Source organism: Streptomyces sp. RK9, from assembly GCF_045070545.1.
In the GTDB taxonomy this organism is placed as follows: domain Bacteria; phylum Actinomycetota; class Actinomycetes; order Streptomycetales; family Streptomycetaceae; genus Streptomyces; species Streptomyces alboflavus.
In genome coordinates this window covers 193,448-249,611 of the sequence record NZ_CP173704.1, presented here as the reverse complement: position 1 = coordinate 249,611, position 56,164 = coordinate 193,448, and the positions used below count along the sequence as shown (strand labels likewise).

General features: G+C 72.3%; 51 protein-coding genes, 1 pseudogene and 1 CRISPR repeat array (2 of these 53 cut by a window edge). Of the genes and pseudogenes, 25 read left to right on the top strand and 27 right to left on the bottom strand.

Annotated features, from left to right (window positions below; genetic code table 11):
* On the bottom strand, positions 1–829 hold the 5' portion of the coding sequence (locus tag AB6L24_RS21225; RefSeq protein WP_405657467.1) for a sigma-70 family RNA polymerase sigma factor. The gene continues 113 nt to the left of window position 1, outside the view; 829 of the gene's 942 nt are visible here — the first part of the coding sequence; its start codon is at positions 827–829; its stop codon lies off the left edge, out of view.
* A gap of 77 nt (positions 830–906) precedes the next feature.
* Here AB6L24_RS21225 and AB6L24_RS21220 point away from each other — a divergent pair, with 77 nt between their 5' ends.
* From AB6L24_RS21220 to AB6L24_RS21210, 3 genes are read left to right on the top strand one after another with little or no spacing between them, the layout of a single operon-like run.
* Positions 907–1,659 (top strand): FMN-dependent NADH-azoreductase, encoded by a 753-nt coding sequence (locus AB6L24_RS21220; protein WP_405657465.1) that lies wholly within the window; start codon positions 907–909, stop codon positions 1,657–1,659.
* Between the two features lie 28 nt (positions 1,660–1,687).
* On the top strand, positions 1,688–2,155 hold the full coding sequence (locus tag AB6L24_RS21215) for a hypothetical protein (RefSeq protein ID WP_405657464.1): 468 nt from the start codon (positions 1,688–1,690) through the stop codon (positions 2,153–2,155).
* 6 nt (positions 2,156–2,161) lie between these two features.
* Positions 2,162–3,400, top strand: coding sequence for an ATP-binding protein (locus tag AB6L24_RS21210; protein WP_405657463.1), 1,239 nt, complete (start codon positions 2,162–2,164; stop codon positions 3,398–3,400).
* A 131-nt stretch (positions 3,401–3,531) separates the two neighbouring features.
* Here AB6L24_RS21210 and AB6L24_RS21205 read toward each other — a convergent pair whose 3' ends face one another.
* Positions 3,532–4,011: a GNAT family N-acetyltransferase gene (locus AB6L24_RS21205; protein ID WP_405657462.1), complete on the bottom strand. Its 480-nt coding sequence runs from the start codon at positions 4,009–4,011 to the stop codon at positions 3,532–3,534.
* Between the two features lie 83 nt (positions 4,012–4,094).
* On the opposite strand from AB6L24_RS21205, the gene AB6L24_RS21200 reads away from it, so the two are divergent.
* Entirely contained in the window at positions 4,095–4,886 is a 792-nt protein-coding gene (locus AB6L24_RS21200; RefSeq protein ID WP_405657460.1) for an exodeoxyribonuclease III, read from the top strand.
* Positions 4,887–5,066: 180 nt separating this feature from the next.
* On the top strand, positions 5,067–6,149 hold the full coding sequence (locus AB6L24_RS21195) for a DUF6528 family protein (RefSeq protein ID WP_405657459.1): 1,083 nt from the start codon (positions 5,067–5,069) through the stop codon (positions 6,147–6,149).
* A gap of 48 nt (positions 6,150–6,197) precedes the next feature.
* On the opposite strand, the gene AB6L24_RS21190 is transcribed toward AB6L24_RS21195, so the two are convergent.
* Positions 6,198–6,869, bottom strand: a complete 672-nt coding sequence (locus AB6L24_RS21190; RefSeq protein WP_405663203.1) for a MerR family transcriptional regulator — start codon at positions 6,867–6,869, stop codon at positions 6,198–6,200.
* A 207-nt stretch (positions 6,870–7,076) separates the two neighbouring features.
* Here AB6L24_RS21190 and AB6L24_RS21185 point away from each other — a divergent pair, with 207 nt between their 5' ends.
* Genes AB6L24_RS21185 through AB6L24_RS21175 form a run of 3 tightly spaced genes read left to right on the top strand, consistent with a single transcriptional unit; the run spans position 7,077 to position 10,458 of the window.
* Complete coding sequence (locus AB6L24_RS21185; protein WP_405657458.1) at positions 7,077–8,627, top strand: flavin-containing monooxygenase; 1,551 nt, start codon at positions 7,077–7,079, stop codon at positions 8,625–8,627.
* Entirely contained in the window at positions 8,624–9,583 is a 960-nt protein-coding gene (locus tag AB6L24_RS21180) for an alpha/beta fold hydrolase (protein WP_405657457.1), read from the top strand. Before AB6L24_RS21185 ends, AB6L24_RS21180 begins: the two co-directional genes overlap by 4 nt.
* Positions 9,580–10,458, top strand: coding sequence for an SDR family oxidoreductase (locus AB6L24_RS21175; protein ID WP_405657455.1), 879 nt, complete (start codon positions 9,580–9,582; stop codon positions 10,456–10,458). The genes AB6L24_RS21180 and AB6L24_RS21175 overlap by 4 nt, the downstream gene beginning before the upstream one ends.
* Positions 10,459–10,530: 72 nt before the next feature.
* Here AB6L24_RS21175 and AB6L24_RS21170 read toward each other — a convergent pair whose 3' ends face one another.
* Positions 10,531–10,749 carry a hypothetical protein gene (locus AB6L24_RS21170; RefSeq protein WP_405657453.1) on the bottom strand — a complete coding sequence of 73 codons (219 nt, stop codon included), beginning with the start codon at positions 10,747–10,749 and terminating at the stop codon, positions 10,531–10,533.
* Positions 10,750–10,863: 114 nt separating this feature from the next.
* A complete protein-coding gene (locus tag AB6L24_RS21165) occupies positions 10,864–14,232 on the bottom strand; it encodes a S41 family peptidase (protein ID WP_405657452.1) in 3,369 nt (1,122 codons plus the stop codon).
* Between the two features lie 244 nt (positions 14,233–14,476).
* Between AB6L24_RS21165 and AB6L24_RS21160 the strand changes: the two genes are divergently transcribed.
* The gene (locus AB6L24_RS21160; RefSeq protein WP_380845587.1) at positions 14,477–15,070 is read left to right on the top strand and encodes a TetR/AcrR family transcriptional regulator; all 594 of its coding nucleotides are present in this window, start codon (positions 14,477–14,479) and stop codon (positions 15,068–15,070) included.
* A 158-nt stretch (positions 15,071–15,228) separates the two neighbouring features.
* A complete protein-coding gene (locus AB6L24_RS21155; RefSeq protein ID WP_405657450.1) occupies positions 15,229–17,505 on the top strand; it encodes an MMPL family transporter in 2,277 nt (758 codons plus the stop codon).
* Between the two features lies 1 nt (position 17,506).
* On the opposite strand, the gene AB6L24_RS21150 is transcribed toward AB6L24_RS21155, so the two are convergent.
* Complete coding sequence (locus tag AB6L24_RS21150) at positions 17,507–17,848, bottom strand: SsgA family sporulation/cell division regulator (protein WP_380845581.1); 342 nt, start codon at positions 17,846–17,848, stop codon at positions 17,507–17,509.
* A 268-nt stretch (positions 17,849–18,116) separates the two neighbouring features.
* On the opposite strand from AB6L24_RS21150, the gene AB6L24_RS21145 reads away from it, so the two are divergent.
* The 4 genes from AB6L24_RS21145 to AB6L24_RS21130 are packed head-to-tail and all read left to right on the top strand — an operon-like array spanning position 18,117 to position 22,112.
* Positions 18,117–19,298 carry an energy-coupling factor ABC transporter permease gene (locus AB6L24_RS21145; protein ID WP_405657449.1) on the top strand — a complete coding sequence of 394 codons (1,182 nt, stop codon included), beginning with the start codon at positions 18,117–18,119 and terminating at the stop codon, positions 19,296–19,298.
* 1 nt (position 19,299) lies between these two features.
* Complete coding sequence (gene cbiQ / locus AB6L24_RS21140; protein WP_405657447.1) at positions 19,300–20,064, top strand: cobalt ECF transporter T component CbiQ; 765 nt, start codon at positions 19,300–19,302, stop codon at positions 20,062–20,064.
* Positions 20,049–20,822 carry an energy-coupling factor ABC transporter ATP-binding protein gene (locus tag AB6L24_RS21135; RefSeq protein WP_405657445.1) on the top strand — a complete coding sequence of 258 codons (774 nt, stop codon included), beginning with the start codon at positions 20,049–20,051 and terminating at the stop codon, positions 20,820–20,822. The genes cbiQ and AB6L24_RS21135 overlap by 16 nt, the downstream gene beginning before the upstream one ends.
* A 36-nt stretch (positions 20,823–20,858) precedes the next feature.
* Entirely contained in the window at positions 20,859–22,112 is a 1,254-nt protein-coding gene (locus AB6L24_RS21130) for a serine hydrolase domain-containing protein (RefSeq protein WP_405657443.1), read from the top strand.
* Here AB6L24_RS21130 and AB6L24_RS21125 read toward each other — a convergent pair.
* On the bottom strand, positions 22,051–22,782 hold the full coding sequence (locus tag AB6L24_RS21125) for an ATP-binding protein (protein WP_405663200.1): 732 nt from the start codon (positions 22,780–22,782) through the stop codon (positions 22,051–22,053). The two genes, AB6L24_RS21130 and AB6L24_RS21125, sit on opposite strands and share 62 nt — an antisense overlap.
* A gap of 116 nt (positions 22,783–22,898) precedes the next feature.
* On the opposite strand from AB6L24_RS21125, the pseudogene AB6L24_RS21120 reads away from it, so the two are divergent.
* Positions 22,899–23,532 (top strand): annotated as a pseudogene (locus AB6L24_RS21120) (Scr1 family TA system antitoxin-like transcriptional regulator).
* A complete protein-coding gene (locus tag AB6L24_RS21115; protein ID WP_405657442.1) occupies positions 23,529–23,708 on the top strand; it encodes a DUF397 domain-containing protein in 180 nt (59 codons plus the stop codon). The pseudogene AB6L24_RS21120 and the gene AB6L24_RS21115 overlap by 4 nt, the downstream one beginning before the upstream one ends.
* 161 nt (positions 23,709–23,869) lie before the next feature.
* Here AB6L24_RS21115 and AB6L24_RS21110 read toward each other — a convergent pair whose 3' ends face one another.
* From AB6L24_RS21110 to AB6L24_RS21030, 17 genes are all read right to left on the bottom strand, one after another.
* Complete coding sequence (locus tag AB6L24_RS21110) at positions 23,870–24,721, bottom strand: EamA family transporter (RefSeq protein WP_405657441.1); 852 nt, start codon at positions 24,719–24,721, stop codon at positions 23,870–23,872.
* Positions 24,718–25,239 (bottom strand): YbaK/EbsC family protein, encoded by a 522-nt coding sequence (locus AB6L24_RS21105; RefSeq protein ID WP_405657440.1) that lies wholly within the window; start codon positions 25,237–25,239, stop codon positions 24,718–24,720. The genes AB6L24_RS21110 and AB6L24_RS21105 overlap by 4 nt, the downstream gene beginning before the upstream one ends.
* A 158-nt stretch (positions 25,240–25,397) precedes the next feature.
* Positions 25,398–27,107, bottom strand: a complete 1,710-nt coding sequence (locus AB6L24_RS21100; RefSeq protein ID WP_405657439.1) for a penicillin-binding transpeptidase domain-containing protein — start codon at positions 27,105–27,107, stop codon at positions 25,398–25,400.
* A 180-nt stretch (positions 27,108–27,287) separates the two neighbouring features.
* Positions 27,288–28,922 carry a penicillin-binding transpeptidase domain-containing protein gene (locus AB6L24_RS21095; RefSeq protein ID WP_405657438.1) on the bottom strand — a complete coding sequence of 545 codons (1,635 nt, stop codon included), beginning with the start codon at positions 28,920–28,922 and terminating at the stop codon, positions 27,288–27,290.
* 255 nt (positions 28,923–29,177) lie between these two features.
* Positions 29,178–30,431: a tyrosine-type recombinase/integrase gene (locus tag AB6L24_RS21090; protein WP_405657437.1), complete on the bottom strand. Its 1,254-nt coding sequence runs from the start codon at positions 30,429–30,431 to the stop codon at positions 29,178–29,180.
* An 84-nt stretch (positions 30,432–30,515) separates the two neighbouring features.
* The gene (locus AB6L24_RS21085) at positions 30,516–30,758 is read right to left on the bottom strand and encodes a helix-turn-helix domain-containing protein (protein ID WP_380859152.1); all 243 of its coding nucleotides are present in this window, start codon (positions 30,756–30,758) and stop codon (positions 30,516–30,518) included.
* A 459-nt stretch (positions 30,759–31,217) separates the two neighbouring features.
* On the bottom strand, positions 31,218–32,693 hold the full coding sequence (locus AB6L24_RS21080; RefSeq protein WP_405657436.1) for an ATP-binding protein: 1,476 nt from the start codon (positions 32,691–32,693) through the stop codon (positions 31,218–31,220).
* A 2-nt stretch (positions 32,694–32,695) separates the two neighbouring features.
* Positions 32,696–33,556: a bifunctional DNA primase/polymerase gene (locus AB6L24_RS21075; protein WP_405657435.1), complete on the bottom strand. Its 861-nt coding sequence runs from the start codon at positions 33,554–33,556 to the stop codon at positions 32,696–32,698.
* A gap of 89 nt (positions 33,557–33,645) precedes the next feature.
* Positions 33,646–34,029, bottom strand: a complete 384-nt coding sequence (locus tag AB6L24_RS21070; RefSeq protein WP_405657433.1) for a hypothetical protein — start codon at positions 34,027–34,029, stop codon at positions 33,646–33,648.
* Positions 34,026–34,361: a hypothetical protein gene (locus tag AB6L24_RS21065; RefSeq protein ID WP_405657431.1), complete on the bottom strand. Its 336-nt coding sequence runs from the start codon at positions 34,359–34,361 to the stop codon at positions 34,026–34,028. Before AB6L24_RS21065 ends, AB6L24_RS21070 begins: the two co-directional genes overlap by 4 nt.
* Positions 34,362–34,537: 176 nt before the next feature.
* Positions 34,538–36,571 carry a plasmid transfer protein TraB gene (traB, locus tag AB6L24_RS21060; RefSeq protein ID WP_405663198.1) on the bottom strand — a complete coding sequence of 678 codons (2,034 nt, stop codon included), beginning with the start codon at positions 36,569–36,571 and terminating at the stop codon, positions 34,538–34,540.
* A 44-nt stretch (positions 36,572–36,615) separates the two neighbouring features.
* A complete protein-coding gene (traA, locus tag AB6L24_RS21055) occupies positions 36,616–37,140 on the bottom strand; it encodes a plasmid transfer protein TraA (RefSeq protein ID WP_405657430.1) in 525 nt (174 codons plus the stop codon).
* A complete protein-coding gene (locus AB6L24_RS21050; protein ID WP_405657428.1) occupies positions 37,140–37,658 on the bottom strand; it encodes a hypothetical protein in 519 nt (172 codons plus the stop codon). Before AB6L24_RS21050 ends, traA begins: the two co-directional genes overlap by 1 nt.
* 38 nt (positions 37,659–37,696) lie before the next feature.
* Positions 37,697–38,080: an RRQRL motif-containing zinc-binding protein gene (locus AB6L24_RS21045; RefSeq protein ID WP_405657426.1), complete on the bottom strand. Its 384-nt coding sequence runs from the start codon at positions 38,078–38,080 to the stop codon at positions 37,697–37,699.
* Entirely contained in the window at positions 38,080–39,138 is a 1,059-nt protein-coding gene (locus tag AB6L24_RS21040; RefSeq protein ID WP_405657425.1) for a DUF2637 domain-containing protein, read from the bottom strand. The genes AB6L24_RS21045 and AB6L24_RS21040 overlap by 1 nt, the downstream gene beginning before the upstream one ends.
* Positions 39,131–39,454: a hypothetical protein gene (locus AB6L24_RS21035; protein ID WP_405657423.1), complete on the bottom strand. Its 324-nt coding sequence runs from the start codon at positions 39,452–39,454 to the stop codon at positions 39,131–39,133. The genes AB6L24_RS21040 and AB6L24_RS21035 overlap by 8 nt, the downstream gene beginning before the upstream one ends.
* Positions 39,451–39,783 carry a hypothetical protein gene (locus tag AB6L24_RS21030; RefSeq protein WP_405657421.1) on the bottom strand — a complete coding sequence of 111 codons (333 nt, stop codon included), beginning with the start codon at positions 39,781–39,783 and terminating at the stop codon, positions 39,451–39,453. The genes AB6L24_RS21035 and AB6L24_RS21030 overlap by 4 nt, the downstream gene beginning before the upstream one ends.
* A gap of 732 nt (positions 39,784–40,515) precedes the next feature.
* Between AB6L24_RS21030 and AB6L24_RS21025 the strand changes: the two genes are divergently transcribed.
* Positions 40,516–41,553, top strand: coding sequence for an XRE family transcriptional regulator (locus tag AB6L24_RS21025; RefSeq protein WP_405657420.1), 1,038 nt, complete (start codon positions 40,516–40,518; stop codon positions 41,551–41,553).
* Here AB6L24_RS21025 and AB6L24_RS21020 read toward each other — a convergent pair.
* Together AB6L24_RS21020 and AB6L24_RS21015 are read right to left on the bottom strand one after the other, a co-directional pair.
* Positions 41,537–42,325 (bottom strand): GntR family transcriptional regulator, encoded by a 789-nt coding sequence (locus AB6L24_RS21020; protein ID WP_405663195.1) that lies wholly within the window; start codon positions 42,323–42,325, stop codon positions 41,537–41,539. The genes AB6L24_RS21025 and AB6L24_RS21020 overlap by 17 nt on opposite strands.
* A 137-nt stretch (positions 42,326–42,462) precedes the next feature.
* Positions 42,463–43,772: a CRISPR direct-repeat array (repeat unit 29 nt; unit sequence GGGACCACCCCCGCACGCGCGGGGACCAC).
* Between the two features lie 295 nt (positions 43,773–44,067).
* Positions 44,068–45,810: a dolichyl-phosphate-mannose--protein mannosyltransferase gene (locus AB6L24_RS21015; protein ID WP_405657418.1), complete on the bottom strand. Its 1,743-nt coding sequence runs from the start codon at positions 45,808–45,810 to the stop codon at positions 44,068–44,070.
* A 62-nt stretch (positions 45,811–45,872) separates the two neighbouring features.
* On the opposite strand from AB6L24_RS21015, the gene rsmI reads away from it, so the two are divergent.
* The 6 genes from rsmI to AB6L24_RS20985 all read left to right on the top strand — a co-directional run bounded on the left by rsmI (position 45,873) and on the right by AB6L24_RS20985 (position 52,837).
* The gene (rsmI, locus tag AB6L24_RS21010) at positions 45,873–46,787 is read left to right on the top strand and encodes a 16S rRNA (cytidine(1402)-2'-O)-methyltransferase (RefSeq protein WP_405657416.1); all 915 of its coding nucleotides are present in this window, start codon (positions 45,873–45,875) and stop codon (positions 46,785–46,787) included.
* Between the two features lie 327 nt (positions 46,788–47,114).
* Positions 47,115–47,555, top strand: coding sequence for a hypothetical protein (locus AB6L24_RS21005; protein ID WP_405657415.1), 441 nt, complete (start codon positions 47,115–47,117; stop codon positions 47,553–47,555).
* Positions 47,556–47,814: 259 nt separating this feature from the next.
* On the top strand, positions 47,815–48,687 hold the full coding sequence (locus tag AB6L24_RS21000) for a TatD family hydrolase (protein ID WP_405657414.1): 873 nt from the start codon (positions 47,815–47,817) through the stop codon (positions 48,685–48,687).
* Between the two features lie 158 nt (positions 48,688–48,845).
* Entirely contained in the window at positions 48,846–50,588 is a 1,743-nt protein-coding gene (locus AB6L24_RS20995) for a ubiquitin-like domain-containing protein (protein WP_405657412.1), read from the top strand.
* A 495-nt stretch (positions 50,589–51,083) separates the two neighbouring features.
* A complete protein-coding gene (gene rsmA, locus AB6L24_RS20990; protein ID WP_405657411.1) occupies positions 51,084–51,953 on the top strand; it encodes a 16S rRNA (adenine(1518)-N(6)/adenine(1519)-N(6))-dimethyltransferase RsmA in 870 nt (289 codons plus the stop codon).
* Positions 51,950–52,837 (top strand): 4-(cytidine 5'-diphospho)-2-C-methyl-D-erythritol kinase, encoded by an 888-nt coding sequence (locus AB6L24_RS20985; RefSeq protein WP_405657410.1) that lies wholly within the window; start codon positions 51,950–51,952, stop codon positions 52,835–52,837. Before rsmA ends, AB6L24_RS20985 begins: the two co-directional genes overlap by 4 nt.
* Before the next feature lie 9 nt (positions 52,838–52,846).
* Here AB6L24_RS20985 and AB6L24_RS20980 read toward each other — a convergent pair whose 3' ends face one another.
* Positions 52,847–53,452 (bottom strand): Uma2 family endonuclease, encoded by a 606-nt coding sequence (locus tag AB6L24_RS20980; RefSeq protein WP_405657409.1) that lies wholly within the window; start codon positions 53,450–53,452, stop codon positions 52,847–52,849.
* A gap of 144 nt (positions 53,453–53,596) precedes the next feature.
* On the opposite strand from AB6L24_RS20980, the gene AB6L24_RS20975 reads away from it, so the two are divergent.
* Entirely contained in the window at positions 53,597–55,414 is a 1,818-nt protein-coding gene (locus tag AB6L24_RS20975) for an ABC-F family ATP-binding cassette domain-containing protein (RefSeq protein ID WP_380845454.1), read from the top strand.
* A 146-nt stretch (positions 55,415–55,560) separates the two neighbouring features.
* Positions 55,561–56,164 carry the beginning of a PQQ-binding-like beta-propeller repeat protein gene (locus AB6L24_RS20970; protein WP_405657408.1) on the top strand. It continues 1,211 nt past the right edge of the window, so 604 of the gene's 1,815 nt are visible here — the first part of the coding sequence; the start codon lies at positions 55,561–55,563; its stop codon lies beyond the right edge, outside the window.

The window sequence follows — 56,164 nt, the reverse complement described above, 5'->3', positions numbered from 1 at the left end:
GGCCGCGCGGGGCGACGACGATGCCGGGGATGCCGTCGAGGAGGAGCACGGCCGCGTGCCGGGCGTTGCGGGTGAGCAGGACCGTCTCGCGGGCCACCGCGTCGGCGCCGTGGATCTCGGCGGCCGTGCCCGGCGGGAGCGCCGCCGGGTCGGCGCGGCGGACCACGTCCGGGGCGAGAACCGACAGGAGGGCGCCGAGGTCGCCGCCGCGGGCCGCGGCGAGGAAGGCCTCGACGGCCCGCCGGTGCCCGGCCGGGTCCGGCTCGGGGACGGCCGGGTCCGCCTGCGGGACGGCCGGGGTGCCGCGCACCTTGCCGCGGGCGCGGCTCGCCAGCTTCTTCGCGGCCGCCGGTGAGCGCTCCACGATGGCCGCGATCCGGTCGAAGGGCACGGCGAAGGAGTCGTGCAGCACGAAGGCGACCCGCTCCGCCGGGCCCAGCGTGGCGAGGACCACGAGCAGGGCGCGGCCCACCGACTCGATCAGGAGCGCCTCCTCCTCGGGGGTGTGCGCGTCGGCGGCGGCGATGTGGTCGGGGACCCGGCCGCCGACGAAGTCCTCACGGCGGGAGCCGCGGGTGCGGAGCATGTCCAGGCAGACGCGGGAGACGACGGTCGTCAGCCAGGCCGGCAGGTTCTCCACCGGCCCGGGGCCACCGGCGGCCGGATCGGGGCGCCCGGGGGCGTGCGCGGCCGTGCGGCTCAGGCGCAGCCAGGTCTCCTGCACCGCGTCGTCCGCCTCGTGCAGCGAGCCGAGCATGCGGTACGCGACGCCCCGCAGCCGCCCGCGCTGCGCCTCGAAGCGGTCCGCCAGTGCGGCCGGCTCGTCCATCGGTCACCTTTCCCTCGCGTGCTCCGTCACCTCCTTGACGTACCGGACCACAGGGATGTGACAGGAGATGAGCCGACGTGAGCGACGTGAGCGACTTGGGTGACGCGGAGGGCGTCAGGGGCGGGCTGCTGCATCTGGACTCCGGCGCCGACCGGCGCGCGCAGTCCGTGACGCGGGCGCTGGGCGGGCTGTTCGCGCGGAGCTGGCGGGAGCGGTACGGGGACGCCGGGTACCGGCACCGGGACCTGGCCGCCGAGCCGGTGCCCCCGCTGGGGTCCGGCTATGTCGCGCTCGGGACGCGCGCGGAGCGGCAGGGCGTCCTGCCGCTCGCGAAGGTGGCCGCGCTGGCCGAGGGCGCCGACGAGGAGCGGGAGTGGGCGCTGACGCTGCCGCTGGTCGAGGAGGTGCGGGCGGCGGGGACCCTGCTGCTCGGGGTGCCCATGTACAACTTCGGGGTGCCCGCGGCGCTGAAGGCGTGGATCGACCGGGTGTCGTTCCCGGGGGCGTACACCGACCCGGACAGCGGGCGGTCGTTGCTCGGCGGGACGCGGGTCGTGGTCGTCGCCGCGTGCGGCGGGGGCTACGGGCCCGGGACGCCCCGCGAGAGCTGCGACTTCCAGGTGCCCTATCTGCGGGCGTTGATCGGGCAGCTCGGGGTGCCCGAGGAGGAGCTGCACGTCGTGCGGGCCGAGCTGACGCGGGCCGGGGACATCGCCGCGATCGCCCCGTTCAAGGACCTCGCGGTGGACTCGCTCGCGGCGGCTCGGACGGCCCTCGCCGAGCTCGCCGTACGTCCTCACGGCGGGCATCCGGACGCTCTCCACATGTGAGAAATGCCCTGATCGCTACATTTGAGGCATGTGGAGCCGCCCCGGCAGGACCGTCGCCGCCGTCTGCGGCACGGCCCTGACGGCCGCGCTCTGCGGCGGCTGCGCCGAGCACGGCGGCCTGTACGTGGAGGGGCCCGCGCTGCGACCCTCGCGGATCAGCGGGCCCGTGTACGTCGCGGACGCGCTCGGCTCGCCGCTGCAGAAACCGGCCGTCATCGGGCTCACCGACGACGTCGCGATGTCCTCGCTGCGCTGGAAGGGCTGGGGCGGGCCCACCGCGCGCGCCACCGGGAGGCTGAGCGGCACCTGGTGTCTGCCCGGGTGCTCGCGGGAGCCGTACGCCGCGACCCTGACGCTCAGCGGGGTCGAGCGGCAGGACGCGGCCGCGTACGCCTACCGGCGGGCGACCGTCGAACCGGAGCGGCCCGAGGCGCTGCCGCCCGCCGCGGTGAACGTGCAGTTCCAGGGGATCCGGCTGATGGTCCCGGAGTTCTGAGCCGCCATGGGCCTGCGGACGAAGATCGGGATCGCCATCGCGGGCACGGCCGCCGTGGTGTCGGTCGTGATCGGTCTGCTCGTGCACCACCGGACGGTCGAGGCGCAGTACGCGAGCGCCCGCAGCCAGGCCAGGGACCGGCTGCAGACCGCCGTCCAGGACCACGCCGCCGGGATCGACGGCGACCGCACGCTGATCGACCCGCCCGATCTGCCGCGGCCCCTCGCCGACGCCGTGCGGCGGGGCAAGTGGGGCAGCTATCTCGACTGGAGCGGGAAGGTGCCGCAGATGTGGGCGGCCAGCGTGTACCGCGACGAGGTCGTCGCCCTGAAGCGGCCCTACGAGCGGGAGGCCGAGACCGTCCGCGACCTCGACCGGGTGCTGTGGATCTCCGGCGCCATCGGGACCGCGCTCGCCTGTGTCGCCGGGCTGCTCGTCGCCACCCGGCTGGGGCGGCGGCTCACCGCGTCCGCGGACACCGCGCAGCGCATCGCCGACGGGGACCTGACCGCGCGCCTGCCGCTGCGCGGCCAGGACGAGATCACCAGGCTGACCGCCGCCGTGAACACCATGGCCGACGCGCTCGCCGGGCGGCTGCGGGCCGAGCGCGAGGTCACCGCCAACATCGCGCACGAGCTGCGGACGCCGGTCGCGGGGATGGTCACCGCCGCCGGTCTTCTGCCGCCCGGGCGGCCCGCCGAGCTGGTGCGGGAGTCCGCCGCGCGGTTGCGGGAGCTGGTCGACGACGTGATCGAGGTGGCGCGGCTCGACGGCGCGGGGGAGGAGGTGCGGGGCGAGGTGTGCGGGGTGGGGGAGGTGGTGCGGCGGGCTGTCGCGGGGGTCCGGGCGGTCCCCGGGGGTGCCGACGGTGCTCTGCACGGGGTGCGGGTGGAGGTGGTGCGGGACGCCTCGGTCGAGACCGATCCTCGGCGGGTGGAGCGGATCGTGGTCAACCTCGTCAGCAATGCGCTGCGGCATGGGCGGGCGCCGGTGGTGGTGGAGGTCGACGGGGGTGTGGTGCGGGTGCGGGATGCCGGGGACGGGTTTCCGGAGGGGTTGCTCGCGGGTGGGCCCCAGCGGTTCCGCACGGGGGCGGAGGGGACCGGGCTGGGGCTCGGGCTCACGATCGCGGTGGGGCAGGCGGAGGTGCTGGGGGCTTCTTTGCGGTTCGCCAATCCGGCGGCGGGTGGGGCGCTGGTGGAGCTGGACCTCACGGAGGCCCTGGTCCGAGTGGACGCCGACTGACGGTCACCCTCGGCCTGGGCTGTGCCCACCCTCCCCCAAGCTCTCGGCTTCGCTCGAGCAGGGGGGACCCCCACCGCCCTCTGGGCGGACCAGCTGCCCACAGCGGAACCAACTGGCAAGGGAGCCGGGCCCTAGCGCAGCGGCTTCGCGAAGCAGAGGCTCAGCGGGGTGTCGCGGTAGTAGCCGAACTTGGGGCAGGGCTCGTAGGCGGTCGAGGTGTAGAGGGCTATGGCCTCGGGCTGCTTGGTGCCGGTTTCGAGGACCATGCGGGTGCGGCCCGCCTCGCGGGCGTCGGACTCCAGGGCCGCGAGGATGCGGCGGGCGAGGCCGAGGCCCCGGGCCTCCGGGGTGACGTACATGCGCTTGATCTCGGCGTCCCCGTCGGAGTACCCCTCGCCGTTGGTGTCCATCGCGCGCCAGCCGCCCGTGGCCAGCGGGGTGCCCGCGTCGTCGTACGCGATGAGGTACAGGCCGTACGGCGGCTTGAACATGGCCGCGTCCAGCGGGGTCGCGTCGCCCTCGTCGCCGTAGCGCTCGGCGTATTCGAGCTGGACGCGGTCGTTGAGCTTGACGGCGTCCGGGTGGTCGAAGGCGACAGAATGTATGTTCATGCTCTCCATCGTACTTCTATGCAGGGCCAAGGGGGCGGCGACGGGATTCCGGGCGCCTACCAGTGTGCCGGTATCGTGCCGGGATGCTCACAGTGACCAGCGTGAATGTGAACGGCCTGCGTGCCGCCGCCAAGAAGGGCTTCGTGGAGTGGCTCGCCGGGACCGGCGCGGACGTGCTGTGTCTGCAGGAGGTGCGGGCCGAGCCGCAGCAGCTGCCGGACGAGGTCAGGGACCCGGAGGGCTGGTACGTCACGCACGCCCCGGCCGCCGCGAAGGGCCGCGCGGGGGTGTCGCTGTACACGCGGCGCGAGCCGGAGCGGGTGCGGGTGGGCTTCGGCTCCGAGGAGTTCGACGGCAGCGGGCGGTACGTGGAGGCCGACCTGCCGGGCGTCACCGTCGCGAGCCTGTACCTGCCCTCGGGCGAGGTCGGCACCGAGCGGCAGGACGAGAAGGTCCGGTTCATGGGGGAGTTCCTCACGTACCTGAAGGACCTCAAGGCGCGGGCCGCCGCCGACGGGCGTGAGGTCCTGGTGTGTGGCGACTGGAACATCGCCCACCAGGAGGCCGACCTCAAGAACTGGAAGGGCAACAAGAAGAACTCCGGCTTCCTGCCCGAGGAGCGGGCCTGGATGGGGGAGGTCTTCGAGGAGTTCGGCGACGACGTGATGCGCGCGCTGCACCCGGACGTCGAGGGCCCCTACTCCTGGTGGTCCTACCGCGGCCGCGCCTTCGACAACGACACGGGCTGGCGCATCGACTACCACGTGGCGACGCCGGGCCTCGCCGGGCGCGCCGTCAAGGGCCACGTGGAGCGGGCCGCCACGCACGCCGAGCGCTGGTCGGACCACGCGCCGGTCACCGTCGTCTACGAGTAGGCCGCTGGGCGTAGGCCGCCGGGCGACCGGCCAGGAGGGGGACGGCCGGAGACCGGCGGGCGAAGTCGTGGCCAAAAGTCCGGCAGAGGACTGTCCCGGCCGCCGCGTGGCGTGACAGATTGCGGTCGCGCTCGTCGTTCATGATGGGCGCGCCAACTGTCGCCCGCGCGGGGGTACTTCATGTCTGCTGGTCTTTCCGGAGGTCTTTCCAGGGGTCTTTCCAGACGAGGGCTGCTGACCGGCGCCGCGGGCGCGGTGGCGGGCGCGGGGCTCGCGGGGGCGCTGCCCGCGCCCGCGTCGGCCGCGGCGTCCGCGTCCGCTCCGTACGTCACCGGCCCAGGCGTCCCGCCCGGCACCCCGCCCGTCCTCGTCACCGAGCAGGCGACCAAGCGCCTCCTCCTGCTCGACCCGCGCCGCCGCGTCTGGGACCCGGCCGCCGAACCGGGCGTAGTGCGCTGGCAGTTCTCGCCGCTCGGCGACCCCCGCTACCGGGACCTCCAGCCCGAGGCCAGCTGGGTGTACCCGTGCGAGGCGAAGGTGCGCCTGCACCGCAAGCGGACCCTCGTGCTGACCACGGCGTCGTTCGGGTTCGTGGCCGCCGTCGAGTACCCGACGGGGCGGCGCTACTGGGGCGCCGCGCTCGGCCCCGGCGACGACCTCTTCAACCCGCACAGCGCGGAGATCCTGCCGGACGGCAACGTCGCGGTGGCGTGCAGCTCCGGCGCGCTCGTGCGGTTGTACGCCGCCTCGCTCGGCCCCGACGCCACGCGGTACGCCGAGGACCGCCTGAAGGGCGCGCACGGGCTGCACTGGGACCGCGCCCGCCGGGTGCTGTGGGCGCTCGGCGACGACGACCTGGTGGCGTACGCGGTCGGCGGCACCCCCGCGCGGCCCACGCTGACGCGGACGTCCGTGACCCCGCTGCCGGTCGCCGTGCCGGGGAAGACCGCGGGCGGGCACGACCTGTTCCCCGTCGCGGGCAGGCCGGGGCGGCTGTGGGTGACGACGAACGCGGGCGTGTTCCAGTACGACCGGCGCCAGGGCACCTTCGTCCGCGACTACCCGGGCCACGAGCTGATCGACCGGGCGTCGGTGAAGGCCGTCGGCAACGACCCGCGCACCGGGCAGGTCCTCAGCACCGTGCCGGAGAAGGGCCTCGAAGAGACCTGGTGGACCACGAAGGTGGGCGTGCACCGACCCACGGGGACGTACACGCTGGTCAACGGGGGGATCTACAAGGCGCGTTGGTGGCTGCCGCGCTGAATCCGGGCCAGGTGGGCCCCGGCCTGCCGGGCCCCGGTCGGCCCACCTCTACCCGGCCGAGCCCCGCGCACCCGCACCCGCGTCCTCGTCCGGCTTCTCGCCCGCGAGCCGCCGGTCGAGGGCCAGCGAAAGCTCCGCCTCCACCACGGCCTTGGCGACGGGCCGCAGCATCTCGACGCTGACGTCCGCGTCGTCGGGGGCGTGCGTGCGGACGACCGTCAGGAACAACTCAGCCAGCGCGTCGGAGTGTTCGCGCACGCGCCGGCCCGCCTCCAGGACCGCGGCGAGCGGGATGCCCTTGCGCACCAGGGTGGTCGAGGCGTCCAGGAGGCGGCGGCTGATGTGGACGATCTCGTCGCCGTCGGTGCCGAGATAGCCGAGGTCCAGGGCCGCCGACAGGTTCTCCGGGGTGACCTCGCCCGCGAACCGGTCGGCCAGCTCCTCCGGGGTGAGGCGGACCGGGGTCTCCTCCGACGGGCCGTCCATGCCGAGGAGTTCGGCCACGTCCCGGCCCTGCTCGAAGGCCTCGGCCAGCTCCGCGATGCCGTTCAGGGTGTGGCCGCGCTCCAGGAGTGCGGCGATGGTGCGCAGGCGGGCCAGGTGGTGCTCGTCGTACCAGGCGATGCGGCCCTCGCGGCGCGGTGGCGGGATCAGACCGCGCTCGCGGTAGAAGCGGACGGTGCGCACGGTGATGCCGGCCTCCTTGGCCAGCTCCTCCATGCGGAACTCGCGTAGGTCCGCCGCCGCTGCCGGGTCTCCCGTGTGATCTGCCACGTGAGCAGCCTATGTCGGGACGGCCGCCCCGCGCCGGGGTCGTACCGCCGGTAACTTTCTCGCTCCCGACCCCTACCCATGAGTACGAGCCTGTTCTACGCTCCCCATTGCGCCAGTACTTACTGGCAGAGTCACACCTCGGGAGGCGTCGGCATGGCCGGGAGCGAACGTGTGGAACACGTGCGGGTGGCGGTGATCGGGTCCGGGTTCGGCGGGATCGGGGCCGCCGTCCGGCTGCGCAGGGAGGGCGTCACCGACTTCGTCGTCCTGGAGCGGGCCGGTGCGGTCGGCGGCACCTGGCGGGACAACAGCTACCCGGGCTGCGCCTGCGACGTGCCGTCCCACCTGTACTCGTTCTCGTTCGCGCCGAACCCGGACTGGCCGCGCACCTTCTCCGGGCAGGAGCACATCTGGGACTACCTGGAGCGGGTCGCGGACACCTTCCGGCTGCGCCCGCACATCCGCCTCGACACCGAGGTCCTGAAGCTGACCTGGGACGCCGACGAGCTGCGTTGGCTGATCGAGACCAGCACTGGAAAGCTCACCGCCGACGTCGTGGTCTCCGCCACCGGACCGCTCTCCGACCCCAAGACGCCCGACATCCCGGGCCTGGACACCTTCCCCGGCAAGGTCTTCCACTCCGCGCGCTGGGACCACGACTACGACCTGCGCGGCAAGCGCGTCGCCATGGTCGGCACCGGGGCCTCCGCGATCCAGATCGTGCCGGAGATCCAGCGGGACGTACAAAGGCTCACGCTGTTCCAGCGCACCCCGCCGTGGGTCCTGCCGCGCGCCGACCGGGCCATCAGCGGCGTCGAGCGCTGGCTGCACCGGCAGTTGCCGTTCACCACGCAGGCCCGACGGGGCCTCCTGTGGGGCATCCGCGAACTCCAGGTGCAGGCCTTCACCAAGCGGCCCGACGAACTCGGCCTGATCGAGCGCATCGCCAAGCGGAACATGGAGCGGTCCGTCAAGGACCCGGCGCTGCGGGCCAAGCTGACGCCGACGTACCGCATCGGCTGCAAGCGGATCCTGCTCTCCAACGCCTACTACCCGGCGCTCGCCAAGCCCAACGTCGACGTCGTCGCCAGCGGCCTCAGCGAGGTGCGCGGGTCCACCGTCGTGGCCGCCGACGGCACCGAGGCCGAGGTCGACGCGATCGTCTTCGGCACCGGCTTCCACGTCACGGACATGCCGATCGCCGAGCGCGTCGTCGGCGCGGAAGGGCAGACGCTGATGGAGTCCTGGAAGGACGGCATGAAGTCGCTGCGCGGCGCCACCGCCGCGGGCTTCCCGAACTTCTTCACCGTCATCGGCCCGAACACCGGCCTCGGCAACTCCTCGATGATCCTCATGATCGAGTCCCAGCTGAACTACCTCGCCGACTACATGCGGCAGTTGAACACCATCGGCGGCCGCACCGCCATCGCCCCGCGCACCACCGCCGTCGACGCCTGGAACCACCGCGTCCAGGAACGCATGAAGCGCACCGTCTGGAACACCGGCGGCTGCACCAGCTGGTACCTGGACGACAACGGCGTCAACACCACCGTCTGGCCCGGCACGACGACGGAGTTCCGCACCGCCACGCGCCGCGTCGACCTCTCCGAGTACGAGGTCACGCGCGCCCCCGAACGGGAGGCGGAGCCCCGGCCGCGCACCGCCCGCAAGGGCAGGCAGGCGAAGGCGAGGGCCACCGCATGAGCAGGCTCACCCACGTCCGCGGCGGCCCCTACGCCCCGCCGGTGCCCGCGCACGAGCTGACCGCGGTGTCCGCCGACGGCGCGCGGATCCACGTCGAGGTGCACGGCGCCGAGCACGCGCCCGCCGTCGTCCTCGTGCACGGCTGGACCTGCTCCACGGCGTTCTGGGCGGCGCAGATCCGGGCGCTCGCGGGCTCGTACCGAGTGATCGCCTACGACCAGCGCGGGCACGGCCGCACCGAAGCGCCCCTGGAGGCCGCCGGTTACGGCACCCGGGCCCTCGCCGACGACCTGGAGGCCGTGCTCGCCGCGACCCTCGCCCCCGGCGAACCGGCCGTCCTCGCCGGTCACTCCATGGGCGGCATGACGCTGATGGCGGCGGCCGACCGGCCCGGGGTGCGCGAGCACGCGGCCGCGGTGCTCCTGTGCAGCACGGGCAGCTCGCGGCTCGTCGCCGAGTCGACGGTCCTGCCGCTGCGCGCGGGCGGCCTGCGGACCCGGCTCACCCGCCGCGTGCTCGGCGCGCGGGCGCCCCTCGGGCCCGTGACGCCGCTGGCCCGGCGGGTCCTCAAGTACGCCACGATGGGTCCCGGTTCGGCGCCCGAGCGGGTCGAGGCGTGCGCGCGGATCGTGCACTCCTGCCCGCGCGTGGTGCGCTACCGCTGGGCGCACGTCCTGGACGAGCTGCACCTGGACGCCGGGGTGGCCGCCCTGAGCGCGCCCACGGCGGTGCTCGCGGGCACCGCCGACCGGCTCACCCCCGTCGGGCAGGCCCGCCGGATCGCGGCCGCGCTGCCGCACTGCCTCGGCCTGACCGAGCTGACCGGCGTCGGGCACATGACGCCGGTGGAGGCACCGGAAGCGGTGACCCGAAGGATCACGGAACTGGCCGAGGCCCATGTCGTACGACAGCCCGTGCGGGAGTCCGCGCGGCAGCACCAGAGGGAGGGCGCGTGAGCAAGGTCAGCCTGGAAGGACAGGTCGCGGTCGTCACGGGGGCCGCGCGCGGAGTCGGTGAACTCCTCGCCCGCAAGCTGTCGGCGCGCGGCGCGCACGTGGCGCTCGTCGGCCTCGAACCCGACGAGCTGAAGCAGGTCGCCGCCCGGCTGCACGGCGATGCGGCGTACTGGCACGCCGACGTCACCGACCACGAGGCGATGGCGCGGGTGGCCCAGGAGGTCAAGGAGCGGTTCGGGAAGGTCGACATCGTCGTCGCCAACGCCGGGGTGGCGAGCGCGGGTCCCTTCCTCGGCTCCGACCCCGTGGCCTGGCGGCGGGTCATCGAGGTCAACCTGATCGGCAGCGCGGTGACGGCCCGGGCGTTCCTGCCCGTGCTCATGGAGAGCCGCGGCTATCTCCTCCAGATCGCCTCGCTGGCCGCGCTGACGCCCGCGCCGATGATGACCGCGTACTGCGCGTCCAAGTCGGGCGTGGAGGCGTACGCGCACGCCCTGCGCGCCGAGGTCGGCTACAAGGGCGTCAAGGTCGGCGTCGGCTATCTGTCCTGGACGGACACCGACATGGTGCGCGGCGCCGACCAGGACGACGTGATGCGGGAGCTGCGGTCGCGGCTGCCGTGGCCGTCCAACAAGACGTATCCGCTCGGGCCCGCCGTCGACCGGATCGTCGCCGGGATCGAGCGGCGCTCGGCGCACGTGTACGCGCAGTGGTGGCTGCGGGGCATGCAGGGCGTGCGGCCGTACCTGCCGGGGCTCATCGCGTCCGTCGGGCAGCGGGAGATGCGGCGGTTCGAGCCGCGGCTCGGGGAGGTCACGACGGGTCTGCTCGGGGAGGGCGGCTCGGCGGACGCGGCGGCGCACGCGGAGCGTTAGCACGCGAAACGGGGCTCACCCGGACTTCCGGGTGAGCCCCGTTCGCGTTCCGCTCACGGACAGGGGCGCCGACTAGGCGTCGTAGTCCCGCTTGAGGCGGTCCTCGGCCTCCTGCTGAGCGTCGTCCAGGGACTCCTGGGGCCGCTGGGAGCGCTCACCGGCGGACTGCTGGGAGCGCTCACCGGCCTGCGAGGCGCGGTCGCTCGCCTCGCCCTTGCCGCGGCGCATGGCGTCCTGCGCCTTGTCGGAGAGGTCCCGCGCCTTGTCCTCGAACTGGTCCTTGATGCCCATGCTGGTCACTCCCGTTGTGGGTGAGGGGATTGGGCCTCGACCAGCCTCACACGGCGGCACGGGCGGCGCATTTCGATCACTCACCCTCAGTGATACGCCCCGTTCAGCGCCGCCTCAGGCGTCCCGCGGCGGCAGCTTCGGGCGCCTGCGGTCCGGCACGTCCGCGTAGCCCGGGGGCACCGCCGCCGGGCGCAGCGCGAGCAGGTCGAGGGCGACGCGCACCGCGTCGTCGAGCTGGGCGTGCCGCCCCTCCGCCCAGTCCAACGGCGTGCGCAGGACGGCGAGATCGGGCTCCACGCCGTGGTTCTCCACGGACCAGCCGTAGCCGTCGAACCAGGCCGCGTTCATCGGCACCGTGATGACCGTGCCGTCGCCGAGCGTGTGCCGCCCGGTCATCCCGACCACCCCGCCCCAGGTCCGCTGGCCCACCACGGGCCCGAGGCCGAGGAGCTTGAACACGGCCGTGATCATGTCGCCGTCGGAGGAGGTCGCCTCGTCGGCGAGGGCGACGACCGGGCCCCGGGGCGCGTTGGAGGCGTACGACACCGGCTGGGCGTCCCGGGTGAGGTCCCAGCCGAGGATCTTGCGGGTCAGCTTCTCCACGACCAGCTCGCTGATGTGGCCGCCCGCGTTGCCGCGCACGTCCACGAGGAGCGCGGGCAGCGACACTTCGAGGCGCAGGTCCCGGTTGAACTGCGCCCAGCCGGAGCCGCCCATGTCGGGGATGTGCAGATAGCCGCACTGGCCGTCGCTCAACTCCCGCACGACCTCACGCCGTTTGGCCACCCAGTCCTGGTACCGCAGCGGCCGTTCGTTGACGAGCGGCACGATCGCGACCCGGCGTGAGCGCCCTTCCCCTGCCGCGGGCAGGAACGTCAGCTCCACCGTGGTGCCGCCCGCCGCCGCGAGCAGCGGGTAGGGCCCGGTCACCGGGTCGACGGGCCGCCCGTCGACGTGGGTGAGGACGGCGCCCTCGCGGATCCCGGCTCCGGCGAGCGGCGAGCGCGCCTTGGAGTCGGAGGACTCGCCCGGCAGGATCCGCTTGACCACCCAGCCCTCGTCCCTGCGCACCAGGTTGGCGCCGAGCAGCCCCATCGCCCGCTGGTAGTGCGGCGGCCCCTCGTTGCGCCGGGCCGCGCTGACGTACGCGTGCGAGGTGCCGAGTTCGCCGAGGACCTCCCGGAGCAGGTCGGCGAACTCGTCGGGGGACGCGACGCGCTCCACGAGGGGGCGGTACTGGTCGAGGACGCCGTCCCAGTCGATGCCGCACATGTCCGGCTCCCAGAACAGGGCGCGGATGAGGCGGCCCGCCTCGTCGAAGGACTGCCGCCACTCGGCGGCCGGGTCGACGTCGTGCAGGATGCGGCGCAGGTCGAGCCAGACGGTGCTGTCGCTGTCGCCGGACTCGGTGGACGGCACGGCCCGCAGGTCGCCCTCGTCCACCACGACGAGCCGGGAGCCGTCCCCGCTGGTCGCGAACCAGTCGAGGTGGTCGACGAGTTCGGACTTCTTGGCCTTGGTGATGTTGAAGTACTCCAGGGTCGGACGGCCCGAGGTGTCGGCGGGGTTGGCGAAGGTCTCGCCGAGCGCGCCCGAGATCGGCCAGCGCAGCCACACCAGGCCGCCGCCGCTCACCGGGCACAGCGCCGAGTACTTCGACGCCGCCACCGGGAACGGCGTCACCCTGCTCGCCAGGCCCTCCGCCTCCACCGTCACCGTCCCGTCGCCGGAGCCGTCGTCCCCCGCGCCGTCCGCGTCCGGGTCGAGCCCGCCCGCCGCGGGCCGCCCGTCGGGCAGCAGCGCGAACGGCGAGGGCGTCGCCGACGACAGGGGTACGAGGTAGGGGCGGCAGCCGAGCGGGAAGGACAGGTCGCCGGTGTGCACGTCGTAGACGGGGTCGAAGCCGCGCCAGGAGAGGAAGGCCAGATAGCGGCCGTCCCGGGTGAACACCGGGTTCTCGTCCTCGAAGCGGCCGTTGGTGACGTCGATGACCGTACGCGCGCCGGGGCCGGCGATCCGGGCCAGCTTGATCTTCCGCAGGGACCGGCCGATGCCGGGGTGGGACCAGGTGAGCCAGGCGCCGTCCGGCGAGAAGGCGAGGTCGCGGACGGGGCCGTTGAGGGACCGGATCAGCTCCGTGACCTCGCCGTCCGGGCTCTCGGCGGCCGCGTCCCCGCTGTCAGAGCCGTCAGGGCCGTCAGGGCCGTCCGGTCCGTCCGCGCCCTCGCCGGCCGCCTCGTCGTCGGGCACCGTGACCAGGAGCAGCCGCCCGTCGTGCGAGGCGATGGCGAGCCGCTCCCCGTCCGGGTCGGACACCAGCTCCTGCACCCGCCCGAGCTGCCCGCCCGCCAGCCTGCGCGGCTCCCGGGCGCCGCTGGCCCGGGGCAGATAGGCGATCTCGATCGCGTCCTCGCCCTCGGCGTCGGTGACGTACGCGACCTGCCCGCCCGTGCCCAGCATCTCCGGCAGCCGCACCCGCACGCCCGGGGTGTCGGCGATGGTGCGGGCGGGGCCGTCGCGGTGGGTCAGCCAGTACAGGCTGCCGCGCACGACGACGGCGCTGGCGCGGCCCGTGGTGTCCACCGAGAGCGCGTCGACGTGCTGCGCCGCGGGCACCTGGTACGTCCGCCGCCCCGCGCGGGGGCCGCCGATCTCGACCTCGACCCGGCGCGGCTCACAGTCGGCGGCCAGGTCGTCCACCAGCCAGATCTCGCCCGCGCACTGGTAGACGACGCGGGTGCCGTCGCTGGCGGCGTGCCGGGCGTAGAAGGCGTCGTGGTCGGTGTGGCGGCGCAGGTCGGTGCCGTCGGGGCGGCAGGAGTACAGGTTCCCCACGCCCTCGTGGTCGGAGAGGAACGCGACCCGCCCGGACACGAACATCGGCGCGTCCAGATGCCCCCCGAGGTCCGCGAGCAGCCGTTCGCCGTGCAGCCAGAGGCGGCCCGTCGCGCCGCCCCGGTAGCGCTTCCAGGCGGCGGGCTCGTGCGGCGGCTTGCCGGTCAGGAGCAGGGTGCGGCGCTCGCCGTCGCCCTCGCCGTCGAGCACGGCGATGTCGTGCACCGGGCCCCAGGGGAGCTTGCCGCCGGGGGAGCCGTCGGTGGGGACGCTGTAGGCCCAGCAGAAGTAGGAGAAGGGCTGGCCGTGCGAGGAGACGGCGAGGATGTCGCCGTCCGGGGTCCAGCCGCAGACGCGGGTGTCGGTGGAGCCCCAGTAGGTCAGCCGCCGTGCGGGGCCGCCGTCCACCGGCGCCAGATGGATCTCGGGGTCCAGGCTGCGCCAGCTCGTGTACGCGAGGTGACTGCCGTCGGGGCTGAAGCGGGGGTGCCCCACCTTGGTGCGGTCCGCCGTGATGCGCCAGGCCCGGGCGGGTGGGGTGCCCTCGGGGGCGAGGGAGGTCACCCAGAGGTCGTCCTCGGCTACGAAGCAGAGTCGGTCGCCGCTGACGTGGGGGAAGCGGAGGTACGCCTGAGTCTTCTGGGTCACCTCCCCATGCTTTTCCTCGCCGTCGGGCTTCGGCAACTTATGGGGCTTCGCCCCTTTCCCCCCTGTTGGCGCTTCGCGCCTCGTCCTCAAGCGCCGGACGGGCTGGAATGTGGCGCTCGGGGCTCGTTCTCGGGTGCGGACCGGTTGAGGGTGTGTGGTCCAAGACACGTACGAAACCGTTTCGTTTCGTTAGTTGGTCCCGTAGAGTAATCCGCGTCGCAGTGGAATCGGGAAGGAGTCGGCCATGACCGAAGTGGCAGCGTCGCCGCGGCGGAGCCGGATCTCGCCCGAGCGGGAGGCGGAGCTGTACGAGGCGGTCCTCGACCTGTTGCGCGAGGTCGGGTACGACGGGCTGACGATGGACGCGATCGCCACCCGCACCCGGTCCAGCAAGGCCACGCTCTACCGCCAGTGGGGCGGCAAGGCGGAGCTGGTGGCGCGGGCGCTGAGGCACAACAAGCCCGCGTCCATGGCGGACATCGACACGGGGTCCCTGCGCGGGGACTTCATGAAGATGGTCACCCTCCAGGACGACTGCCAGATGGAGCAGGACCAGGCGCTGATGCGAGGCCTGTTCCACGCCATCCACGACAACCCCGAACTGCACAAGGCGCTCCGGCAGTTGCTCATCGAGCCCGAGATCACCGGTCTCGACGAACTGCTGCGCCGCGCCGTCGCCCGGGGCGAGATCGCCGCCGACAACCCGGCGCTGGAGTACGTCATCCACATGCTGGTCGGCGGCTTCGTCGCCCGGGACCTGGTCGAGGAACGCCCCGCCGACCAGGAGTTCCTCCGCAGTTACATCAACGCCGTGATCCTCCCCGCCCTCGGCGTCTGACGCTCACCTGACGGGGACTCCCCGCAGTCGCACCCGCGGCCACACCACCACCTGACGCGCCCCCGCTCACGTCGTCGGGCCGATCACCCCTGCCCCTCGGGCCGATCACCCCTGCCCAGAAGCCATCAGCCACCACGACCTGACCGGGAGTACTCCCCGTGGCCACATTCCTGTACAAACTAGGCCGACTCGCCTTCCGGCGACGGCACTTCGTCGCCCTGATCTGGGTCGCCCTGCTCACCCTCGCGGGTGTCGGCGCGGCGTCCGCGCCCACCGCGGCCTCCAGTTCGTTCTCGATCCCGGGCACGGAGGCGCAGAAGGCCTTCGACCTGCTGGACGAGCGCGCGCCCGAGGCCAGCGCGGACGGCGCGAACGCCCGGGTCGTGTTCAAGGCTCCGGCCGGCGAGAAGGTCACCGACCCGGCCAACAAGGCCGAGATCCTCAAGACGGTCTCCGCGCTCAAGTCCGGCTCGGACCAGGTCGCTTCGGCCGCCGACCCGTTCGCCGCCAAGGCGGTCTCCAAGGACGGCACGACGGCGTACGCCTCCGTGACGTACAAGGTCACCTCCATGGAGCTGACCGACGGCAGCAGGGACGCGCTGGAGAAGACCACCGACGAGGCGCGCGACGGCGGCATGACCGTCGAGGTCGGCGGTGACGCGCTGCAGGCCATGCCGCACACCGGCGCCACGGAGATCATCGGCATCGCGGTCGCGGCCGTGGTCCTCGTCATCACCTTCGGCTCGCTGGTCTCGGCCGGTCTGCCGCTGCTCACCGCGCTCATCGGCGTCGGCATCGGCGTCTCCTCGATCGCCGCGCTCGCCAGCGCCCTCGACCTGGGCACGACCACGTCGACGCTGGCCATGATGATCGGCCTCGCCGTCGGCATCGACTACGCGCTGTTCATCGTCTCGCGCTACCGCGCCGAACTCGCCGAGGGCCGCGAGCGCGAGGACGCCGCGGGCCGCGCCGTCGGCACGGCCGGGTCGGCCGTCGTCTTCGCCGGTCTGACCGTCGTGATCGCGCTTGTCGGGCTCGCCGTGGTCAACATCCCGATGCTCACCAAGATGGGCTTCGCCGCGGCCGGGACCGTCGCCATCGCCGTCCTGATCGCGCTCACGATGATCCCGGCGCTGCTCGGGTACGCGGGCAGGAAGGTCACGCCGACGGGCGAGAAGGGGAGGCTGTTCGGCGGTCGCAAGAAGGCCGCCGCGGCCGGTCCGGCCCGGGTGAACGCCTCGTCCGAGGGGAACGCCCCGGCCAAGGGCGGTGCCCCCGCCAAGGAGAACCTCGGCACCCGCTGGGCCCGCTTCGTCGTCCGGCGCCCCGTCGCCGTCCTGCTGCTCGGCGTGCTCGGCCTCGGCGCCGCCGCCCTGCCGGTCTCGCAGCTCGAACTCGGCCTGCCCGACGACGGCGCGCAGCCCACGTCCACGACCCAGCGCAAGGCCTACGACCTGATCGCGGACGGCTTCGGGCCCGGCTTCAACGGCCCGCTGATGGTGGTCACCGACCTCAAGGGCGTCGACGACGCCAAGGGCGAGGCGGTCGCCGTACAGAAGAAGATCTCGGGCCTCGACGACGTGCTCACGGTCAGCCCGCCGCAGTTCAACAAGGCCGGCGACACCGCGATGGTCAGCGTCGTGCCGTCGTCCAAGCCCAGCGGCACCGAGACCGAGGACCTGGTGCACGCGATCCGCGGCGAGGCCAAGGACGTCAGGGCCGACAGCGGCGCCGAGGTCATGGTCACCGGCACCACGGCCATGAACATCGACGTCTCGGAGAAGCTCAACGACGCCCTGCTGCCCTACCTCGCGCTGGTGGTGGGCCTCGCGTTCCTGCTCCTGATCGTCGTCTTCCGCTCGGTCCTCGTCCCGCTCAAGGCGGCCCTCGGCTTCCTGCTGTCGGTGCTCGCCGCGCTCGGCGCCGTGGTCGCGGTCTTCCAGTGGGGCTGGCTCGGCGGCCTTTTCGGCGTCGAGCAGACCGGGCCGATCATGAGCATGATGCCGATCTTCATGGTGGGTGTGGTCTTCGGCCTCGCGATGGACTACGAGGTGTTCCTCGTGACCCGGATGCGGGAGGCGTACGTCCACGGCGAGAGCCCGCACGAGGCGATCGTCACCGGGTTCAAGCACGGGGCGCGGGTCGTCTCCGCGGCGGCGGTCATCATGATCGCGGTGTTCGCCGGGTTCATCGGCTCCAGCGAGCAGATGGTCAAGATGATCGGCTTCGGCCTCGCCATCGCCGTCTTCTTCGACGCGTTCATCGTGCGCATGGCGCTTGTCCCGGCCGTCCTCGCGCTGCTCGGCCGCAAGGCCTGGTGGCTGCCGAGGTGGCTGGACCGCTCGCTGCCGAACGTGGACGTCGAGGGCGAGGGGCTGCGCACCCCGGCCGACCAGGCCGACCCCGACGAGAAGCGGGAGCTCGTCCGCGTCTGAGTCAGTGCGGCACAGGGGCGGCCGTGTACGTACGGCGCAGGAAGCGGATCAGCGCCGAGGCGTCGAACTGCACGACCGCCACCCCCTGCGCCGAGTGGAACTCCAGGATCGTCTGGACCCGCCCGCACGGCCAGATGCTCACGTCGCCGCTCTCCGTCGGGGCCCGCAGGCCCTGTTCGAGCAGCTCGCGGCTGAAGGTCCAGTCGTGGGACCCAGGGAGGTCGACCCGCACCGAGCGCGGGTCGGCCTCCGGGTCGTAGCGCAGCGCGACGGGGACGACGACGTGCTCGTCGGGGGAGTCGGTGACCAGGTGGGCCCGGGTGTACTGCTCGACTGCGGACATGCTGACTCCTCGTAGTCGTTCCGGCCCACGGAAAGCGGCTCTCCCCCTAATGTCCCATATGTGCGCATATGGCACATGGGGCGAAGGGGGGAGTGGAGGCGGTCCGGAGCGCTCCCGGGCCACCCCAATCGTTGCTGGACCGCTCTTGCAAGCGATTCGCAACAACGCCCATCATTGAAAGGTTCACGAGCGACCCGCTCGGAGCGATCCGCTCTCGTCGTGAGCGCCTCCCCACGCTCATGACATGCGCCTTTCCAGGAGCACGCGCATGCATGTCCCCGATGGCTTCATCAATGCGCCCGTTTCCGTCGCCGCCGGTGCCGTAGCCGTCGGCGCGGTCGCCGTGAGCCTGCGTGGCGCGCGGCGCGAACTCGACGAGCGGACGGCACCGCTCGCCGGCCTCGTCGCGGCCTTCATCTTTGCCGTACAGATGCTCAACTTCCCCGTGGCGGCCGGAACAAGCGGCCATCTGCTGGGCGGAGCGCTCGCGGCGATACTCGTCGGCCCCTGTACGGCGGTCCTCTGCGTCTCCGTCGTCCTGCTCATGCAGGGCCTGCTCTTCGCCGACGGCGGCCTGACCGCGCTCGGCGTGAACATCACCGTCATGGCGTGCGTGACGACCGTCGTGGCGTACGCGATCTTCCGCGGCCTGGCGAAGGTCCTCCCGCGCGGCCGCCGCTCGGTCACCGCTGCCGCCTTCACGGCCGCGCTCGTCTCCGTACCGGCCGCGGCCGCCGCCTTCACCCTCCTCTACGCCGTCGGCGGCACCACGGACGTGCCCCTCGGCAAGGTCGCCACGGCCATGATCGGCGTGCACGTCCTGATCGGCATCGGCGAGGCCGCCATCACGGCGCTCACCGTCGGCGCGGTCATCGCGGTCCGGCCGGACCTGGTGCACGGGGCGCGCGGCCTCACCGCGCCCCTGAAGCTGCGCGTCGGCGGCGAGCTGGTCGACGCCCCCGCCACCCCCGCTCCCGCACCGGCCCCCGCCGCTGCCGCGGGCTCGCACCGCAAGCTGTGGGCCGCGGGCCTCGTCACCTCCCTGATCCTCGCGGGCTTCGTCTCCTTCTACGCCTCCACGAACCCCGACGGCCTGGAGAAGGTCGCCCACGACAAGGGCTTCGACAAGGGCGAGAAGGAGCACGACGCCGCGGACTCGCCGCTCGCGGACTACGGCGTGAAGGACATCGGCAACACCCGCCTGTCCGGCGGCCTCGCGGGCGTCATCGGCGTCGGCGTGACGGTGGTCGCGGGCAGCGCGGTGTTCTGGGCGGTACGACGGCGGCGCGACGGCGACGGCACGGAGAGCGGCCCCGCGTCGACGGCCACGGACGACGTGACCGCCGCGTCGGTGAGCACCGCGACCTCCGCGACCTCGGCGACCTCGGCGACCTCGGCGACCTCGGCGACCTCCGCGACCTCGGCGACCAAGCCCGCGGAGAACGCCTGACATGGGTGCGGGCCACGCCCACCGCCTCTACCGGCACGGCCACTCGCCGGTGCACGCCCTGCCCCCGCACACGAAGCTGACCGCCGTCTTCTGCTTCGTCGTCGTGGTGGTCTCCACGCCCCGCGAGGCGGTGTGGGCGTTCGCCGCGTACGCGCTGCTGCTCGCGTCGGTGGCGTACGCGGCCCGCGTACCGCCGCTGTTCTGGCTGAAGCGGCTGCTCATCGAGGTCCCCTTCGTGGCGTTCGCCCTGCTCCTGCCCTTCGTGGCGCAGGGCGAGCGCACCGAGGTCCTCGGGATGTCCCTGAGCGTCCACGGCCTGTGGGGCGCCTGGAACGTCCTCGCCAAGGGCACCCTCGGCGTCGCCGCGTCCGTCCTGCTCGCCGCCACGACGGAACTGCGCGAGCTGCTCCTCGGCCTGCAGCGCCTGAAGCTCCCGCCGCTCCTCGTCCAGATCGCCTCCTTCATGATCCGCTACGGCGACGTCATCGCCGACGAGATGCGGCGCATGAGGATCGCGCGCGAGTCCCGCGGCTTCGAGGCGCGCGGCGTGCGGCACTGGGGCGTGCTCGCCAAGTCGGCGGGCGCGCTGTTCATCCGCTCCTACGAACGCGGCGAGCGCGTGCACCTCGCCATGGTCAGCCGGGGCTACGCGGGGTCGATGCCGGTCATCGACGAGGCGACGGCGACCCGCGCCCAGTGGACGTACGCCCTGACCCTGCCCCTGACCGCCCTCGCTGTCTGCCTGTTGGGATGGACCCTGTCGTGACCACCGCACCGCCCGCCTCCCTGGAGGTCACCGGCCTCGCCTACGCCTACCCCGACGGCCACCAGGCCCTGTTCGGCGTCGACCTGCGCATCGCCCGCGGCGAACGCGTCGCGCTGCTCGGGCCCAACGGCGCGGGCAAGACCACCCTGGTCCTGCACCTGAACGGCATCCTCACCGCGGGCGCGGGGAGCGTCACCGTGGCCGGGCTGCCCGTCGGCAAACGGCACATGGCGGAGATCCGCCGCAAGGTCGGCATCGTCTTCCAGGACCCCGACGACCAGCTGTTCATGCCGACGGTCCGCGAGGACGTGGCCTTCGGGCCCGCGGCGGCCGGGGTGCGCGGCCCCGAGCTTGAGGCGCGCGTTCTGAAGGCCCTCGGGCAGGTCGGCATGGCCGCCTATGTCGACCGGCCTCCGCACCACCTCTCCTTCGGCCAGCGCCGCCGCGTCGCCGTCGCCACCGTCCTCGCCATGGAGCCCGAGATCCTCGTCCTGGACGAGCCGTCCTCCAACCTCGACCCCGCGTCCCGCCGCGAACTCGCCGACATCCTGCGCTCCCTGGACGTCACCGTCCTCATGGTCACCCACGACCTGCCCTACGCCCTCGAACTCTGCCCCCGCGCCCTGATCCTCAGCGAAGGCGTCATCGCGGCCGACGGCCCCACCGGCGCACTCCTCTCCGACGCCTACCTCATGAGCAGCCACCGCCTGGAACTCCCCTTCGGCTTCGATCCGAAGTCCGTACGGGAGAAGAGCTAGTGGAATCTTCGGCGGCGGACGGCTGTTGTGCATGACATGAGTGCTGCTGAGGCTGCTGAGGTCGAGAACGCCGTCGGGAACGCCGGGGTGCACGGCACGGTGTCCGCGGGCTTCGAGCCCGTACGGGACGCCTTCGTACGCAACTTCACCGCGCTCGGGGAGCGCGGGGCCGGGGTCGTGGTGTACCGCGACGGGCGGCCGGTGGTGGACCTGTGGGGTGGCATCAGGGACTTCGACGGGGCGGAGGCTCTCGACGGGGCGGAGGCCGGGACCGAGGCCGGGGGTGCCGCGCCCTGGGAGCGGGGCACCGCGCAGGTCGTCCGCTCCGCGACCAAGGGGGTCGCCGCGGCCGTCCTGCTCCTCCTCCACCAGCGCGGCGAGCTGGACCTCGACGCCCCCGTCGGCGCGTACTGGCCCGAGTACAAGGCCCACGGCAAGGACCGGACCCTCGTACGCCACGTCCTCGCCCACCGCGCCGGGGTCCCCGCACTCGACCGCCCCCTGACCCCCGCCCAGGCCCTCGACCCCGACGTGGCCGCCGCCGCGGTCGCCGCGCAGCGCCCCTTCTGGGAGCCCGGGACGGACCACGGCTATCACGCGCACACGTACAGCTGGCTGACCGGGGAGCTGGTGCGGAGGGTCACCGGGCGCTCCATACGGGACGTGATCGCTTCGGAGGTCGCGGGGCCGCTGGGCCTCGACCTGTGGGTCGGCCTTCCGGCCGCCGAGGCGGGGCGGGTGGGACGGCTGGGGCGACTTGACGCACCCGCCGCCGCCCCGGGGCTCCGCACCCGGCCCAAGCCGCAGGTGTCCGAGGCCTACCGGGATCCGGACTCCCTCACCCGGCGGGCCTTCGACGTGGTCTCCCCCTTCCCCGACGAGAACTCCGCCGCGTACCACTCGGCCGTGCTGCCCGCCTCCAACGGCATCGCCACCGCCGGTGCGCTGGCCCGCTTCTACGCCTCCCTCATCGGTGAAGTCGACCGCGGCGCCCGCCTGTTCACGCCGTCCACCCTCGCCCCCGCCCGCGGTGAGGCATCCACCGGGGCCGACCGCGTCCTCGTCGTCCACACCCGACTCGGCCTCGGCTACATGCTCCACGGCGCCGCGTCGCCCCTCCTCGCCCCGACGTCCTTCGGCCACCCCGGCCGCGGCGGCGCCCTCGCCTTCGCCGACCCGGAGTCCGGGCTCGCCTTCGGCTACGTCACGAACGGGATGGGCAAGGGGGTCACGGCGGACGCGAGGGCCCAGGCCCTGGTCCGCGCCGTCCGCACCTCCGCCGCCGCGTAACTCGCCCCCGATCGGCGCTCCGCGCCTCGTCCTCAATCGCCGGACGGGCTCTCTCCCACCCACCCGCCCCCGCCATTGCTTCGGCCGGAGCGGTCCGCACTGCCTGCCCGGTGTGCCTTGGAGGCGGAGCCCTCATCCCGCGAAGGACTGTGTGACAGATTCCGCCCGTCCGTGTGACGTCACCGTGGTCGCCCTCGGTCAGGGCCACGCCCCCGCACGACGGCGAGTTCGAACCAGACCCTCTTGCCGATGCGTCCTCCGGGCGCACCTGCCTGGGCGCGGGCGGTGTTGCGTTCGCGTCCGACACCGCGATGCGGAGGCGGCCCGCCTTCAGCGTGCAGCGGGTCCAGATCTCTCTGCCCGGGGAGACCTTCGCGTGCCGGTACGCGTTCGTCATCAGCTCGCTCAGGAGGAGCGTCGCCGTTTCCGTGGTCTCACACGGCAGTTCCCACGAACTCGCCTGCTCCCGGAGGAGGGTTCGGGCCCTCCCCACGCACCTGGCGTGGCGCGGCAGGTGCCATTCGGCCTCCTGGAGGAGGGGTTCTTCGTCGCTCCTGCTCTTCTCCGGTGTGCGGCTGGCGATCTCGAATTCTCGTCGCTCCCCGGGGAGGGCCCGTCGGCAGTTCTGGCGCCTCGTCTCCCAGGAGAGGCCCGAGGGACGAGTCACCATCAGCACCTCACCGTCCGCAGCCGTCACTTGGACGATGTGCCCTCGGCACGTGTCCACGACGACGTCCCCCACGGCCGTCGCCATGCGCTGTCGCGTCCCGTTGTTGTTGGTCATAGGTGGTACCTCGTAGGGGAGTTGGTCCTTCTGTGGGACTCCCAGACTGCTCACCCGCGGGTACGTTCACCAGGAGTAGCGATTCCGGTACCGGACTGTGGAACGGGGAGGTGCCGGACCACGCACTGGCGAGCAAGCTGAGCGTGGTGCTCGAACTGGGCGACTCTCTGACGGACTTGGTCAGGATCAGGGAGCGGCAGACTGTTCGCGACTACGCCAAGCCGTATCTGGCGAAGCAAGAAAAGGCTGCACTGATCCACACCGCTGAATTCCTCGTTCCTGGACTGCTTCAGACCCCTGACTATGCACGCGAGCTCATTCTGGCTGGCCAGGACGATGACCCGTCCGTCGTCGAGTCATACGTCGAGCAGCGCATGGAGCGCCAGAAGCCGTGGGAGCGGGACGCTCCAGCTTCTCCCCTTCGGAGCCGGCAGGATCATGGGAAGCATGGCTGTCATGACGCAGCCGGACGGTTCGCGAGGCGCGTATACGGAGGGCCTGCTGACCGGCCAGTACTTCGAGGAACCAGCAGCTGTCCTGCGGCTCCAGCGAATCTATGATCGGCTCGCCTCCAGCTCATTGGCGGCTGAAGCGACCACAGTCCGCATCGAAGAAGCACTGAAGAGGTACAAGTGAGTAACCCGAATTGGCACAAGTCGACTTACAGCGAGAACGCCACCAACGACTGCATAGAGGTCGCCGACAATCAGCCGCTCATCCTGATCCGCGACACCAAGGACCGTGCGGCCGGACTCATACAGGTGACCCCCGCGGCCTGGGCCGCGTTCACCGGCCACGTGAGCCGAGGCTGAGGCCGACGGAGCCCCGGGCCCCGGAAAGCCTGTCCGGCGTTTGAGGACGAGCCGCGAAGCGGCGACAGCGGGGAAAGGGGCGCAGCCCCATGCGTGTGGGGGCCCGGGGGCGGAGCCCCCGGTTTCGGGAAGGGGCGGGATGGGGGAAAGCCCCGCAGGGATCAGCCCGCATGCAGCATCAAGCCGATCCCCGCCACCATCACCCCCGCCGCGACGATCCGCGACCACCCGAACCGCTCCTTGAAGAACAGCGCCCCGATGGCCGCGCCCACGATGATGGAGGACTCGCGGAGGGCGGAGATGGGGGCGAGGTCGGCCCGCGTCTGGGCCCAGAGGACGAGGCCGTACGCGGCGACGGACAGCGCGGCACCGAAGAGCCCGACGGCGGCGAACGGCCGGAGCCGGGCGCCGAGTTCCCCACGCCACCGGTACCAGGCGTAGGCGGGCACGGCGATCCCTTCGAGGATCATCAGCCAGGCGATGTACCCGATGGACGTCCCGGAGGCCCGCACCCCGAGCCCGTCCACGACGGTGTACGCGGCGATGGACACCCCGGTGGCGAGCGCGGCGCCGATCGCCGCCCAGTCGGGCTTCCGCCCGGACCCCCGGATCCCCCACACGGCGAGCCCGGTGAGTCCGGCGGAGCAGACGACGACCCCGGCGGCCTGCCACCCGCCGGGCACCTCACCGGCGAAGACGGCGGCGAGCACGGTGACGACGAGCGGCGCGCTGCCGCGGGCGATGGGGTAGGCCTGCCCGAAGTCCCCGAGCCGGAAGGACCGCATGAGCAGGACCATGTAGGCGACGTGCAGGGCGGCGGAGAGCAGGAGGTAGGGCCAGGCCTCGGCGGCGGGGAAGGGGGCGAAGGGGGCGAGGAGGAGGCCGATGAGGGCGCCGCCGCCGGATATGAGGGTGAAGCCGAGGAGTTTGTCGGTGATGTGGTGGGCGATGGCGTTCCAGCTGGCGTGGGTGACGGCGGCCAGCAGGACGGCCCCCGCGACCAGCGGGGTCACTGAGCGGTTCCGTCGGCCTCGCGTACGTCCACGAGCAGCCCGCCCGCCTGCGCGACCAGCTCCTCCGGCGCCATCGGGAAAACGGTGTACGGCGTACCCGCGGCGGCCCACACCACGGAGTGCCCGAGCAGCGACCGGTCGGCGAGCACCCGCGTCGGGTTGGCGTGCCCGAAGGGCGGGACACCCCCGATCGCGTACCCGGTGGTCTCGCGCACGACGTCCGCCTTGGCCCGCGTGACCTTCTCCGCGCCCAGCGCCTGCCGCACCAGCTCCACGTCGACGCGCGAGGACCCGTCCATGAGGACGAGGACGGGCACCCCGTCGGCGGCGAAGATGAGGGACTTGCAGATCTGGCTGAGCTCGCAGCCGATCGCGGCGGCAGCCTCGGCCGCGGTACGGGTCTGGTCCGGGAAGCGGCGGATGCGGTCGGGCAGGTCGTCGAGGCCGAGCCCGCGCAGGGCCTCGACGAAGCGGGGGTGGGCGCCGGATGCGCCCGTGGCGTTGTCCGTAGTGCTCATGCGCTGCACGCTAGCGGTACGTGTGCATGCCACGCGACCATGAATCGTGCCCGGAACCGGGGCGGGGGTCCGGGGGGCTGCCGCCACCGGACCCCCGCTGTCGGCGCTCCGCGCCTCGCCCTCAATCGCCGGACGGGCTGAAATACCCCCGGCGCTCCCTACTTCCCCACCAGCAACATCTCCCGCACCACCGGCCCCGCCGTCTCCCCGCCGTGCCCGGCGGCCTGCACGACCGCCGCCGCGGCCACGTCCCCGCGGTACGCGGTGAACCAGCCGTTGGGCTTCTTCTGCCCGTCGACCTCCGCGGAGCCGGTCTTCGCGCCGGAGTCCGCGCCGAGGCCCGCCATGGGCTTGGCGGCGGTGCCGGAGACGCCGGTGTAGTGCATGAGGTCGCGCAGGGCGGACGCCGTCCTGCCCGACATCTTGCGCGGCGCCGTCGCGAGCTGCCGGTCGTCCAGCTCGGGCGAGACGAGGTAGGGCTGGCGGAACGTGCCGGACTTCACGGTCGCGGCGACCGACGCCATGTTCAGCGGGTTCATCCGGACGCCGCCCTGGCCGATGAGCGAGGCCGCCATCTGCGCGTGCGACTGCACCGGCACGGCGCCGTCGAACGAGGAGACGCCGACGGACCAGTTGTCACGGCCGAGGCCGAACACGTCCTGGGCCTGCTTCGTCAGGTCGTCGTTCGACAGCTTCTCGGCCTGCGTGATGAAGGCCGTGTTGCAGGACCGCGCGAAGCTGGCCCGGAACGTGCCGCCCTTGATCTGGAACTTGTTGTCGTTCTGGAACTTCCAGCCGCCGTACGCCTTGTACTTCGGGCACGGGTGCTTCTTGTCGACGCCCGCGAGCCGCTTCTCCAGGAGCATCGACGAGGTGATGACCTTCATCGTGGAGCCGGGCGCGAGGGAGCCCTGGAACGCCGTGTTGAAGCCGCCCGGGTTGGAGTTGGCGACGGCGAGGATCTCACCGGTGGACGGCTTGACCACGACGACCGAGGCCTGCTTGCGCTTCGCCGTCTGCTTCTCCGCCGCGGCCTGCGTGCGCGCGCTGATCGTCGTCTTCAGCGTGCCCGGGGTGCCGGGGGAGAGGGCGAGGAGAGTCTTGTCGGGGGTGTCCTTCGCGTCGCTCTTCTTCGCGGCGTCCTTGGCGCCCTTGCCGCCCTTGGCGTCGTCGGCCTTGGCGTCGGCGCGCACCACCCGCAGCTCGACGCCCGCCTTGCCGCCCGCCTCCTTGCCGAACTTCTCCCGCAGCCCGTCCAGGACCGTGCCGAGGGAGGGGTACTTGGCGGCCGTCAGCGGACCGCCGTCCCGGTCCACGGCCTTGATCGGCGGTACGCCCGCCGCGCCCGTGACAAGGCGGTCGCCGTCCCGCAGTTCGGGGTGCACGACCGACGGCTGCCAGGAGACGAGGACCCGGCCGTCGGCCGCGCGGCGCGCGACGCTCAGCGCGGAGTCGTACGCGTAACCCTTGTCCTTTCCCCCGTACGAGATCGTGGCCGCCGCCTTGAACGGCACCTTCGGGCTCTTGCGGGTGGCGGGCTTGCCGGGCTTCAGGCGCACCGCGGAGACCTTGGCCTCCTCGCGGTAGGCGGTGAGCGCCGCGCGGGCCGCCTTCCGGTCGTCCGTGAGCGCCGCCGCCGCGGCCACGTCACCCTTCTCCCAGGCGGTCAGGAACGCCCGCGTGGTGGTGCGCACCTCGGCGGCCGTGGGCGGTCCCGTCGCCACCGTCTTGCCGTCGGACTTGCCGTCGTCCCCGCCGGACAGCGCGTACGCGGCGACCCCCACGCCGCACACGATCGCCACCGCCGCGCCGCCGAGCACGGCCGGGTGCGCCTTCTTGCGCTCGGTCGCACGTCTTCTCTTGCCCACAGACCCTCCGCCATTCCCCTTCGGCCCCCGCCGCGCCCAACTCACCGGCTGCCCAACCTAGCGGCACCCGCGCACCCCTTCGACCACGGCATCGCCCGGCCGGGCGAGGCGGACGCCGTCGTCGTCGTCCCGCCGTCACCCACTCGCACCAGGTCACGCTGGTCACACCGGCTACACCCGTCACCCGCCCGCGCGCAGCACCGCCGCCACGATCGGCCCGGCGGTGTCCCCGCCGTGCCCGCCCTCCTGCGCCATCGCGGCCACCGCCAGGTCCCCGCGGTAGCCCGCGAACCAGCTGTTGGGCCGCCGCTGACCGTCGACCTCCGCCGACCCCGTCTTCGCGCCGACGTCCCCGCCGAGCCCCGCCATGGCCCGCGCGCCCGTGCCCGTGACCGCCGTCCGCCGCATCATCTGCCGCAGTTGGGCGACCGTGCCCGTGGACAGGCCGCGCGCGGTGGCGAGTTCCTCGCCGATGAGGGACTTCGGTACGAGGACGGGCTGGCGGAAGGAGCCCGTCATGGCCGTCGCCGTCACCGACGCCAGGTTCAGCGGGTTCAGCTGCACCTGGCCCTGGCCGATGGCGTTGGCTGCGCGGTCGGGACCGGTGGACGCGGGCACGGCGCCGTCCGACGACGTGATGCCGGTGCGCCAGTCGTCCCGGCCCAGGCCGAAGTTGTCCCGCGCCTCCTCGGTCAGCGAGGCGTCCGTGAGCGGCTTCTCGTCGACCAGCTTCACGAACGCGGTGTTGCAGGACCGCGCGAAGCTGTCCGCGAGGGTCGCCTTCGCGTTCGGCGCCATGCCCTTGAGGTTGTGGAAGGTCTGGCTCTGCCAGGTCGCCTCGGGGGTGCAGGGCGCGGGCCCGGACGCCTTCGTGACGCCCCGGTCGATGAGCATGGCCGCCGTCACGATCTTCATGGTGGAGCCGGGTGCCAGCTTGCCCTCGAAGGCCGCGTTGAACTCGTCCTCGCGGTGGTTGGCGACGGCGAGCACTTCGCCGGTGCTCGGCTTGACGGCGACCACCGACGACTCGGCGTACCGGGCGACCGCGGCCTCCGCGGCCCGCTGCGCCGAGGCGCTCAGCGTCGTCCGCAGCGTGCCGGCCCGGCCATCGGCGAGGGTGAGCAGCGTCTTCGTACCGGAGTTCGCGCCCTCACGCTCGATGTACAGCTCGACGCCGGGCCTGCCGCCCGCCCGGTCGCCGTACCGCGACCGGAGCTGGTCGAGGACGGGCGCGAGCGACGGGTGGGCCTTCGCGGTCAGCACCCTGCCGTCGCGGTCGACGGCCCTGATGGGCGGCGCCGCGGCCTCCCCGGTCTCCAGCGTGTCGCCGGCGCGCAGCTCCGGGTGCACGACGTCGGCCCGCCAGTCCACGAGGGCCCGCCCGCTGTGCACACCCCGGACGACCCGGAAGGCGGAGGAGTACCGCAGCGCCTTGCTCTTCCCGTCGTACGCCACCGTGGCCCGGACCGTGAACGGCACGCGCGTCCCGCTGATCCGCCCCGCCGTGAGCCGCACCTTCCGGATGTGCGCGTCCTCCCGATACCCGGTCAGGACCTCGGCGGCCACCTCCGCGTTGTCGGTGTACGCCGCCGCCCCGTCCGCGTCACCCTTCGCCCACGCGGCCAGGAACGCGCCGGCCGTCTCCTTGACCTCCGCACGCGACGGCGGCCCGCTCCTGCGCGCGGAGTTCTTCCCCGACGACGAACCGCCGTCGGCGTTCACCGCGGTCACCACGTTGTACGCGCCATATCCGGAACCCCCCACCAGGACGGCGAACACCCCACCGACCAGAGCAGCCTTCGCTCCTTTGCGCATCAAGCGCTCCCTCCCCAGGAATCCCATCAGCCTAAGAGGGCCCCGGGACGAGGGGCGCGCAACACGTCGGGTGTTATCCGAAGGTGTCCGTTTATCGCTGTCAGACCCAGGTATCGAGCCACATTCTGGATCGCCAGGAATCGATCGGGATCGCCTGGCCGGTATAGATCGGCCAGAAGTAAATGATATTCCGAGCGATCGGGGCCATTGCGGCCCCGACCTGCCCCGGAACCCTGCGATGCGGGTCGCCGCCCCCTATCTGGGCCGTCGCTGGGCCGTGATCTTGGGAACAAGCAGCGCGTTGTCGACCGCTTTCCGGGTCCTCCCCTCGCTGCTCGGCATCAGGTGCGTGTACGTCCTGAGCGTGAATCCAGGGTCGGAGTGTCCGAGGTACTGGCTCAGCGCGCGGATGTTCTCGCCAGCGTCCAGGAGGACGGACGCGTAGAAGTGCCTGAGAGCGTGCATGCCGTCCTCGCGTGCCGCCGCGTACCGCTCGCCCTCCTCCGGCTCCGGGATGACGCCAGCGACGGCGAGAGCGGGTTTCCACATGAAGTCGTTGAAGTAGCTCACGCGGACGTGCAGCCCCTCGTTCCCGCTGTACAGCAGCCGCTTGGTCACGAGGGGCCCGTCAGGCGTGCGCCACGGCAGCGTGACCGTGATGGGCGGGAACTCCTCTGTGTGGGCGCGCAGGGCGCGGCCCACCGTCATCGGGAGCGGCGCGCTGCGCTCCTTGCCGCCCTTGGGCGGTGCGAACACGTACTTCCCGCGGATTCGCTTGAGCTGGTGCGTCACGTGCACCCACCCACCGTCGTAGTCGAGTTCGTCCTCGGAGAGCCCGAAGATCTCGCCTTGGCGCAGGCCGCATCCCGCGCCCGGGTCCACGGTGGCTTGGAACCTCTTGGGCAGTGCCGACCGCACGTCGTAGACCCGAGCGGCTGTCCACGGGACGACGCGCGGCTTGGCAGGCTTCGGCAGACGGACGGTGCGGGCGCGGCACGGGTTCTTCGGAAGGAGCCCGTCCTCCACGGCTGCGTGCAGCGCGGCCGACACCGTGCCGACGATGACGCGGCGGCTCGACTCGGCAGGCACGGTGCCTTCGAGCGCACTGATCCAGTCCCGGATGTGTTCGGGCTTGAACGACCCGATGGGGCGCGTGCCGATGTGCGGGTACGCGTGCAGCCTCAGCCGACGCTCGGCCGCCTCGCGGCTGTTGACCTCGCCGGTGTGGGCGCTGACCCACTTCTCGGCGTACTGCTGGAAGGTGGTGCGCGCTGTCCTGGGGTCGATGTACTGGCCGCGCGACATGTCGGCCTCGATGTTGCTCAACCACTTCTCCGCGAGCCGCTTCTGTCCGTCGCGGAAGCTCTTGGACTTCTCGGAGCCATCGGGACCGACGTACCGGGCGCGGTAGCGCAGTCCGCTGCCGTGGCGGTCGGACTTGGCCTTGTGGGGCTTGCCGTTGGTGTCGGTCTCGGTCTTGTACCAGCGGTCCTGGATGTGGCCTGCCACGAGGGGGCGTTCCCTTCATGAGACACGGCAGGGAGAGCCGCGCGGGGCGGCTCTCCCTGCCGTGCTGGGGGTCTGGCTGTTCGGTTAGGCGGCGGCTTCGGCCGCCATGCGTTCCTGTTTCCAGCGCTGGACGTCGGCGGGGTCGTAGCGGATGTGCTTGCCGACGCGGAAGCCGGGCGGGCCGGTGCGCTTCTTGCGCCACTGGTAGACGGTCTCCTTGGGCACCTCGAACATCTCGGCGATGTCGTCGGGGGTGAGGTAGCGGTCGGGTAAGCCGCTGCGGAGGGTGGCGCGGGGGTCGGGTTGAGCGGAACGGGTTCGGCTCATGGGGTCCTCGGAAGTCGGGTCGTGTTGCGTTCGCAGGCTTCTCAGGGCGCGGGTTTGTCCGAGGTTCGGATTTCTGCGTCATTGCGTCATCAGCGTCATACGGGCCTCTGACCTGGGGCTTCGCGTGACGCAGCGGATTGGGGGTGCGTCATGCGTGCGTCATGGGGTGCGTCATCGCATGACGCAGATGACGCAGGATGACGCAGAGCCCGTCGTCTGCGTCATGGCTGTAGCCGCAGGCCAGGGGTCGGTTTCCCGGCTCGATGACGCAGATGACGCAGCGTCTTCCCTCTTAGGACAAAAGGAGGGGGTGTCTGTTGTCGTGTGCTGCGCCTTACAGCGTGGAGAAGGAGCCGCTGCGCGGCACGACCTTGGGGCGGCGCGGTGCGCCGAACAGCAAGAAGAGCACGCCCGCGCGGGGTGCTCTTCTTGCTTGTCCGCGCTCACGTGTGGCGCGGGTCAGAAGATCGGCTTCTGCTCGTGTGGGGGTGGGGTGGGCAGGCGGGTCATTTCGAGGTAGCGGCCCTCGCTGGTGCGGCCGGAGTCGATGAGGACGCCCCGGGCGGCCAGCGTCGGCTGGAGACGCTTGAGGCGGTCGGAGAGGACCTTTCCCGTGGTAGGCCATCCCTTGGGCAGGGGCCGCAGATCCTCGTCGCTGTAGAGGCCGCTGAGGTGGTGCAGCCACTCGGTGGAGGTCATCCGCTGTGCTGCGTCCCCTTCCATGGTGTCGGCGTGCCGGAGGACTGTCTGCGCCAGGAGGTCGCCCTCGATGACGTCGTCGTTCAGGTCATCCAAGATGGCCCGATAGGCGCTCAGCGCTCCCAGGCCGGTGGCCGCGTCGAGTTGCGCGCACAGGTGTGCGAAGTCCGCCATCCGCAGATCGGTCGGGGTGTCTGCGTCGGCCGCGCGGACCTTGACCGTCAGATCGAGCAAGGACCCGAGCACGACGGGCAGGACCTCCGCGTACTCCGCCCACAGTTCTGCTTCGGTGCGCCGGACTTGGGGCCGTTCCAGGCGCAGTGGGAGGAGGCGGTCGGCGAGGTCGGGGCGGATGACGCCGACGTCGATGCCGGTCAGGAGCAGAGGGCGTCGGTAGCGGGCCCGGAAGACGTCCCCGTCGGTGAACAGAGCGCGTTTGACGTTCTCGGCTCCGGTGACGACGCAGCACATGGCATCGGCCAGGTCCGGGGTCAGGTGGGAGAGGTTGTCCAGGGCGGTGACCCATCCAGCGGCCACGGCCGCGATCAGGTTCTCCTCGTCCTTCGGCGCGCGGCGCAGGTCGCCGCTCATGCCCTCGACGATCCGCACGAGCATGCGCCCGCCGGTGGACTTGCCCGCGCCCTGCGGCCCGGTGAGGAACGGGGCGGGGACGGGCACGGACGGACCGAGGCAGCCGATCAGCCAGGCGATGGCCAGGCACTCGGTTTCCGCATTGGCGAAGTTGCACAGGCGGAGTAGGAGGTCGATGCCCTTGCCGTTGGTGTCCTTGGTGGGTACGGGCAGTTCGCCGGTGAGCTGGGTACGGCGCCAGCACACTTCCCACGGGTCGGGAACGGCGATCTCCCATCCGGTGGGGTGGATGCGGACGGACTGCCCGTCGTTGCGGCCAAGGTCCAACCACGTCGCCCCGTCGAAGCCGGGGGCGACGCGGATGTGCACGGCCTGCGTGTCCTCGTACAGGGCGAGGGCTTCGATCAGGTCCAACGCCTCCTTGAGGGCGGTGCCGTTGAACACGCCGCGCCCGTCGCGGAAGAGGCCGACCATGAGTTCCTGGCGGTGGCTGCCGGTCGTGCCCTGGGAGCGGATCGGGCGGGCTACGGGGTGGCCGTTGCGCTGCGCGTACACGGTGCCGTCGGTGGTGCGGAAGTACCGGAAATGGGCCTGTGCGTAGTCGGTGATGACCTTGCGCGCGGGGTTCTTCTCGTCCTCGGGCATGGTCACAGTCCCAGCCGGGTGTGGGCGTTGGTCCATGCGTCGGTGCAGTGCCGGGGCGACTCGCCCTTGGCCTGCGCGGCGGCGAACAGCCGTCCGACGTGAGCCTCGGTGAGGCAGCCGCACCGGCCGTGCGTGGACAGCACGACCAGGAACGTGCGGTAGACGGTGGCGTGCACGCCACTGCGGGCGTCGGTGATGCGCTGCTCGGCCATTGCGATGCCCCGCTCCAGATACGCGGGCGTACGGTGCCGACACGCTCCGCCCCCGACCGGTGCAGGCACGGCGATGGCCTTCGGCGCGTGGCGGGCCGTGGCGGGCTTCGTCGCGGCCAGCATGAGGACGGCGTCCGGCAGGGCCGTGGGGGTGCCGGTGCCGTGCCCGCGCCAGCGGGCGTAGGCCATCGTGGACTTGATGTCCACGCCCGGCCGGACGCCGTTGGCGGAGCCCATCGCCCCGAAGTAGATCCAGTGCTCACCACGGGTGGTGCCCACGGTCTGCGTGGTGGGCAGGTTCTCGCGCGCCCACGTGATCGCGTCGGCGTCGTCGAGGTCGACGACCGTCAGTCCTGCCCCGCCGGGGTGGTAGGCGACGCCCGTCGCCTGAACCCATGCGCGCTGCCAGAGGCCGGAGCTGATGACGTCTGGGTCCGTGGTCGCGGCGGCCCAGCCGTGGCAGGTGCCGGGGCACTGGCAGGGCCCGGCGGTCTTCATGTTGGGTCGGCCACCGCACGTGTTGTCCGTGCAGGTACGGCAGTTGCCGAACGGCACCTTCCCCGCTCGCAGCGGCAGAACGGGCACACCGGAGGCTGCCAGGGCGAGAGCGGTCCCCAGGTGCTCTCCCCGATTGTCGGTCGGTTGCGTCATGCTGGGAGACCTCCACAGCTCTGATTCGGGCAGGTGGACAAGGGCGGCCCCGGTTCTTTGGCGAGATGCGGGGGCCGCCCTTGGCGTAGCTACTGCTCGTCGGCGATCCAGTCGGGGTTCCAGGTGGCGAGCTGGTACATCTTCAGGACCTCGATGAGGAGTTCGTCGACTTCGCCGGTGGGGTCGTCGGGGTCGGTGACCAGGACACGGGGCGGGCAGGTGAGTCGGCCCTGAACGGTCAGGCGATGGGCGGGGGCGTCGTCGGGGTCGGTGTCAGCGCGCAGCGTCCAGACCTGGCCGGGCGCGGCCAGCACGACCGGGTCACCGCGCAGGATGCGCCGGCAGGTGAGGCGTAAGGCGACCGACTCGGGGAGGTAATCGAGTTCGGTCAGTTCCCGGGCGCGGGAGTGGAGAAAGGCGCGGGCCTGGTCGGCGCCCACGATCAGGGCGAGGGGGGTGGTGTGAAGGGTCACGGTGCGGGTTCCTTCCTGTGCCATTTGGCCTTGGGGCGTGTGAGTTTGACGGTGATGCCGCCGACGCCGACCGTGCCGACGGCGCCGTAGACAGCGGTGGCGGTGTGCGCAGCGATGTCGAGCAGCGCGAGGAACGCCACGACCAGGCCCATGCCACCGACACCGGCCGCAGCGACGACAGCGGCGCCGATGAGGTAGGCGCGGGCCGTGCGGCGCGCTGGGGTGGGCACGGGGTGCACGAGGATGATCGGCTGGCCGGTGGCCTGCGCGCGGCGGTAGACGTCGGCGGGGATGTGCGGGGCGAGGATTCCGGGCGGTTCGGGGTGGGGCATACGGTGCTCCCTTCCGGTATGGCCGGGTTCCCGGCACGCCCGCGCACCCGGTGCCGCTGCAGGTGTGCGGGCGTCAGGCCCGGTGTCAGGTGGTGTCAGCGGCCTGGTGTCAGGGCGCGTGACACCCGCTCCCGCCTAGGGGTTTGGGTGTCAGGCGCCCGTGACGGTGTCAGGTGTCAGGCCGCCGTCAGGACAGCGGGCACGCCGCCGTCGGGGCGGGGGACGATGCGCCACCGGCCAGTGGTGTTCGTCGGCTGCAGGCGGCCCTCGATGGCGGCTTCCTTGAGCCGGGCGGACACCCACGGGCGGGACAGACCGTGACGGTCGCACCAGTCCATGAAGTCCTTCGGGCCGACGATCATCTGCCCTGCGGCCTCGAACTCGTCCAGCGCCTGCGCGAAGAGCACGCGGGCCTCGTCCGGGGAGGGCTTGCGGCCCGTCTCCTGTCCGAACAGCGGGATGTCGTCGCCGTCCTGCAGCTCGGGCAGTTCTGCCTCGGGGTCGATATCCGCGTCTTCGGGGTCGACCAGCGGGCCCTCGTCGTCGACGTCCTGGTCGTCGTCGACGTGGACCTGTGTCGCCGACGGCGCAGCCGTGTCGGGGGCGGTGCGGCCGGTGTACGCGGCCCCGGCCACGCTCTTGAGGGCGCGCGCTGTGACGGGATCGGCGACCGCGCCGTGGCGCTGCGTCCACAGCGCGAGTCGCTGCATGGCGTCCACGGCACGCGGTGTGAAGCGCCAGGTGCGGCCCGGGGAGGCGTACCGGTCCTCGTCGATGCCGGGCGAGACGACGTAGCAGTACCCGGGCTTGCGGTTGCGCCACGCCCCCGGATGGGCGCCCGCGGCCAGGACCTCGTCGGGCAGGCAGAACCCTTCGTCGTCGGGGGCGCAGCCGAGTGCGACCACGGAGGGCAGCGAGGCCCGCGTGCTCGTGCTCATCTGGTCGTAGGAGGGGCGTTGCAGGGAGACGACCAGGGCCATGCCCGCGGAGCGGGCTTCCTGTGCGATGCCGGTGAAGGCGTCGTCGCCGATGAACCGCAGGGTGTTCGCGGCTTCCTCGAACCAGGCGACCATGAACGGCATGCCGGGGCAGCCGCACGCGCGCCCGTCCGGCCGGCAGGACTGAGCTGGGTCGCGCTGCTCGCGCGCCGCCTCGGGCACCCACTGGCGATACCGGTGCTGACCGAGCCAGCGGGTGCGGGCCGGGATCGCGGCTTGGACCGCCGCGACCATGACCTCCGTGGGCGCGCCACCCTCCACTGCCCAGTCGTAGCCAGGCAGCAGCGGCCGGAAGTCCTGGAAGGACTTGGGGTCGGAGAAGACCATGGTCACGTCGGAGCGCGAGAGGATCTCGGTCTGGAGGTTCAGGGCGGCGTCGCCCTTGCCGGACCCGGTGCCGCCCGCGATCAGCACGTGCGTGGAGTTCCGCCCGGATTCCTGGTCGCCAGGCAGCCACAGCAACAGCGGGGAGCCGTCGTCGTAACGACCGATGACCAGCGGATCCGCGATCGACCCGCCCAAGTTCGACGGTCCCTCCCACTCCACAGACTCGGCCAGCATGTCCTCGGGGACGATGACCAGGTCGCCCTCGCGGGCGGAGTCGGGGTCGGGGGCGTAGCGCACGGCCGACGTCGGCAGGTTCAGTGCCGAAGCGATCCGCGGCAGGGTCCGGGGCACGTCGTCATTGGTCTGCTCGCCCGGCACCAGGCCGACCCGCGCGGTGACGCGGTTCGGCTCCGCCCGGGCCGCGCGGATCTGCGCCCGCGCCAGCCCGATCTTCTCCATCAGCCCGCCATCCGCGCCGCCCGCACCGTCGCTGGTGTCGGACGTGCGCATGAAGATCCGCACGTTCCACGACAGCGCGAGCGCCGGGCCGCCCATCAGGTAGAGATCGCCGATCGGCTCAGCCGTCGGCCCGGCCAGGCACGCGGCCGTCAGCCACGCCGAACCCAGCGCCGTGGTGATGGCCGAGTGGAGGCGGCGCTGCCTGCTCGCCGCCTTGCCCATCACCCAGGCGCCGCCGGACAGCGCCACCGACGTCAGGGTCAGGCCCACGGCGGCCGACGGGGAGGCGGCCCACCGGTCGTGGCCGAGGACCCCGGCCACGCCGACCCCGGCCATGCCCAGCCACGGCGGGAGGTGCGGCTTCGCGCGGTGCGCCAGGTAGTTGCCCATCCCGCCCGCACCCGAACCGCTGTCGCGGCTGCTCATCAGGTGCGCGAGCTGCGTCTGCGCGGACTGCTCCGCCCGGCGGCTCACTGCTGTGCCCAGTTCATCGACGGGGCCTTGGGCCTGCGGGCCCGGTGCCGGACCCGGTTGATCTCCTCCTGGTACTCCTGCTGGAACACCGAGTAGCAGGCCGCGGCGTTCTTCGCCGCGTCACGCAGCGCGTTCGCCGACCGCTTCATCTTGCGGGAGACCTTCGCCGCGCGGATCCGCGAACCGAAGGCCCGGCCCTCGGGGTCGGGAACGGCGGCGAGCACGCTGTGCAGGATCTCGGAAGCCATGGCGACCTCCATCGACATCATCACCCCGGCCGCGCGCAGGGTGTTGCAGTAGTCGCGCACCTGCGCGGGGGAGTTGAACTCCGGCGGCGGCAACAGCGACTGCCCGCCGACAGCGGCGTGGCGCCCGCTGCCGCGATTGACGTTGATGTTGATGTTCGGCATGAAGGAGCCGCCCATCGCGCCCACGAAGCCGCCCGCGGCGGCCCCGGCGTTGGCGAACTTGTTGCCCTTGTCGGCACCGCGAGCGGCGCCGTTTCGGGTCGGGGTAGCCATCAGGCCTTCTCCTCAGACGTGGTGCGACGGATCGCGGCCCGCACGCCGTAGGCGGCCAGCAGACCAACGAGCCACAGGACCTCAAGGGGCCCGGCCAGCGGGCCGAGCAGGATCGCGAGCGCACCCCACAGGCCGACGACGGCGGCGAGGGAGGCGACGGCCCGCTGCCACGCCCGCACCCCGCCCGTGAAGCGGCGGTAGAGCGGCGGCGTGAGCAGCACGACCAGCGGCAGCCCTCCGGCCACGGCGACCAGGACACCCGTCCACGGGGCCAGGGCGTGCAGGATCGCGGTCAGCACCAGGGCCAGGAGGGCGAGGCCGGCGGGCAGGAACACGAGACGGTGGCGCCATAACAAGCGCCCCACCGTGCGCAGGGCCTGGCTGGACAGGGTGGGGCGTTCGGGCACCACGAGCAGGAACGACTGCTGACGGCGCCCGCGCTGGCGCGGGATACGAACGGTGGTGGCCCCAGCGGGCACCTTCACGGTGCGGGCCCGGGGACGGGTACGACTGGACACAGCGAAACTCCAGGAAGTCGAAGGGAAGTTGCGGGGGTTCAGGCGGTGGACTGATCGGCGGCGGCGATGCACGCGCCGCAGATGCCGTGAGAGCGCGGGATGCAGTAGCCGACATCGCGCAGGCAGCGCGGGCAGGTGCGGCGCGCGAGCATGGCCAGCGCGAGCGCACCCCACTTGCGGGAGGTCATCGGACGCACCCGGGCGGCGCGGTCGACGCGGTAGAGGTAGGCGACGCGCACTCCACCCGCGCGGCGGTTGGCCCGCATCACCTGCGCGGCGATCGGCTGGCCGCCGGGCCGCAGCCCGCGGGCCCGTAACTGCCGCATGGTGGCCAGGCCGTCCGGAGCCATCTGCCAGGGGTAGGTGGGGATGCCGTGCCGGGCCCCGGTCGGGTCGAAGCACTTGCCGTAGACGCCGGACATCAGCCCACCGCCTCCAGCGCAGCCCCCATGTCGGCGACAGCCTGGGAGCGCTGCTCCTGCAGCCGGGCAGACACCCAGCCCAGCGACCACCCGGTGTCGTCCGCGAGCTGCCGCACCGTGCGCTCACCCTCACGGAACGAGGCGACGTAGGCGCGCGCTTCGCTCTCCGGCATCTTCGTGAACACCCCCGACCTGCCGTTCACGCCGCTCGCAGCGCTGTTCACGGGGAGAGCCTGGGCGTTCACCGTGCCCTGAGTGGGCGCGGCCGGGAGGGCCCGATCGGCCTTGCGGTCCGTGCTCTGTTCGCGCCGTGAACGCCCGGCCAGTGCTTGCTGTTCACGGCGCCGCGCGTCCTCGCGCTGCTGCTGTTCGTGCCGTACGCGGTCGTCGTATTCGCGCTGCTCACGGCGCATGTCCGCCTCGCTGGCGAGGCGTTCACGCTCCATGCGGACGGCGTGCTCGCGCTCCTCGCGACGCGCACGTTCCTCGCGGTCGGCCCGCTCGCGATCCAGGCGTTCAGTGTGCTCGCGCGCTGAACGTTCAGCGTGTTCACGCGCCTCACGCTCGCGTTCACGAACCTCCCGCTCCTGCTGTTCACGGGCGGCTTGTTCCTCGGCCCGTGAACGCTCGATGCGTTCAAGGGCCCGGCTGATCGCGCGCCGGTAGGCAAGCCCGGCCTCTGCGGTGACGATCAGCAGGAGCGGAGCGATGGCGTGCACGGCCACGCCCACGAGATCGGACTTCAGAGCGCTGTCGCCGATGTTGAGCAGCAGCGTCATCAGGCCGGTCATCCATCGCAGCACGGCAGGCCACGGCCCGCTGCTGCCACCGAGCCGAGCCACGACCGCGTCCAGGCGGACCACGATGATGACGGCCGCGTCGACCACCAGCGGGAGGATCGGGGCCGTCCACTGCCACTGGGCAGGCGTGACCCGCTCCACCAGCGGCGTGACCGTCAGCACGGAGAACAGCACCGCACCGCCGGTGATCGCCCACGTGCCGGTAGCGAGCGTGCGCTCCGCAGACTGGATCTGCGCGGGAGTCAGGGAATCAAGCACCGCTGCCCCCACTCCTGGAAACGGCGCTGAACGCGGTCAGCCGGACCGACGCACCCGCGAAGTCCGTGCCCGCCTCCAACACCCAGGTGCGGCCCTCGCTCTGCATGCCCAGCCGCACGTCCTCACAGGCGATGCCAAGCGCGAGCCGCCACGACTCGAACGCCCGCAAGTCGTCGTGCAGGGACAGCTCCAGCCGGTTCGGGAAGATCGGCGAGACGTGCACCGCCGGGGCCGGGAGGGCGGGGAAGTCGGCGGCCACCGCGCGCAGCGCGCGCAGCGACACCGTCAGCTCCTCCATCGCCAGATCAGCCCTCATGCGGCCACCGCCACACTCCGCGCCGCGCACCTGCCCGCGCGCCGAACCGACGCCTGTCGGGCCCGCCGCGGACGCGGGCACCGCCTCGGCACACCGCTCGCCTTCAGCAGCGCCCGGGCGTAGGCCGCGGCGATGGGGTCGGCCTCCCGCAGCTCCACCAGGACCTCGTGGGCCACGGCCAGCCGCGCCGCCCGGCCCTCCCGGGACTCGCCGAACTCACCGGTGAACAGCTCTGTGTCGAACCCCGCCGAACGCTCAGCGAAGCCCAACGCCAACTCTGCGAACTCCGCTGCTGTAACAGCGGTATGACCAGCAACGATGCACTTCATGGGTCGTGTCTCCTTAGTCGGTGGGACGGCCCGAACAGCGCCCCCGGAGTAGCCGCTCCGGGGGCGCACGCCGTTGAAGTCGGTAGACCCGGTTCCCTCAGCGCTGCTCGTACGAGACGACCAGCGGGGGTAACCGGCCCCCGCAGCAGATGAGCTGCGGAGAGGTAGAAATGCGCTGAACCACGCACGGGACAGGTCCCGTACGCGCCCGCCCGCTTGCTGCGAGGTGGGGCGGGATTCCCCAAGACCCATCGACCACCCGTGTGCAGGTGGCTGGGCCGGCACTCTGTTGAGTTCTCAAGGGACGACCAGCGAGGGGCTCCACGTGGAAGCGAGCTATCCCGAACTAGCGCTGCGATGGAACAAGCCCAGAGAGGGCGACTTGCACACCGCGAATCGGGAGCGACTCCTTCATCTGGTGCGCACCAGAAGGTAAGCATCTGGTGCGCACCAGAGTCAAGGAGTCCCGCCGTTTCGAGCGGCGGTTGCCCGCCTTGGCGCATCTCCAGAAGACCTGTTCGGGAGGGGTGTCGGTAGCCAACAGCCCTTAACTCCCTTGCTGTTAACCCCTGTTGACCTGCGGTGATGTGAGGCATGCTGGGAAGGTCAGGGAGTGGACCTATCGCCGGGCGGTGGCCTGTGAGTACAGGACTTCGGAGCGCGCGAACGTCGCGGAGCTGGTCTCAGGAGCGACTGGTTCGCGAGATCGAGCAGTACGCCCGACGGCACGTCATGGACGTCGCGTCGACCGCGAGTTTGCGGGTGTACGTGTCCGAGTGGGAAAACGGGAAGCGCGCCATCTCGGACCGGTACGCGGTGATCCTTCGGCAGCTCCTCGGCGTCACCGATGCGGAGTTGAGGCGCGGGCCGCTCGCGTCTGCGCCACCATCCGCCGACGGGTACGACGAACTGCTGAGCCGGATCGACTCAGCAGGCAGTGTCAGCGAACCCATGGTGAAGGCGTTCGACGCTCAGACCGAGTTACTACGCACCATGGACCGCCAGATGGGCGCGGCTGGTCTCGTGGACCAGATGACGGGGCACCTCTCGGCTTTAGAAGACGCGCTGAACTTCACGGTGCTCCCCACCGCGCGACGTCCCGTGGCGCTCGCGCTCGCGGGAGCGTCAACCCTGGCGGCATGGCAGGCAATTGACTCCGGTGCGGTTGAACGGGCCTGGCGTCACTACGAACTCGCCAAGCGTGCGGCCCGAGACGCTGAAGCCCCCATGTACCTCGCCCACGCGATGGCGGAGCAGGCGTACGTACTCTGCGAGGCTGGCCGACCGTCCCTCGGAGTCGACCTGGTCCGCGACGCGCAACGCACCCTTGCACGGGACGGTTCCCCTCGCCTCGGGGCGTGGTTGTCCGCAGCTGAAGCCGAGATGTGCGCTCACGCCGGTCTGCCTGATGACTGCCGGCGGGCGCTCGATGCGGCCGAGGCGAGGATCCCGTCCGGCTCCGGGGACCGCGACCCGGACATGCTGAGCATCTTCCTGAACGGCGCCCACCTCACCCGCTGGCGAGGCAACGTTCTTGCCCTGCTCGGAGATGATGAGGCAGTGACCAGCCTGTACGACGCCTTGGAAGCTGCGGACCCGACGTTTGTCCGCGCGCAAGGTGGGCTCCATACCGACCTCGCGCAGGCGCACTTGGCGCGAGCGGAGTACGACGACGCCAACACCCACCTGAGGCAGGCACGACTGCTGGCCAGCCGCACCGGCTCAGTACGGCAGCGCCGCCGCGTCGACCTCCTCAGCGCGCGTTTGTAACTCCTTGCTTTCCGCGGCTCGCCAGGATGTGGAGCAGGGCCACGAGAGTGCCGGAGCCCATCAGTTCACCACGGGCCATCAGCCCCGGAATGTCAGCGAGCGGGACCCACTCGATGTGTCCGGCCTCTTCCAGATCCGTCGGCGGGCCGACCCGCTCGGCCTCGTGCCCGACGAAGATCTCGTGGGGTGAGTCGACCATGCCCACCATGGGCTGATAGGTGACGACGTGTTCCACCGATTTCGGCCGCCAGCCGGTCTCTTCGACGACCTCCCGGAGCGCTGTGGCCGCAGGCTCCTCGCCTTCGTCCACGATGCCGCCTGGCAGCTCCCAGCCCCACTGCTGAGGGACGAAGCGGTATCGCCACATCATCAAGACGCGGTCCTGGTCGTCGAGAACCGCGGTGATGGCCACATGCTGGAGCTTCACCACATGGTGCTCGAATCGCTTCAGGCCGGGCGGCTCAACATCCCAAAGCTGGAGCTTGACCCAGCGATTGTCGTAGAGGTCTCGCTCACCGTGGATGCGCCATGGCTCCAGCCCTTCGGGAGTCTCGACACTCACCGCTCCGGGCACCCGGTACGAACTCCTGCCTCGAACCTCCAGGGCGCCTTCCGCCACAAGCCGGGCCAGCACTTGTCGAAGCGCCGTCCGGCCGATGCCGAGTTCCTCGACGAGCGTTCGCTCCGAGGGCATCTTGTCGCCTGGGGCGTACTCGCCGGACGCGAGCCGTGCACGAATCGTCTCGTAGACCTTGGCTGTCTTCGGCCCCATCCGCAGCGCACTCTCCGTTCTGAGGTGGTGCATACCAGCGTAACGGCCACCGCATCACGTGATGCGGTGCTAACCCTCGTCGGGGCCCGCGCTCGCGGGGATCACGCGGTCCCCAGCGGGTGCACGAGCCGAGTGTCGGGGCCACCCCCGCACGCGCGGGCACCACAACCCCTGCGACGGCGACGGCCGTGTGCGCGTGGGACCACCCCCGCACGCGCGGGGACCACCTCGACGCCGCTCCGGCGCATCTGGCTCGTGAGGGACCACCCCCGCACGCGCGGGGACCACGGGCGACCACGCCGAACGCCCAGATCGGGGGCGGGACCACCCCCGCACGCGCGGGGACCACCGCCTGGGCGATCATGTCCCACCACATCTCGCGGGGACCACCCCCGCACGCGCGGGGACCACTACCTCGTCGTCACCGGCCCGCTAGGAGCCGAGGGACCACCCCCGCACGGGCGGGGACCACCGCATTCGCGTTCCTCGTGCCGCTGCGGTGTGGGGACCACCCCCGCACGCGCGGGGACCACGCCGGGTCAGCGGCGCGGCGCCGGTTCGCGGCGGGACCACCCCCGCACGCGCGGGGACCACGGCGCCCGCTTCTTCCATCGCCTCGTCCCACAGGGACCACCCCCGCACGCGCGGGGACCACGCCATCGAGGACGACATCACGCTCCTGCACCCGGGACCACCCCCGCACGCGCGGGGACCACGCGGGTCACTGGCCTTGGAGGTTGATCCAGAAGGGACCACCCCCGCACGCGCGGGGACCACGACCAGGAGCGCAGCGCGAAGCGCAGCGGCTGGGGACCACCCCCGCACGCGCGGGGACCACCAGGTGCGCCATGACGACGCGGTGCCGAGGCAGGGACCACCCCCGCACGCGCGGGGACCACGCTGTGCCCGCGGAGGACTGCCCCGACGGCACGGGACCACCCCCGCACGCGCGGGGACCACAGGGAGCCGTCGGCCGTCCCCCGGAGATTGCCGGGACCACCCCCGCACGCGCGGGGACCACGGTCCTGGCACGGGAATGCGACCGGCTCTCCGGGGACCACCCCCGCACGCGCGGGGACCACAGGTTCATGCTGATCTCGTGTCGGCGGGCGTAGGGACCACCCCCGCACGCGCGGGGACCACGATCCGCCCACCGGCGAGTGCCGCCAGTGCTGGGGGCCACCCCCGCACGCGCGGGGACCACGGGCGCCGCGTCCGTGGTAGCTGCGCAGCCAGGGGACCACCCCCGCACGCGCGGGGACCACGCCGTCCTCGCCGTCCTCGCCGCGCTCATCGCGGGACCACCCCCGCACGCGCGGGGACCACCTGCTCCTTGATCCAGTCGTAGTCGGCGACGGGACCACCCCCGCACGCGCGGGGACCACCGACCGGCAGGGCCCCACCCCGGACGACTTCGGGGGACCACCCCCGCACGCGCGGGGACCACAGGAGCTGACCAGGCACGTTAGCCAGGCTGACCCCAAGTTTTACTCACTTTCAGAGAAACGGACATTTCTCCTCCCGGGGCATTTGAGTCGGAGGAAGATCACCCCGGGTGTCTCCGTGGAACTGACAAGCAGGCGTACCCAGGTTAGGCAGGACCGCTTCGTCCCGCTGTGGATATGCCGCCCGTCCCGGGCCGTCTGTGGGCCGTACGAGGGCGACCAGCGATGGCCGCCAACGACCAATAACGCCCGGCGGGGGCGCGGTTGGTTCCGCGCCCCCACCGGGCGTATGTGCTGTCAGACCCAGGTATCGAGCCACATTCTGGATCGCCAGGAATCGATCGGGATCGCCTGGCCGGTATAGATGGGCCAGAAGTAAATGAAGTTCCAGAAGATCAGAAGCACCAGGACGCCGGACGCCACCGCGCCCACCACCCGGCGGCGTTCCGAGGAACCCGGTGGTCCGAGGATCGCGCCGATCATCATGGCGAGGGCCAGGCACAGGAACGGCACGAAGACCACGGCGTAGAAGTAGAAGATGGTGCGTTCCTGGTACATGAACCAGGGGAGGTAGCCCGCCGCGACGCCGCACACGATCGCGCCCGCGCGCCAGTCCCTGCGGAAGAACCAGCGCCACAGGACGTACAGGAGGGCGATGGCGGCCGCCCACCAGAGCAAGGGCGTGCCGAGGGCGAGGACTTCGCGGGCGCACTTCTCCTTGGTGTCGGCGGGGCAGCCGTCGACGCCGGGGGAGGGGGACTCGTAGAAGTACGAGACCGGGCGGCCGTCGACGATCCAGCTCCAGGGGTTGGACTGGTAGGTGTGCGGTGAGGACAGGCCGACGTGGAAGTCGTAGACCTTGTTCTCGTAGTGCCACAGGCTGCGCAGCCAGTCCGGTAGCCAGGACCAGTCGCTGTCCTTGCCGTCGGTGGCCGCCCAGTTGCGGTAGTAGCCGCCGCTGCCGTCGCTCGGCGAGAGGATCCAGCCGAGCCAGGACACCAGATAGGTGAACATCGCGACCGGCACCGTGGCGACGAACGCGGGCAGCACGTCCCGTCGCATCGCCGCCAGGTACGGCCGGTCCGCCCCGGCGACGCGGCGCGCGCCCGCGTCCCACAACACGGTCATCAGGCAGAAGAAGACCATGATGTAGAGGCCGTTCCACTTCGTGGCGAAGGCCAGGCCCAGGCACAGCCCGGCCGCCCAGCGCCACGGCCGCCACCCCAGGCGCAGCGTGTGCGCCACGTACGCGTCCGGGCGCGCGACCCCGTCGGCGTCCACCGGCAGCGCCGCCGCGAGTCTCGCCCGCGCCTTGTCCCGGTCGATCAACAGGCAGCCGAAGGCCGCGAGTACGAAGAACATCAGGACCTGGTCGAGCAGCGCCGTGCGGCTCATCACGAAGTGCAGGCCGTCCACGGTGAGCAGCGCGCCCGCCAGGCAGCCGAGGAACGTCGAGCGGAAGAGGCGCCGCCCGATCCGGCACAGCATCAGGACCGACAGCGTGCCGAGCACCGCCGTCATGAACCGCCAGCCGAACGGGTCGAAGCCGAACAGCCACTCCCCGACGCCGATCACGTACTTGCCGACCGGCGGATGCACCACGTACGCCGGGTCCGTGGGCAGCGCGATGTCGCTGCCCTGCTTGATGACCGACTCGTTGATCTTGTCCGGCCAGCTCAGCTCGTAGCCCTTGTGGAGGAGGGCCCAGGCGTCCTTCGCGTAGTACGTCTCGTCGAATATCACGTCCTTGGGGCTGCCGAGGTTCCAGAACCGCAGCACCCCCGCCACCAGCGCGACCGCCAGCGGACCCAGCCAGCCCGACCAGCGCACCAGCCGCCGCGACAGCTGCGGGGGCACGCCGAGCGCCACCCAGAGCCGGTCGCCCGGCTGCGCGTACGGCGGGACGAGCCGCTCCCGCACGTCTCCTCTGGGCCGGGCCGCGTAGCCGAAGCGGCGCAGCCGGTGCTGCCACGACGACGGCTGCCGCTCCTCGGCTGCCTGGCCCTGGCGGGTGTCCGGGGAAGACGCGGTACTGGTCACCGCGCCATCGTAGGGAACCCGACTGTGACAGTCCCGCGCCCGGCCCCTGCGAGGATGGATCCGTGACAGGAAGCGCAGATTCAGTCGTCAGTCCGTCCGGAAGCGCCGGGACCCCGGCTTCCGTCGGCACCCTCGTCCTCGCGGGCACTCCCATCGGCGATGTCGCGGACGCGCCGCCGCGGCTCGCCGCGGAGCTGGCCGGGGCCGATGTCGTGGCCGCCGAGGACACCCGCAGGCTGCGCCGGCTCACGCAGGCGCTCGGCGTGCAGGTGGGCGGCCGGGTCGTGTCGTACTTCGAGGGCAACGAGGCGGCGCGCACGCCCGAGCTGGTCGAGGCCCTGGCCGACGGGTCGCGGGTGCTCCTGGTGACGGACGCGGGCATGCCGTCGGTGTCCGACCCCGGGTACCGCCTCGTGGCCGCCGCCGTCGAGCGCGGCATCCGGGTCACGGCCGTGCCCGGTCCCTCCGCCGTCCTCACCGCCCTCGCCCTGTCCGGGCTGCCCGTCGACCGCTTCTGCTTCGAGGGCTTCCTGCCCCGCAAGGCGGGCGAGCGGCTCTCGCGCCTGCGCGAGGCGGCCGAGGAGCGGCGCACGCTGGTGTACTTCGAGTCGCCGCGCCGCCTCGACGACACCCTCGCCGCGATGGCGGAGGCCTTCGGCGACGAGCGCAGGGCCGCGGTGTGCCGGGAGCTGACCAAGACGTACGAGGAGGTCCGCCGCGGTTCGCTGAAGGAGCTGGCCGAGTGGGCGGCGCCCGGTGACGTGCGCGGCGAGATCACCGTGGTGGTCGAGGGCGCCCCCGAGAAGGGCCCCGCCGAGCTGGGGCCGGACGAGCTGGTGCGCAGGGTGCGGGTGCGCGAGGAGGCGGGGGAGCGGCGCAAGGAGGCCATCGCGGCGGTCGCGGCCGACGCGGGCCTGCCCAAGCGGGAGGTGTTCGACGCGGTGGTCGCGGCGAAGAACGCGGGGCTCGGGGGCTGAGGCCGCCCCCTCCGCCCCTCCGGTGTCCGGCGCGGGGCGGGCGACCCGGCGCACTTGCCCGGCGCACAGGTCACAGTTACGGCGCGGGGGGCGCGCGGGAGAGCCCATCGGCGGGCAAAGGACTATCGTGAATGTTAAAGCGCGGGTCGCGCACCAGGCCGGTTTTCTATGGAAAGGCCAAATCGCGCCCAACAGTCGACAGGTCTGATGCGCTCGCTTCGGGAAAGGCGTCCACTGGTTCCAGGGACGCACCCGTCCCACACCGCCGGACCGGGTCAGGAAAGACCCCGGTCGACGGTGCTTGTCCAGCGGACAAGAGGAGCTGGCATGAGTGAGATCGCAGACACCGGTCACCGCACCGCGGCTGTCAATGTCGTCCATGAGTCCTACGCCTTCGCCTGCATGCGCTGCGGGCACGGCTGGGAGCAGTCGTACGAGATCGAGCACCACGTCGACGGCAAGGGCCAGGAATTCGTGATGTACGTGGCGAACGGCCAGCGGGTGCCGTCGCCGCTGACCCGGCCCACCTGCCTGAACTGCGGCGGGCACGTGGTGCGCATCATGCGGGCGGGTCAGGTGTCCTCGGTGCGGTCGGCACTCGAGTCCCTGCATCACCGGCAGGCCGCGCAGCGGGTGGCCCGGGGCGGGGCGGCGGCGGCCGCGTCCGACGAGTCCGCCGCGGCCGACGGCGAGGCGGCCCCCGAGCCCAAGCACCACTGGCACCTGTCGGACCTGCTGCACCCCTTCCACCACCGCAAGGCGGGCTGACCTTCGCGGGGCGCCCCAGTCCCGCCCCTTCTCCGAAACCGGGGGCTGCCGCCCCCTGGACCCCCGCTGTCGGCGCTCCGCGCCTCGTCCTCAATCGCCGGACGGGGCTAGAACTTCGCCGGTGCGGGCCAGAACCTGGCCCGCACCGGCGAGATATATAGCCCCTCCGGCGTTTGAGGAGCGGGGTCTGGGGCGGAGCCCCAGTTTCGGGAAGGGGCGGGATTGGGGAAAGCCCCGCAGGGCTTCGTACGATCGACGTATGCCCGCCGACAAGAACGCCGCACCCCCGCTGCCGGAACCCCTGCGGGTGCCGGTCGCCGACTCCCACACCCACCTGGACATGCAGTCCGGCACCGTCGAGGCAGCCCTCGCCAAGGCGGCCGAGGTGGGCGTGACGACGGTCGTGCAGGTCGGCTGCGACGTGGCGGGCTCACGCTGGGCCGCCGACACCGCCGCCGCCCACACGCCGGTGCACGCGGCCGTGGCCCTGCACCCGAACGAGGCGCCCCGCATCGTGCACGGCGACCCCGACGGCTGGTCGCGCCAGGGCGCCCGCCCCGCAGGGGGCGACGGCGCCCTGGACGAGGCGCTCGCCGAGATCGACCGCCTCGCCGTCCTCCCGCACGTCAAGGGCGTCGGCGAGACCGGCCTCGACTACTTCCGCACCGGCCCGGAGGGCAAGGCCGCCCAGGAGCGCTCCTTCCGCGCGCACATAGAGATCGCCAAGCGGCACGGCAAGGCCCTGGTCATCCACGACCGGGAGGCCCACGAGGACGTCCTCCGGGTCCTGAAGGAGGAGGGCGCCCCCGAGCGCACCGTCTTCCACTGCTACTCCGGCGACGCCGCCATGGCCCGCGTCTGCGCGGAGCGCGGCTACTTCATGTCCTTCGCGGGCAACGTCACGTTCAAGAACGCCAAGACGCTGCGCGACGCGCTCGCCGTCGCCCCGCTGGAACTCGTCCTCGTCGAGACCGACGCGCCCTTCCTGACCCCCGCCCCGTACCGCGGACGGCCCAACGCCCCCTATCTCATTCCGGTCACGCTGCGCGCCATGGCCGAGGTCCGGGGCATCGACGAGGACGCCATGGCCGCGGCGATCTCCTCGAACACGGCCCGCGCCTTTGATTACTGATCGATAACGACCGAAGGTTTCCCCGGCTTGACAGCTTGGGTCAACACAGCGACACAGAGTAGTCGCCCTGCTTTGGAGAGTGACGGCGCCTCCGCTAGGTTCTGCAAGCCGATCTGCACTTGGCTTGTCAGTGGTCACTTGTCAGCTGGAGCGTCGTCGTGAGCAAACCGCAGTACGAGACGTACGAGCAGCCGCAGTACGCGCCGCACGGGCCGCAGGGCCCGTATGACGCCTACGACCCGTACGACCCCTACGGGCCCGCGTACGGCTATGAGGGCGCGGGCCTCGGCGGGGGCGCGGTGGACGGGCCCGCGACGCAGGTGTTCACCGCCGCGGAGTTCAGCGCGGCGGACGCGTTCGACCGGGCCGACGGGTTCGCGGGGAACGGTGTGCCCACGCAGGTCTTCGGGGCGGGCGGCGCCGTCGTGGACGAGCTGCCGACGCGGACGTTCACCCCGGACGCGTTCGCCGGGGGCGGCTTCGCGGTGGATCCGGCGGGGGGTCCGACGGGGGGCCGTGGCGGGGGCGCGTACGGGTATCCGCACCCCGGTGTGCAGGGGCACGCGGGGGTCGCGGACGGGCGGGAGAGCCGGGGGGCCGGCGGAGGGGTGGCCGGGGACGTGGCGTTCGACGACGAGGGGCTCGGCGACGGGGTGGCCGGCGGCGGGATGCGCGGGTACGAGGGGGATGGGGAGGCCGACGGCGAGGCGGTCGACGGTGAGGTAGTCGACGGCGAGGCGGTCGACGGTGAGGCCGCCGGTGACGGGCGGGCCGGGGGGCGGCGGGGGGCGCGGCGCAGGCGGACCGCCGAGCGGCCCGACGGCCTGCGCAGGCTCGTGCCGCAGGCGCTCGTCGTCGCGTTCCTCGCGGGCGGCACCTCCGCCTTCGTCGCCAACGACAAGGCCGTCCAGCTCACCGTCGACGGCAAGGTGCGCACGCTGCACACCTTCGCCGACGACGTGGGCGAACTCCTCGCCGACGAGGGCGTCGACGTCGGCGCGCACGACATCGTCGCCCCCACCACGGCCACCGCCCTCGCCAGCGGCGACGAGATCGCCGTCCGCTACGGCCGGCCCGTCCAGCTCACCCTCGACGGCCACCGCCGCGAGGTCTGGACGACCGCCCGCACCGTCGACGGGGCGCTCCAGCAGCTCGGCGTGCGCGCCGAGGGGGCGTACCTGTCGACCTCGCGCAGCAAGCGCATCGACCGCGAAGGGCTCGACCTGGACGTCCGCACCGAGCGCACGGTGACGATCATGGCCGACGGGCGGTCCCGGACCATCCGTACGAACGCCGCGACCGTCGGCGAGGCCGTCGAGGAGTCCGGGGTGACCCTGCGCGGCTCCGACACCACGTCCGTGCCGCCCGGCAGCTTCCCGCGCGACGGGCAGACCGTCACCGTCATGCGGATCTCCGGCCGCAAGGAGGTCCGCGAGGAGCCGATCCCCTTCGACGTCCAGAAGACCGAGGACGCGTCGCTGCCGCGTGGCACGGAGGTCGTGGAGCAGGCGGGGCGTGCGGGTGCGCGGCGGATCACGTACTCGGTACGCACCGTCAACGGCGTGAAGCAGAAGCCGAAGCGGTTGCGCAGCGAGGTGGTGCGGGAGCCGCAGACGCGGATCGTGAAGGTCGGGACGAAGGTCCAGCCGACCGCCGTCGCCGGGGCCGAGGGGCTCGACTGGGGGGCGCTCGCGGCGTGCGAGTCCGGGGGGCGGGCGTCGGCCGTCGACCCCTCCGGCACGTACGGGGGGCTCTACCAGTTCGACACCCAGACCTGGCAGTCCCTCGGCGGCGCGGGTCGCCCCCAGGACGCCCCCGCCGCCGAACAGACCCACCGCGCCAAGAAGCTCTACGTCCAACGCGGCGCCAGCCCCTGGCCCCACTGCGGCCGCCGCCTCTGACCGCCGCTCCGCGGCGGATCCCTCCCACCCGCCCGCCCGTTTACTGGAACCAGCAGGCTTCGGGCCGGCACCGAGGTCATCCCGCGCCACACCTGCGGCTGGTCCGGCCTCCCGGTGCCAGGTCCGGTCGTTCGGCGTCGATGGGGTGGGTGGGGGAGGAGGGGGGGCTGGGGGTGAGGTCGATGGGCGGGATCCCGGCTCGTCCGGCACTTGGGGTGAGGGGAGGCTGTGGGTGAGGTCGGCGGTGGGAACTCAGTCCGTCCGGCACCCAGGGGGCCCGGGCCACGGCCCACGGGCAGGCGACGGCCGACGGCGGGCATCTCAGCCCGTCCGGCGTTTGAGGACGAGGCGCGGAGCGCCGATGGCGGGGGACAGGGGCGGAGCCCCATGAGCGGGGGCGGGCGCAGGCCGACCGGCACGGCGGGGCCAGGGGCAGCGCGCCCCCGGGCAACCGCACCGACAGGTGAGCGGCGGACCCAGGGCTACCCTGGGGCGGTGAGCACCACCGAGCAAGGCCCCCTCCTCGGCCCCGCCGACATCCGCGACCTCGCGAGCACCCTCGGCGTACGCCCGACCAAGCAGCGCGGCCAGAACTTCGTCATCGACGCGAACACGGTCCGCCGCATCGTCCGCACCGCGGACGTCGGCCCGGACGACGTCGTCGTCGAGGTCGGCCCGGGCCTCGGCTCGCTGACCCTGGCCCTCCTGGAGACCGCGTCCCACGTGACCGCCGTGGAGATCGACGACGTGCTCGCCGCGGCCCTCCCGGCGACGGTGGAGGCCCGCATCCCGCGGAAGGCGGCCGCCTTCGACCTGGTCCACAGCGACGCCATGCTCGTCCGCGAACTCCCGGGCCCCGCCCCGACGGCCCTGGTCGCGAACCTCCCGTACAACGTCGCCGTACCGGTCCTGCTGCACATGCTGGACACCTTCCCCAGCATCGAGCACACGCTGGTGATGGTGCAGGCGGAGGTCGCCGACCGCCTCGCCGCCGCCCCCGGCTCGAAGGTGTACGGCGTGCCGTCGGTGAAGGCCAACTGGTACGCCGACGTGAAGCGTGCGGGCGCCATCGGCCGCAACGTCTTCTGGCCCGCCCCGAACGTCGACTCGGGCCTGGTGTCGCTGGTGCGGCGCGCCGAGCCGGTCAAGACCACCGCCTCCAAGCGGGAGGTGTTCGCCGTGGTGGACGCCGCCTTCGCGCAGCGCCGCAAGACGCTGCGCGCCGCCCTCGCCGGGTGGGCGGGCTCCGCCGCCGCGGCCGAGGCGGCCCTCGTCGCGGCGGGCGTCTCGCCGCAGGCGCGCGGCGAGTCCCTGACCGTCGAGGAGTTCGCGCGGATCGCCGAACACAAGGGAGCCGCGGCGTGAGCGTCACCGTACGGGTGCCCGCGAAGGTCAACGTCCAGCTCGCGGTGGGCGCCGCGCGCCCCGACGGCTTCCACGACCTCGCGAACGTCTTCCTGGCCGTCGGCCTGTACGACGAGGTCACGGTGACCCCGGCGGACGAGCTGCGGGTGACCTGCGCGGGCCCGGGCGCCGACCAGGTCCCCCTGGACCGGACGAACCTGGCGGCGCGCGCGGCCGAGGCGCTGGCCGCGCGGTACGGCCGCCGGGCCGACGTGCACCTTCACATCGCCAAGGACATCCCCGTCGCGGGCGGCATGGCGGGCGGCAGTGCCGACGCGGCGGGCGCCCTGCTCGCCTGCGACGCACTGTGGGGGACGGGAGCCTCGCGGGCCGAACTCCTCGACATCTGCGCCGAGTTGGGCAGCGACGTGCCGTTCAGCCTGGTCGGCGGCGCGGCCCTCGGCACCGGGCGCGGTGAGAAGCTGGCCGAGCTGGCCGTCGGCGGCACCTTCCACTGGGTGTTCGCCGTCGCCGACGGCGGCCTCTCCACGCCCGCCGTCTACCGCGAGTTCGACCGCCTCACACCGGACGCCCCGGCGCCCGCCGCGTCCCCCGCGCTGCTCGACGCTCTGCGGACGGGGGACGCCACCGCTCTCGCCGGAGCCCTGACGAACGACCTCCAGCCCGCCGCGCTCTCCCTCTTCCCCGCCCTCACCGACACCCTGAAGGTCGGCACGGAGGCGGGCGCCCTCGCGGGCATCGTGTCCGGCTCGGGGCCGACGACGGCGTTCCTGGCGAAGGACGCGGAGTCGGCGGAGCGGGTGGCGGCGGCGCTGCGGGGGTCGGGGACGTGCCGGGGGGCGCGGGTGGCCGTGGGCCCGGCGACGGGGGCGACCGTTCTGTAGGGCGATTCCCTACAACCTGTCGATGGCCGTCAGGTCGATGTCGATGTCGTACGGCACGGAGAGCTTCAGGCGACCGCGGTGGATGCCCGTCAGGGCGTACGTCCCGGACGCGCCGCCGCGTTCGTAGACCTGGACTACGGCATGGTCGTCCAGCCCCGCCATCTCGACCAGCCAGAAGTGGGGGACCCCCGCGGCGGCGTACTTCTGGGGCTTCGTGGTGGAGTCGCGGGACAGGGAGTCCGGCGAGACCACCTCCACGGCCAGCAGCACGTCAGCGGCGGGGAACGTCATCCGGTCCCAGTCCTCCACGGCCTGTCGCTGGAGGACGGACACGTCCGGCTCCAGGCCGTTGGCGGGGTCGAGGACCACGACCATCTGGCGGTAGACGCGCAGCGCGGCGGGCGCGGTGCGGGCGAGGCCCTCCCGCAGCACGTCGGTGGTGATGCTGTGGAAGCAGTTCTGCGGGTGGCGGAAGACCAGACTTCCGTCGATCAGCTGGGTGTGCGAAGGCAGGTCGGGCAGCGTGCACAGGTCGTCCACGGTCCAGCCCTGTGGCGGTGGCACCGGCCACCGCGGGGCCTCGTCGTCAGGGTGCGGGGTCTTATCCGTACGCATACGCGGCAGTCTGTGCCGCCGCCGACCACCGGGGCGACGTGGTCTCCCGGCGTCACCTCATCGAGTGCCCCGCCCACCCCGCCCGGCGCCCGCGCCCGCACGCCCTACCCTTGAAGGCTGATCCACCCCCTCGTCAGGAGTGAAATGGCCGTCAACCTGGTCAATGTCGAAAACGTCAGCAAGGTGTACGGCACCCGTGCCCTGCTCGACGGCGTCTCGCTCGGCGTCTCCGAGGGGGACAGGATCGGCGTCGTCGGGCGAAACGGCGACGGCAAGACCACCCTCATCCGCATGCTCGCCAAGCTGGAGGAGGCCGACACCGGGCGCGTCACGCACAGCGGGGGGCTGCGGAGCGGGGTGCTCACGCAGCACGACTCGCTGGACCCGGCGGCCACCGTGCGGCACGAGGTCATCGGCGACCTCGCGGACCACGAGTGGGCGGGCGACGCGAAGATCAGGGACGTGCTCACGGGCCTGTTCGGCGGGCTCGACCTGCCCGGGTTCCCGCAGGGGCTCGACACCGTCATCGGCCCGCTGTCCGGCGGCGAGCGGCGGCGCATCGCGCTCGCCCAGCTCCTGATCGCCGAGCAGGACCTGATCGTCCTCGACGAGCCCACCAACCACCTCGACGTGGAGGGCATCTCCTGGCTCGCCCGGCACCTGCGCGAGCGCCGCTCGGCACTGGTGTGCGTGACCCACGACCGGTGGTTCCTCGACCAGGTGTGCACGCGGATGTGGGACGTGCAGAAGGGCACGGTCTACGAGTACGAGGGCGGGTACTCCGACTACGTGTTCGCGCGCGCCGAGCGCGAGCGCATCGCCGCCACCGAGGAGGCCAAGCGGCAGAACCTGGTCCGCAAGGAGCTGGCGTGGCTGCGGCGCGGCGCCCCGGCGCGTACGTCCAAGCCCCGGTTCCGGGTGGAGGCGGCCAACGAGCTGATCAAGGACGTGCCGCCGCCCCGGGACACCAGCGAGCTGATGAAGTTCGCCACCACCCGGCTCGGCAAGACCGTCTTCGACCTGGAGGACGTGAGCGTCCAGGCCGGTCCGAAGCTCCTCCTGAAGCACCTGACCTGGCAGCTCGGCCCCGGCGACCGCATCGGCCTGGTGGGTGTGAACGGCGCGGGCAAGACCTCGCTCCTGCGCGCCATGGCGGAGGCGGCCCGGTCGGCCGGTGAGACGCAGCCCGCCGCGGGCCGGGTCGTGGTCGGCAAGACGGTCAAGCTGGCCTATCTGTCGCAGGAGGTCGCCGAGCTGAAGCCGACGCTCAGGGTCCTCGAGGCGGTGCAGCAGGTGCGGGAGCGGGTCGACCTCGGCAAGGGCCGGGAGATGACCGCGGGGCAGCTGTGCGAGACCTTCGGGTTCGGCAAGGAGAAGCAGTGGACGCCCGTCGGCGACCTGTCCGGCGGTGAGCGCAGGCGGCTGCAGCTCCTGCGCCTGCTGATGGACGAGCCGAACGTCCTCTTCCTCGACGAGCCCACCAACGACCTCGACATCGAGACGCTGACGCAGCTGGAGGACGTGCTCGACGGGTGGCCGGGATCGATGGTCGTGATCTCCCACGACCGGTTCTTCGTCGAGCGCACCACGGACCGGGTGTTCGCCCTCATGGGTGACGCGACGATGCGGATGCTGCCGCGCGGCATCGACGAGTACCTGGAGCGCAGGAGCCGGATGGCGGAGACGGCGGCGGCCACGGTCGCCCCCGCGCCCGCCCCCGTGGTCGCGGACGGCGCGAAGGCCGTGTCGGCCGCCGACGCGCGCGCCGCGAAGAAGGAACTGCAGAAGATCGAACGGCAGCTGGACAAGATTTCCGAGAAGGAGACCAAGCTGCACGCGCAGATCGCCGATAACGCCACAGACTTTGAAAAGGTGGCGAAATGGGACGCCGAACTACGCGAACTTGTCGGCGAGCGCGAGGAGTTGGAGATGCGTTGGCTGGAACTCGCGGAGGATGCGTGAGTTTCCCGTAACAGACGCATTACAGGCCGGTCCTCCCTTGGGAACAGGGGCAGGACCGGCACCCGCGATGGCTGGATCGGAGTGATAGAAAGGGCAGCCTGAGCACCACTTGGCGTGCCGAAAAATCAGTGAAGGGGGAAGCGCTGATGACTCAGCCGCCCAATCAGCCGCCGCACGGCGGCTTCGGAGCTCCACAGGATCCGTCCCCAAGCTCTCAACAGAGTTCGAGCGGGGGAGGCCCCAACCAGGGCGGGAACCCGCAGCCGGGCTACGGCTACCCCCAGCAGCCGCCCGGCCAGGCAGGTCCTTACGGCTACCCGCAGCAGCCGGGCCCGTACGGCCAGCCCACGCAGCCCGGCCAGGCAGGCCCCTACGGCCAGCCCACCCAGCCGGGCCAGCCCGGTCCCTACGGGCAGCAGCCCGGACCGTACGGCCAGCCCACGCAGCCCGGCCAGGCAGGCCCCTACGGCCAGCAGCCGGGCTACGGCTACCCGCAGCAGATGCCCACCGGCGCCCCGGGCACCCCGCCTCCGAGCGGCGGCAAGGGGCCCTTCAAGGGCAAGACCGCCGTGATCATCGGGGCGGCCGTGGCCGCCCTGCTCGTCGCGGGCGGCGCCGTCTTCGCGCTCTCCGGCGGTGACGACGACAAGAAGAAGAGCGAGTCGAAGAACAAGAACCCCAAGGCCTCCGCGCCGGCCAACCCGGGCGACGGCAGCGGCGACGGCCACGAGGGCAAGGAGGACCTCAACG

Bases quoted from the DNA above. Each gene is read 5' to 3' on its own strand.
- AB6L24_RS21215 (WP_405657464.1), top strand. From the start codon at position 1,688: ATGTGGAGCCGCCCCGGCAGGACCGTCGCCGCCGTCTGCGGCACGGCC.
- AB6L24_RS21210 (WP_405657463.1), top strand. From the start codon at position 2,162: ATGGGCCTGCGGACGAAGATCGGGATCGCCATCGCGGGCACGGCCGCC.
- AB6L24_RS21205 (WP_405657462.1), bottom strand. From the start codon at position 4,011: ATGAACATACATTCTGTCGCCTTCGACCACCCGGACGCCGTCAAGCTC.
- AB6L24_RS21200 (WP_405657460.1), top strand. From the start codon at position 4,095: ATGCTCACAGTGACCAGCGTGAATGTGAACGGCCTGCGTGCCGCCGCC.
- AB6L24_RS21195 (WP_405657459.1), top strand. From the start codon at position 5,067: ATGTCTGCTGGTCTTTCCGGAGGTCTTTCCAGGGGTCTTTCCAGACGA.
- AB6L24_RS21190 (WP_405663203.1), bottom strand. From the start codon at position 6,869: ATGGAGGAGCTGGCCAAGGAGGCCGGCATCACCGTGCGCACCGTCCGC.
- AB6L24_RS21185 (WP_405657458.1), top strand. From the start codon at position 7,077: ATGGCCGGGAGCGAACGTGTGGAACACGTGCGGGTGGCGGTGATCGGG.
- AB6L24_RS21180 (WP_405657457.1), top strand. From the start codon at position 8,624: ATGAGCAGGCTCACCCACGTCCGCGGCGGCCCCTACGCCCCGCCGGTG.
- AB6L24_RS21170 (WP_405657453.1), bottom strand. From the start codon at position 10,749: ATGGGCATCAAGGACCAGTTCGAGGACAAGGCGCGGGACCTCTCCGAC.
- AB6L24_RS21160 (WP_380845587.1), top strand. From the start codon at position 14,477: ATGACCGAAGTGGCAGCGTCGCCGCGGCGGAGCCGGATCTCGCCCGAG.
- AB6L24_RS21150 (WP_380845581.1), bottom strand. From the start codon at position 17,848: ATGTCCGCAGTCGAGCAGTACACCCGGGCCCACCTGGTCACCGACTCC.
- AB6L24_RS21145 (WP_405657449.1), top strand. From the start codon at position 18,117: ATGCATGTCCCCGATGGCTTCATCAATGCGCCCGTTTCCGTCGCCGCC.
- cbiQ (WP_405657447.1), top strand. From the start codon at position 19,300: ATGGGTGCGGGCCACGCCCACCGCCTCTACCGGCACGGCCACTCGCCG.
- AB6L24_RS21135 (WP_405657445.1), top strand. From the start codon at position 20,049: ATGGACCCTGTCGTGACCACCGCACCGCCCGCCTCCCTGGAGGTCACC.
- AB6L24_RS21130 (WP_405657443.1), top strand. From the start codon at position 20,859: ATGAGTGCTGCTGAGGCTGCTGAGGTCGAGAACGCCGTCGGGAACGCC.
- AB6L24_RS21125 (WP_405663200.1), bottom strand. From the start codon at position 22,782: ATGGTGACTCGTCCCTCGGGCCTCTCCTGGGAGACGAGGCGCCAGAAC.
- AB6L24_RS21105 (WP_405657440.1), bottom strand. From the start codon at position 25,239: ATGAGCACTACGGACAACGCCACGGGCGCATCCGGCGCCCACCCCCGC.
- AB6L24_RS21095 (WP_405657438.1), bottom strand. From the start codon at position 28,922: ATGCGCAAAGGAGCGAAGGCTGCTCTGGTCGGTGGGGTGTTCGCCGTC.
- AB6L24_RS21085 (WP_380859152.1), bottom strand. From the start codon at position 30,758: ATGAGCCGAACCCGTTCCGCTCAACCCGACCCCCGCGCCACCCTCCGC.
- AB6L24_RS21080 (WP_405657436.1), bottom strand. From the start codon at position 32,693: ATGCCCGAGGACGAGAAGAACCCCGCGCGCAAGGTCATCACCGACTAC.
- AB6L24_RS21075 (WP_405657435.1), bottom strand. From the start codon at position 33,556: ATGACGCAACCGACCGACAATCGGGGAGAGCACCTGGGGACCGCTCTC.
- AB6L24_RS21065 (WP_405657431.1), bottom strand. From the start codon at position 34,361: ATGCCCCACCCCGAACCGCCCGGAATCCTCGCCCCGCACATCCCCGCC.
- traB (WP_405663198.1), bottom strand. From the start codon at position 36,571: ATGAGCAGCCGCGACAGCGGTTCGGGTGCGGGCGGGATGGGCAACTAC.
- traA (WP_405657430.1), bottom strand. From the start codon at position 37,140: ATGGCTACCCCGACCCGAAACGGCGCCGCTCGCGGTGCCGACAAGGGC.
- AB6L24_RS21045 (WP_405657426.1), bottom strand. From the start codon at position 38,080: ATGTCCGGCGTCTACGGCAAGTGCTTCGACCCGACCGGGGCCCGGCAC.
- AB6L24_RS21035 (WP_405657423.1), bottom strand. From the start codon at position 39,454: ATGAGGGCTGATCTGGCGATGGAGGAGCTGACGGTGTCGCTGCGCGCG.
- AB6L24_RS21030 (WP_405657421.1), bottom strand. From the start codon at position 39,783: ATGAAGTGCATCGTTGCTGGTCATACCGCTGTTACAGCAGCGGAGTTC.
- AB6L24_RS21025 (WP_405657420.1), top strand. From the start codon at position 40,516: ATGGACGTCGCGTCGACCGCGAGTTTGCGGGTGTACGTGTCCGAGTGG.
- AB6L24_RS21020 (WP_405663195.1), bottom strand. From the start codon at position 42,325: ATGGGGCCGAAGACAGCCAAGGTCTACGAGACGATTCGTGCACGGCTC.
- AB6L24_RS21005 (WP_405657415.1), top strand. From the start codon at position 47,115: ATGAGTGAGATCGCAGACACCGGTCACCGCACCGCGGCTGTCAATGTC.
- AB6L24_RS21000 (WP_405657414.1), top strand. From the start codon at position 47,815: ATGCCCGCCGACAAGAACGCCGCACCCCCGCTGCCGGAACCCCTGCGG.
- AB6L24_RS20980 (WP_405657409.1), bottom strand. From the start codon at position 53,452: ATGCGTACGGATAAGACCCCGCACCCTGACGACGAGGCCCCGCGGTGG.
- AB6L24_RS20975 (WP_380845454.1), top strand. From the start codon at position 53,597: ATGGCCGTCAACCTGGTCAATGTCGAAAACGTCAGCAAGGTGTACGGC.